Origin of the sequence: Streptomyces sp. NPDC007917 (assembly GCF_042959105.1) — a bacterium.
GTDB lineage: Bacteria > Actinomycetota > Actinomycetes > Streptomycetales > Streptomycetaceae > Streptomyces.
This window is the reverse complement of record NZ_JBIBKK010000019.1, coordinates 111,973-165,879: the sequence shown is the minus strand read 5'-3', so window position 1 is coordinate 165,879 and position 53,907 is coordinate 111,973. Positions and strand designations below refer to the sequence as shown.

The 53,907-nt window shown below is 69.5% G+C and carries 56 protein-coding genes, 5 tRNA genes and 1 riboswitch (1 of these 62 only partly in view); of the genes, 28 read left to right on the top strand and 33 right to left on the bottom strand.

The annotated features are described in order from the left end of the window. The 4 genes from ACFZDL_RS31795 to ACFZDL_RS31780 all read left to right on the top strand — a co-directional run. Positions 1-646 (top strand): hypothetical protein (locus ACFZDL_RS31795; RefSeq protein ID WP_391193124.1); only part of this gene is annotated, 646 nt, incomplete at its 5' end. Positions 647-796: 150 nt separating this feature from the next. Next, positions 797-1,627 (top strand): tRNA (guanosine(46)-N7)-methyltransferase TrmB, encoded by an 831-nt coding sequence (gene trmB / locus ACFZDL_RS31790; RefSeq protein WP_353593879.1) that lies wholly within the window; start codon positions 797-799, stop codon positions 1,625-1,627. A gap of 108 nt (positions 1,628-1,735) precedes the next feature. Beyond that, a complete protein-coding gene (locus tag ACFZDL_RS31785) occupies positions 1,736-3,172 on the top strand; it encodes a PrsW family glutamic-type intramembrane protease (protein WP_391193136.1) in 1,437 nt (478 codons plus the stop codon). Between the two features lie 84 nt (positions 3,173-3,256). Then, the gene (locus tag ACFZDL_RS31780; RefSeq protein WP_353593881.1) at positions 3,257-3,718 is read left to right on the top strand and encodes a very short patch repair endonuclease; all 462 of its coding nucleotides are present in this window, start codon (positions 3,257-3,259) and stop codon (positions 3,716-3,718) included. Here ACFZDL_RS31780 and ACFZDL_RS31775 read toward each other — a convergent pair. The 4 genes from ACFZDL_RS31775 to ACFZDL_RS31760 all read right to left on the bottom strand — a co-directional run bounded on the left by ACFZDL_RS31775 (position 3,650) and on the right by ACFZDL_RS31760 (position 9,096). Then, positions 3,650-5,002, bottom strand: a complete 1,353-nt coding sequence (locus tag ACFZDL_RS31775; protein WP_353593882.1) for a DNA (cytosine-5-)-methyltransferase — start codon at positions 5,000-5,002, stop codon at positions 3,650-3,652. The two genes, ACFZDL_RS31780 and ACFZDL_RS31775, sit on opposite strands and share 69 nt — an antisense overlap. Before the next feature lie 129 nt (positions 5,003-5,131). Then, positions 5,132-6,961: a DEAD/DEAH box helicase gene (locus ACFZDL_RS31770; RefSeq protein ID WP_353593883.1), complete on the bottom strand. Its 1,830-nt coding sequence runs from the start codon at positions 6,959-6,961 to the stop codon at positions 5,132-5,134. Further along, positions 6,961-8,382 carry a hypothetical protein gene (locus ACFZDL_RS31765; RefSeq protein ID WP_353593884.1) on the bottom strand — a complete coding sequence of 474 codons (1,422 nt, stop codon included), beginning with the start codon at positions 8,380-8,382 and terminating at the stop codon, positions 6,961-6,963. Before ACFZDL_RS31765 ends, ACFZDL_RS31770 begins: the two co-directional genes overlap by 1 nt. 18 nt (positions 8,383-8,400) lie before the next feature. Continuing rightward, positions 8,401-9,096, bottom strand: coding sequence for a hypothetical protein (locus ACFZDL_RS31760; protein ID WP_353593885.1), 696 nt, complete (start codon positions 9,094-9,096; stop codon positions 8,401-8,403). A 292-nt stretch (positions 9,097-9,388) separates the two neighbouring features. Here ACFZDL_RS31760 and ACFZDL_RS31755 point away from each other — a divergent pair, with 292 nt between their 5' ends. Continuing rightward, on the top strand, positions 9,389-10,120 hold the full coding sequence (locus ACFZDL_RS31755; RefSeq protein ID WP_353593886.1) for a hypothetical protein: 732 nt from the start codon (positions 9,389-9,391) through the stop codon (positions 10,118-10,120). A 64-nt stretch (positions 10,121-10,184) separates the two neighbouring features. On the opposite strand, the gene ACFZDL_RS31750 is transcribed toward ACFZDL_RS31755, so the two are convergent. Next, positions 10,185-10,835 (bottom strand): ATP-binding protein, encoded by a 651-nt coding sequence (locus ACFZDL_RS31750; protein WP_353593887.1) that lies wholly within the window; start codon positions 10,833-10,835, stop codon positions 10,185-10,187. 233 nt (positions 10,836-11,068) lie between these two features. Here ACFZDL_RS31750 and ACFZDL_RS31745 point away from each other — a divergent pair, with 233 nt between their 5' ends. Continuing rightward, positions 11,069-11,881 (top strand): helix-turn-helix transcriptional regulator, encoded by an 813-nt coding sequence (locus ACFZDL_RS31745; protein ID WP_353593888.1) that lies wholly within the window; start codon positions 11,069-11,071, stop codon positions 11,879-11,881. Further along, complete coding sequence (locus tag ACFZDL_RS31740; RefSeq protein ID WP_353593889.1) at positions 11,881-12,096, top strand: DUF397 domain-containing protein; 216 nt, start codon at positions 11,881-11,883, stop codon at positions 12,094-12,096. The genes ACFZDL_RS31745 and ACFZDL_RS31740 overlap by 1 nt, the downstream gene beginning before the upstream one ends. Here the strand turns inward: ACFZDL_RS31740 and ACFZDL_RS31735 are convergent. Further along, a complete protein-coding gene (locus ACFZDL_RS31735) occupies positions 12,074-12,607 on the bottom strand; it encodes an AAA family ATPase (RefSeq protein WP_353593890.1) in 534 nt (177 codons plus the stop codon). The two genes, ACFZDL_RS31740 and ACFZDL_RS31735, sit on opposite strands and share 23 nt — an antisense overlap. An 86-nt stretch (positions 12,608-12,693) precedes the next feature. Here ACFZDL_RS31735 and ACFZDL_RS31730 point away from each other — a divergent pair, with 86 nt between their 5' ends. Together ACFZDL_RS31730 and ACFZDL_RS31725 are read left to right on the top strand one after the other, a co-directional pair. Then, positions 12,694-12,900 carry a DUF397 domain-containing protein gene (locus ACFZDL_RS31730; protein ID WP_353593891.1) on the top strand — a complete coding sequence of 69 codons (207 nt, stop codon included), beginning with the start codon at positions 12,694-12,696 and terminating at the stop codon, positions 12,898-12,900. Between the two features lie 137 nt (positions 12,901-13,037). Further along, complete coding sequence (locus ACFZDL_RS31725) at positions 13,038-13,454, top strand: hypothetical protein (RefSeq protein WP_353593892.1); 417 nt, start codon at positions 13,038-13,040, stop codon at positions 13,452-13,454. On the opposite strand, the gene ACFZDL_RS31720 is transcribed toward ACFZDL_RS31725, so the two are convergent. After that, positions 13,451-14,251, bottom strand: a complete 801-nt coding sequence (locus ACFZDL_RS31720; RefSeq protein ID WP_353593893.1) for an AraC family transcriptional regulator — start codon at positions 14,249-14,251, stop codon at positions 13,451-13,453. The genes ACFZDL_RS31725 and ACFZDL_RS31720 overlap by 4 nt on opposite strands. A gap of 148 nt (positions 14,252-14,399) precedes the next feature. Between ACFZDL_RS31720 and ACFZDL_RS31715 the strand changes: the two genes are divergently transcribed. Together ACFZDL_RS31715 and ACFZDL_RS31710 are read left to right on the top strand one after the other, a co-directional pair. Continuing rightward, positions 14,400-14,756 carry a VOC family protein gene (locus tag ACFZDL_RS31715; protein ID WP_353593894.1) on the top strand — a complete coding sequence of 119 codons (357 nt, stop codon included), beginning with the start codon at positions 14,400-14,402 and terminating at the stop codon, positions 14,754-14,756. A gap of 13 nt (positions 14,757-14,769) precedes the next feature. After that, entirely contained in the window at positions 14,770-15,081 is a 312-nt protein-coding gene (locus tag ACFZDL_RS31710; RefSeq protein WP_353593895.1) for an SRPBCC family protein, read from the top strand. 216 nt (positions 15,082-15,297) lie between these two features. Here ACFZDL_RS31710 and ACFZDL_RS31705 read toward each other — a convergent pair whose 3' ends face one another. Continuing rightward, positions 15,298-15,909 carry a TetR family transcriptional regulator gene (locus ACFZDL_RS31705; RefSeq protein WP_353593896.1) on the bottom strand — a complete coding sequence of 204 codons (612 nt, stop codon included), beginning with the start codon at positions 15,907-15,909 and terminating at the stop codon, positions 15,298-15,300. A 137-nt stretch (positions 15,910-16,046) separates the two neighbouring features. Between ACFZDL_RS31705 and ACFZDL_RS31700 the strand changes: the two genes are divergently transcribed. Then, positions 16,047-17,693, top strand: a complete 1,647-nt coding sequence (locus ACFZDL_RS31700) for an MDR family MFS transporter (RefSeq protein ID WP_353593897.1) — start codon at positions 16,047-16,049, stop codon at positions 17,691-17,693. Between the two features lie 144 nt (positions 17,694-17,837). After that, the gene (locus tag ACFZDL_RS31695) at positions 17,838-18,347 is read left to right on the top strand and encodes a hypothetical protein (protein WP_353593898.1); all 510 of its coding nucleotides are present in this window, start codon (positions 17,838-17,840) and stop codon (positions 18,345-18,347) included. A gap of 48 nt (positions 18,348-18,395) precedes the next feature. Here ACFZDL_RS31695 and ACFZDL_RS31690 read toward each other — a convergent pair whose 3' ends face one another. Next, positions 18,396-18,974: a TetR family transcriptional regulator gene (locus ACFZDL_RS31690; RefSeq protein ID WP_353593899.1), complete on the bottom strand. Its 579-nt coding sequence runs from the start codon at positions 18,972-18,974 to the stop codon at positions 18,396-18,398. 100 nt (positions 18,975-19,074) lie between these two features. Between ACFZDL_RS31690 and ACFZDL_RS31685 the strand changes: the two genes are divergently transcribed. Then, complete coding sequence (locus ACFZDL_RS31685) at positions 19,075-20,025, top strand: NmrA/HSCARG family protein (RefSeq protein WP_353593900.1); 951 nt, start codon at positions 19,075-19,077, stop codon at positions 20,023-20,025. 190 nt (positions 20,026-20,215) lie between these two features. Then, entirely contained in the window at positions 20,216-20,533 is a 318-nt protein-coding gene (locus tag ACFZDL_RS31680) for a hypothetical protein (RefSeq protein WP_353593901.1), read from the top strand. Between the two features lie 135 nt (positions 20,534-20,668). On the opposite strand, the gene ACFZDL_RS31675 is transcribed toward ACFZDL_RS31680, so the two are convergent. The 4 genes from ACFZDL_RS31675 to ACFZDL_RS31660 form a co-directional block, all read right to left on the bottom strand. Further along, positions 20,669-21,646, bottom strand: a complete 978-nt coding sequence (locus tag ACFZDL_RS31675; RefSeq protein ID WP_353593902.1) for an aldo/keto reductase — start codon at positions 21,644-21,646, stop codon at positions 20,669-20,671. A 171-nt stretch (positions 21,647-21,817) separates the two neighbouring features. Further along, the gene (locus tag ACFZDL_RS31670) at positions 21,818-22,966 is read right to left on the bottom strand and encodes a M23 family metallopeptidase (protein ID WP_353593903.1); all 1,149 of its coding nucleotides are present in this window, start codon (positions 22,964-22,966) and stop codon (positions 21,818-21,820) included. Between the two features lie 11 nt (positions 22,967-22,977). Continuing rightward, positions 22,978-23,154, bottom strand: a riboswitch (cyclic di-AMP (ydaO/yuaA leader). 213 nt (positions 23,155-23,367) lie between these two features. Next, positions 23,368-24,660, bottom strand: a complete 1,293-nt coding sequence (locus tag ACFZDL_RS31665) for a PP2C family protein-serine/threonine phosphatase (RefSeq protein ID WP_353593904.1) — start codon at positions 24,658-24,660, stop codon at positions 23,368-23,370. Between the two features lie 241 nt (positions 24,661-24,901). After that, complete coding sequence (locus tag ACFZDL_RS31660; protein ID WP_353593905.1) at positions 24,902-25,681, bottom strand: DUF6227 family protein; 780 nt, start codon at positions 25,679-25,681, stop codon at positions 24,902-24,904. A 443-nt stretch (positions 25,682-26,124) separates the two neighbouring features. Here ACFZDL_RS31660 and ACFZDL_RS31655 point away from each other — a divergent pair, with 443 nt between their 5' ends. From ACFZDL_RS31655 to ACFZDL_RS31640, 4 genes are all read left to right on the top strand, one after another. Then, positions 26,125-26,589, top strand: coding sequence for a hypothetical protein (locus ACFZDL_RS31655; RefSeq protein WP_353593906.1), 465 nt, complete (start codon positions 26,125-26,127; stop codon positions 26,587-26,589). Positions 26,590-26,841: 252 nt separating this feature from the next. Then, a complete protein-coding gene (locus tag ACFZDL_RS31650; protein ID WP_353593907.1) occupies positions 26,842-27,420 on the top strand; it encodes a hypothetical protein in 579 nt (192 codons plus the stop codon). A 218-nt stretch (positions 27,421-27,638) separates the two neighbouring features. Further along, positions 27,639-28,052 (top strand): hypothetical protein, encoded by a 414-nt coding sequence (locus ACFZDL_RS31645; RefSeq protein WP_353593908.1) that lies wholly within the window; start codon positions 27,639-27,641, stop codon positions 28,050-28,052. A 274-nt stretch (positions 28,053-28,326) separates the two neighbouring features. Beyond that, positions 28,327-28,743 carry a hypothetical protein gene (locus ACFZDL_RS31640; protein ID WP_353593909.1) on the top strand — a complete coding sequence of 139 codons (417 nt, stop codon included), beginning with the start codon at positions 28,327-28,329 and terminating at the stop codon, positions 28,741-28,743. A gap of 128 nt (positions 28,744-28,871) precedes the next feature. Here the strand turns inward: ACFZDL_RS31640 and ACFZDL_RS31635 are convergent, their stop codons facing one another. From ACFZDL_RS31635 to ACFZDL_RS31610, 6 genes are all read right to left on the bottom strand, one after another. Continuing rightward, complete coding sequence (locus ACFZDL_RS31635) at positions 28,872-29,765, bottom strand: right-handed parallel beta-helix repeat-containing protein (protein WP_353593910.1); 894 nt, start codon at positions 29,763-29,765, stop codon at positions 28,872-28,874. 38 nt (positions 29,766-29,803) lie between these two features. Further along, the gene (locus tag ACFZDL_RS31630) at positions 29,804-29,971 is read right to left on the bottom strand and encodes a hypothetical protein (protein WP_353593911.1); all 168 of its coding nucleotides are present in this window, start codon (positions 29,969-29,971) and stop codon (positions 29,804-29,806) included. A gap of 294 nt (positions 29,972-30,265) precedes the next feature. Then, a tRNA-Lys gene (locus ACFZDL_RS31625) sits at positions 30,266-30,338 on the bottom strand. 141 nt (positions 30,339-30,479) lie between these two features. Then, positions 30,480-32,843 carry a DEAD/DEAH box helicase gene (locus ACFZDL_RS31620; protein WP_353593912.1) on the bottom strand — a complete coding sequence of 788 codons (2,364 nt, stop codon included), beginning with the start codon at positions 32,841-32,843 and terminating at the stop codon, positions 30,480-30,482. Between the two features lie 233 nt (positions 32,844-33,076). After that, positions 33,077-33,703, bottom strand: a complete 627-nt coding sequence (locus ACFZDL_RS31615; protein ID WP_353593913.1) for a hypothetical protein — start codon at positions 33,701-33,703, stop codon at positions 33,077-33,079. 128 nt (positions 33,704-33,831) lie between these two features. Next, positions 33,832-34,182, bottom strand: coding sequence for a metallopeptidase family protein (locus ACFZDL_RS31610; protein ID WP_353593914.1), 351 nt, complete (start codon positions 34,180-34,182; stop codon positions 33,832-33,834). Between the two features lie 217 nt (positions 34,183-34,399). Between ACFZDL_RS31610 and ACFZDL_RS31605 the strand changes: the two genes are divergently transcribed. The 3 genes from ACFZDL_RS31605 to ACFZDL_RS31595 all read left to right on the top strand — a co-directional run bounded on the left by ACFZDL_RS31605 (position 34,400) and on the right by ACFZDL_RS31595 (position 34,663). Continuing rightward, a tRNA-Glu gene (locus tag ACFZDL_RS31605) sits at positions 34,400-34,472 on the top strand. Positions 34,473-34,510: 38 nt separating this feature from the next. After that, positions 34,511-34,585: transfer RNA gene (locus ACFZDL_RS31600), tRNA-Asp, on the top strand. Between the two features lie 4 nt (positions 34,586-34,589). Beyond that, positions 34,590-34,663: transfer RNA gene (locus tag ACFZDL_RS31595), tRNA-Phe, on the top strand. An 84-nt stretch (positions 34,664-34,747) separates the two neighbouring features. Here ACFZDL_RS31595 and ACFZDL_RS31590 read toward each other — a convergent pair. From ACFZDL_RS31590 to ACFZDL_RS31560, 7 genes are all read right to left on the bottom strand, one after another. After that, a complete protein-coding gene (locus ACFZDL_RS31590; protein ID WP_353593915.1) occupies positions 34,748-35,023 on the bottom strand; it encodes a tyrosine-type recombinase/integrase in 276 nt (91 codons plus the stop codon). Next, positions 34,917-35,240, bottom strand: coding sequence for a helix-turn-helix transcriptional regulator (locus ACFZDL_RS31585; RefSeq protein ID WP_353593916.1), 324 nt, complete (start codon positions 35,238-35,240; stop codon positions 34,917-34,919). Before ACFZDL_RS31585 ends, ACFZDL_RS31590 begins: the two co-directional genes overlap by 107 nt. A gap of 145 nt (positions 35,241-35,385) precedes the next feature. After that, positions 35,386-35,667 carry a type II toxin-antitoxin system RelE/ParE family toxin gene (locus ACFZDL_RS31580; RefSeq protein ID WP_353593917.1) on the bottom strand — a complete coding sequence of 94 codons (282 nt, stop codon included), beginning with the start codon at positions 35,665-35,667 and terminating at the stop codon, positions 35,386-35,388. Between the two features lie 3 nt (positions 35,668-35,670). After that, positions 35,671-35,952, bottom strand: a complete 282-nt coding sequence (locus ACFZDL_RS31575) for a type II toxin-antitoxin system Phd/YefM family antitoxin (protein ID WP_353593918.1) — start codon at positions 35,950-35,952, stop codon at positions 35,671-35,673. A 63-nt stretch (positions 35,953-36,015) separates the two neighbouring features. Then, the gene (locus ACFZDL_RS31570; protein WP_353593919.1) at positions 36,016-36,159 is read right to left on the bottom strand and encodes a hypothetical protein; all 144 of its coding nucleotides are present in this window, start codon (positions 36,157-36,159) and stop codon (positions 36,016-36,018) included. 32 nt (positions 36,160-36,191) lie between these two features. Continuing rightward, entirely contained in the window at positions 36,192-36,635 is a 444-nt protein-coding gene (locus ACFZDL_RS31565; protein WP_353593920.1) for an MscL family protein, read from the bottom strand. Between the two features lie 80 nt (positions 36,636-36,715). Continuing rightward, the gene (locus ACFZDL_RS31560) at positions 36,716-37,810 is read right to left on the bottom strand and encodes an ABC transporter permease (RefSeq protein WP_353593921.1); all 1,095 of its coding nucleotides are present in this window, start codon (positions 37,808-37,810) and stop codon (positions 36,716-36,718) included. Between the two features lie 110 nt (positions 37,811-37,920). On the opposite strand from ACFZDL_RS31560, the gene hrpA reads away from it, so the two are divergent. From hrpA to ACFZDL_RS31545, 3 genes are all read left to right on the top strand, one after another. Then, positions 37,921-41,847 carry an ATP-dependent RNA helicase HrpA gene (gene hrpA / locus ACFZDL_RS31555; RefSeq protein ID WP_353593922.1) on the top strand — a complete coding sequence of 1,309 codons (3,927 nt, stop codon included), beginning with the start codon at positions 37,921-37,923 and terminating at the stop codon, positions 41,845-41,847. Between the two features lie 311 nt (positions 41,848-42,158). Then, a tRNA-Asp gene (locus ACFZDL_RS31550) sits at positions 42,159-42,233 on the top strand. A 118-nt stretch (positions 42,234-42,351) separates the two neighbouring features. Then, positions 42,352-42,546: a DUF6274 family protein gene (locus ACFZDL_RS31545; RefSeq protein ID WP_353593923.1), complete on the top strand. Its 195-nt coding sequence runs from the start codon at positions 42,352-42,354 to the stop codon at positions 42,544-42,546. Positions 42,547-42,990: 444 nt separating this feature from the next. On the opposite strand, the gene bldC is transcribed toward ACFZDL_RS31545, so the two are convergent. Beyond that, complete coding sequence (bldC, locus tag ACFZDL_RS31540) at positions 42,991-43,197, bottom strand: developmental transcriptional regulator BldC (protein WP_003949541.1); 207 nt, start codon at positions 43,195-43,197, stop codon at positions 42,991-42,993. A 581-nt stretch (positions 43,198-43,778) separates the two neighbouring features. Next, positions 43,779-44,627 (bottom strand): hypothetical protein, encoded by an 849-nt coding sequence (locus ACFZDL_RS31535; RefSeq protein ID WP_353593924.1) that lies wholly within the window; start codon positions 44,625-44,627, stop codon positions 43,779-43,781. A 199-nt stretch (positions 44,628-44,826) separates the two neighbouring features. On the opposite strand from ACFZDL_RS31535, the gene ACFZDL_RS31530 reads away from it, so the two are divergent. After that, entirely contained in the window at positions 44,827-45,984 is a 1,158-nt protein-coding gene (locus ACFZDL_RS31530) for a Glu/Leu/Phe/Val dehydrogenase dimerization domain-containing protein (RefSeq protein ID WP_353593925.1), read from the top strand. A 424-nt stretch (positions 45,985-46,408) separates the two neighbouring features. Next, a complete protein-coding gene (locus ACFZDL_RS31525; protein WP_353593926.1) occupies positions 46,409-46,675 on the top strand; it encodes a DUF3073 domain-containing protein in 267 nt (88 codons plus the stop codon). A 126-nt stretch (positions 46,676-46,801) separates the two neighbouring features. On the opposite strand, the gene purM is transcribed toward ACFZDL_RS31525, so the two are convergent. The 3 genes from purM to ACFZDL_RS31510 all read right to left on the bottom strand — a co-directional run bounded on the left by purM (position 46,802) and on the right by ACFZDL_RS31510 (position 50,501). Then, positions 46,802-47,884 (bottom strand): phosphoribosylformylglycinamidine cyclo-ligase, encoded by a 1,083-nt coding sequence (gene purM, locus ACFZDL_RS31520; protein WP_353593927.1) that lies wholly within the window; start codon positions 47,882-47,884, stop codon positions 46,802-46,804. Between the two features lie 115 nt (positions 47,885-47,999). Further along, complete coding sequence (gene purF, locus ACFZDL_RS31515) at positions 48,000-49,559, bottom strand: amidophosphoribosyltransferase (RefSeq protein ID WP_353593928.1); 1,560 nt, start codon at positions 49,557-49,559, stop codon at positions 48,000-48,002. A 153-nt stretch (positions 49,560-49,712) separates the two neighbouring features. Further along, complete coding sequence (locus tag ACFZDL_RS31510) at positions 49,713-50,501, bottom strand: sterol carrier family protein (protein WP_353593929.1); 789 nt, start codon at positions 50,499-50,501, stop codon at positions 49,713-49,715. A 105-nt stretch (positions 50,502-50,606) separates the two neighbouring features. Between ACFZDL_RS31510 and ACFZDL_RS31505 the strand changes: the two genes are divergently transcribed. Next, positions 50,607-51,002 (top strand): nuclear transport factor 2 family protein, encoded by a 396-nt coding sequence (locus tag ACFZDL_RS31505; protein WP_353593930.1) that lies wholly within the window; start codon positions 50,607-50,609, stop codon positions 51,000-51,002. Positions 51,003-51,101: 99 nt separating this feature from the next. Here ACFZDL_RS31505 and purL read toward each other — a convergent pair whose 3' ends face one another. Next, a complete protein-coding gene (purL, locus tag ACFZDL_RS31500; RefSeq protein ID WP_353593931.1) occupies positions 51,102-53,351 on the bottom strand; it encodes a phosphoribosylformylglycinamidine synthase subunit PurL in 2,250 nt (749 codons plus the stop codon). After that, positions 53,348-53,907, bottom strand: the 3' portion of a protein-coding gene (gene purQ, locus ACFZDL_RS31495) for a phosphoribosylformylglycinamidine synthase subunit PurQ (RefSeq protein ID WP_353593932.1). The gene runs 121 nt beyond the window's last position; the window shows 560 of its 681 coding nt (coding positions 122-681); its start codon lies off the right edge, out of view — the gene reads right to left on this strand; it ends in the stop codon at positions 53,348-53,350. Before purQ ends, purL begins: the two co-directional genes overlap by 4 nt.

Here is a 53,907-nt window from a genome sequence, read left to right as displayed (position 1 = left end):
CGACAAGCTGCGCAAGCAGAACGCCAAGGCCATCGCCGACTCGACGAAGAAGGCCCAGGAGTCCAACGCCGACCCGCTCTACCAGCAGGCCCGCACCGAATGCGGCGGCTACGACACCTGCGTCACCGAGCGCACCGACAAGCTGCGCAAGCAGAACGCCAAGGCCATCGCCGACTCGACGAAGAAGGCCCAGGAGTCCAACGCCGACCCGCTCTACCAGCAGGCCCGCAAGGAGTGCGGCGGGTACGACACCTGCGTGACCGACCGGGTCGCCAAGCTCCGCGCCCAGAAGAAGGCAACCACCACCAAGAGCGACCAGCGCCGCACCACGGACGTCCACAAGACCACGACCGCCAAGACCCGTCAGACGGACCAGCACCAAACCCGCAACGCGAGGGCGATCGCGGAGTCGACGAAGAAGGCGAAGAAGTCCAACGCCGACCCGCTCTACCAGCAGGCCCGCACCGAGTGCGGCGGATACGACACCTGCGTCACCGACCGGGTCGCCAAGCTCCGCGCCCAGAAGAAGGCAACCACCGCCAAGACCACGACGCGCACCGAGCAGCCCAAGCCGTCCCAGAAGACGAAGAAGACGCAGACCTCGGACTACCGGGGCAAGGGGGGCGTCAGGGCCACGGCGGCCTGAAGCTCCTCGTTCCAGGCCGGATGCCGCGGTGCGCCACCCATGCCCACCGCCCGCCGCGGGGGCGGTCCCCCCCTGCCCCTCCCCTCCCCCTCCCTCGCCCCCGCCCAGGCCCACGGCTCGCGCGGCCCGCGCCCGTAGAATCGAAGCACTGTGTCCGAGAACCCCACCGCCAAGCACCCCACCGCCCGCGATCCCCGCCCCGAGCGCACGCCGCCGCCCGCTCCCCCGTCCTCGCGCGACCGTCGCGCCGAGCCGATGTTCCCGGGCGGCCCCCTGGCCGACCCCGCCGGCTCGCACCACGAGCGGCGCATCCGCTCCTTCCGTCCGCGGCGCGGCCGGGTGACCCCGGGCCAGGGCGAGGCGCTGCGCCGACTGTGGGGGCAGTGGGGCCTGGACATCGACGGCCTCTCCCGTATCGACCTCGGCAAGCTGTTCGGCGAGCCGGACCTGCCCGTCGTCCTGGAGATCGGCTTCGGCATGGGCGAGGCCACCGCCCAGATGGCGGCCGCTGACCCCGGCACCGGCATATTGGCCGCCGATGTCCACACCCCCGGCCAGGGCAACCTGCTCGCTCTCGCGGAGCGGAAGAACCTTTCCAACATCCGCGTGGCGAACGGCGACGCGATCATCCTGCTGCGCGAGATGCTGGAGCCCGCCTCCCTCGCCGGGCTGCGCGTCTACTTCCCGGACCCCTGGCCCAAGAAGCGGCACCACAAGCGCCGCCTCATCCAGCCCGAGTTCATCGCCCTCGCCGCCACCCGGCTGCGCCCCGGCGCGCTGCTGCACTGCGCGACCGACTGGGAGCCGTACGCCGAGCAGATGCTCGAGGTCCTCACCGCCGACCCGCACTTCGAGAACACCCAGCCCGACGGCGGCTACAGCCCGCGCCCGGACTTCCGCCCACTGACCAAGTTCGAGGGACAGGGCCTGCAGAAGGGCCATGTCGTCCACGATCTGATCTTCCGCCGCAGCGACACATAGCGCCCTTTAGCCGCTGGGCATAATCCTGCGGTCCTACTTTCTCCCGTTCGTTAGGGTCGTCAGGTGCACCAGTCCCCGCCCCCGCACCAGCAGCCCGGCCCCCCGGCCATGGCATACGGACAGCAGCCGTGGACCGACCCCACGTCCGCGCCGCCGCCGGGAGGCCACTGGCCGCACCCGCCGGGCCGCGGCCCCTGGCGCGGCCGGCTGAGCGCGCTGTGGGCCAACAAGTCCCTGCGCGTCACGGCGCTGGTCGTCCTGCTCTCCCTCTCCGGGCTGATCATCCTGGCCCTGGTCCGCCAGCAGACCGGCACCGAGGGCTTCCTGGTGGGCCTGGGCCTGGCCATCCTGCCCGTACCGCTGCTGATCGCCGCGTTCCGCTGGATGGACCGCATCGAACCCGAACCCTGGCGGAACCTGATCTTCGCCTTCGCCTGGGGCGCCTGCGCCGCGACCCTCGTCGCCCTCATCGCAAACGGCTTCGCCACCAAGTGGCTCATGACCAACGTCGCCGACTCCTCCTCCGGCCAGGCCGACGCCGACGCCTGGGGCGCCACCCTGGTCGCCCCCGTCGTCGAGGAGAGCGCCAAGGCCGCCGCCGTCCTGCTCCTCTTCCTCTTCCGGCGCCGCGACTTCAACGGAATCGTCGACGGCGTCGTCATCGCCGGCATCACCGCCACCGGCTTCGCCTTCACCGAGAACATCCTCTACCTCGGCACGGCCTTCGTCAGCGACCAGGAATACGGCTACTCCGGCATCCGCTCCACCACCGCCGCGACCTTCTTCATCCGCGCGGTGATGTCCCCCTTCGCCCACCCCCTCTTCACCGCCGCCACCGGCATCGGCTTCGGCATAGCCGCCGCGGCCGCCCAGCACCAGCGAGCGCGCCGCGTCCTCGTCCCCCTCGCCGCCCTGCTCGGCGCCATGGTCCTGCACGGCCTCTGGAACGGCTCCGCCACCTTCGGCGGCTACGGCTTCCTCGCCGTCTACGCCCTCTTCATGGTCCCCGTCTTCGGCCTGCTGACCTGGCTGACCATCTGGTCCCGCAACAACCAGCTGCGCACCATACGCACCCAGCTCACCACCTACCAGGCCGCCGGCTGGCTCACCCCACCCGAGCCCATCGCCCTCTCCTCCATGCGCGCCCGCGGCATAGCCCGCGACCTCGCCCGCCGCACCCAGGGCCCGGCCGCGGCCCGCACCGTCGCCGACTACACCGCGACCGCCACCTCACTCGCCTTCCTCCGCCACCGCGCCTACCTCGGCACGGCGGGCCCCGACTTCACCACCCGCGAACGCGAGCTCCTGGACCACCTCTGGCAACACCGCGAAACCGCCCAACCCGCCCTGGCCCACGCCGCCCTCTCCGTCCCCCTCCCCCGCCGCCCAGTCCCCCGCCCCCACCCGGCCACGATGCCCCCGCCCTACTGGCCCCCCACCCAGCCCCCCTACGCGCCGCACACCCCCTACGCCCAGCCGGCCCCCTACGGCTACCCGGCCTGGCCCCCGGCCCACCAGCCGCCGCACCCGCAGGGGCAGCCGTGAGCCGGGCCTGCAGCTCCCGCAGGGGTGCGGTAGGCACGGCGCCCAGGTTCGCGTTGGCAACAGGGGGTCTGGGAAGCTGGTTCCATGTCGGACTCCGAGCAATGGTCGCCGCCACCAGGTTCGTGGGCATCATCCGCGGCGCGGCGCCGGAACATGCAGGCGATCAGATCACGCGACACCAAGCCTGAGCGTGTGATCCGTCAGCTTCTCCACGCTCGGGGTTTCAGATATCGCGTGGCCGCGCGGCCACTAGCCGACTTGCGCCGCACGGCGGATATCGTCTTCCGTCCGACGCAAGTCGCCGTTTTCATCGATGGCTGCTACTGGCACGGTTGCCCGGACCATTACGTTTCCCCGAAAACCAACCCCGGCTATTGGTCGGGCAAGGTAGCTGGCAATATTGCGCGCGACCGCGACACGGACAAGTGCCTTACCGAAGCGGGATGGCTAGTGCTCCGATTCTGGGAGCACGAGCCGTCAGGAGCCTGTGCCGACAAGATTGCCGCTACGGTCCTCGCTCGCCGGGCGGGGCTCGATAAGCGCTGAGTCCGGGAAAGCCGTCATCTGGCCGACGTTCTCTTCTACGGCTAGAGGCTCCTGCCCGCCGTCCAGCTCGTACCCCTTAAGCAGTTCGTCCCGCTCCTGCGGAAGCAGCACCGCCGCAATAGCCCTGCCAACCGCTTCAGCCACCGGCGGTGGGAAGGCGTTACCCACCTGACGGTAGCGCGCTGTCTTCCGTCCCTGGAACTTCCAGTCGGCAGGAAAGCCCTGAATGCGAGCGGCTTGCTCAACCGTCAGCATCGGGCCCGCCGGACGGAACAAGTCGCGCTCCGGATCACACTCATCCGGGTCATTCGCGACGCCCGACGCGTCGACTCCCATGGCCGCCCACGCTCGCTTCGCCCGGGTTGGGCCCAGGTCGGCACCGCCGTGCTTCCTGGATCCTCCCACGAGTGTCGGCGCCACCCCATCGGTAGAGTTCGCCTCCGCCTTTTCAACGGCCTCCAGCCACGTCTCGAAGACGTGTCGCCCGGTACGCTCGCCTGGCCTGGCCCGCCTGCCCTTCTCGTTCTTATCCCAGAACTTCTCACAGCGCTCACGCATGCTATCTTCCAGCACGTCTTTTACGGAAACACCGCCACCGGCCAATCCCTTGGGCCATACAAATTTGCGATCACCTAGAGCACTCTTGTGGATAACAACAAGAATGGCCCTTGGACGGAGCTGAGGAACGCCGAAGTCACGCGCCTCAAGCAGTCGCCAGACGCGCCTCATCTCCTTGTCCTGCCGCTCGACAGGCCACTTTTTGTCGATGTGAGGGACGTCATACCCCAGACGCCCCAAATCCTCCAAGATCCGCCTGCGGTAGTCGATGAACACATGCGGCGGCTGAAGAATTCCGCGCACATTCTCGATCATCACCGCTTTAGGGCGCAGCTTATCCACGATACGGAGCATATCCGGGAACAAATCGCGCTCATCGTCCTCGCCGAGCCGTTTACCGGCTAGCGAGAATGGCGGGCAGGGCACGCCGCCGGCCAAAAGATCAAGACGGTCATCGCCGAGGTCGAGACCTTTATGCTGCTCCGAGCCAAGAAAATCTTTGACATCTTGGGGCTTGAGCTTTTCTCGCCTTTTTTCGTCCCACTGCGGCCAGTGGCCGACGTTGGCTCTGAGCGTCTCGACGGCGTGGGCATCCCACTCCACGAGAGCTAGGTGCCGGAAACCGGCCTCATGCAGCCCCACTGCCTGGCCACCCGCTCCTGCACAGATCTCAACCGACGTCAGCTGCGGGTCACTTTGCGGGCCACTGCCTCCGCTGGCGCCCATGCGAGATCCTCCTGGTGCGACGCAAAATACCTTGCCCAGTTTCGCATGCGCCGGCACTTCGGTGACCATGAGTTGCGCAGCCAGGCTGACCAGACTTGGATCAGCCTGGTCAGCCTGGGGGTGGTCCCGCTAGGACCGGGATCGGTTCTGTCCCATGTGACCGAGAAGGGCCTCAATGTCGCTGGGAGCGAGACCAGCCGCCACCGAGGGCTCCTCCTGCAGATCGGAGAGCTGCTGCACGGAGGGGTCGTCGAGGATCTTCCCCATGAACTCGAGCTTCTGGTTCAGCCGCGCCTCGACCACCTCATCGATCGTGTTCCGGGCAGCGAGCACCGTGACCCGGGTGTCCGTACCAGGAGCCAGCCCCAGGCGATGGATGCGGTCGAGACTCTGCAGGAAGCGTCCTGCGACGAAGTCACGGTCCACGTACACCGCGTCGTGGCAGACATGGTGAAGGCTGATGCCCTCCCCCAGGGTCGCCGGGTTCGAAATCAGCACCATGCACCCCGGATCCTCGCGGAAGCGGCGAAGTTGCTCGTCGCGGTCAGGGGTCCCGCCATGGACTACCGCCGGGCCGTACTTCTCCAGCAGCTGGGCCAAAGTGGTAAGGCTTCGGACGAACGTCGTCCATACGAGCGTCTTCCGTCCGCGCTCCGCGTTCTCCGCGACGATCGCCGCCGCTTCCTTGTACTTGGGCGACAGTTCGTAGTCCGGAAGGTTCTGCATGAGCGTGAACAGCGAGTCGCCCTGAGGGATCTCCAGAGGCGGCAGCTGATAGGCCAGAGGCTCATGTCGGCTCGCCCCTTCGACGAGAAGAGCCGGGCTCGTCGCGGCCATCAGCAATCGCAGGGCAGTCTTTCCGAGCGAGCTGAGATCATCGCGGGCAGCCCCAGTGCTCACCCCTCCGACCAGCGAGCTGTAGATCTCGCTGTGCAGATCCGGCATGTCCACGTACCGCATCCGCAGCTCCATAGGCGGCAGACCTAGCTCATGCTTGGTCGTCCGGGTGAAGAGCGGTCGCAAAACAGTACTGGCGTGGGCAAGGTCACCGCCGGCCACTGCCTGTGCCACTGAACGCTGCCCATGCCCCGGCCATACGAAGCCCAGGAGGTTTTCCAGGTCCTTAGACCCATTGGGGGCTGGCGTACCGGTGAGAATCAGACGGCGCTGAGCGAGAGGGCCGAGCGCCATGCAAGCGGCTCCGTAGGTGCCCCGTACGCCGAGCTTCATCCGGTGCGCCTCGTCAAGGATGATCATCGAAGGAGCGGACTTCAGCCATCCCGCCAGTGTTGAGAGGGAACGGTCCAGGCGCTCGTAGTTGACGATAAGAACCTCGGCCCACTGGTCGAGAGACCGGTCCAAGATGTGCGGCCGCAGCGGATAGCGGAAACACGCGGCAGTCTCGTACTGCCAGGACTCGTATGCCGATTTGGGGCATACGACCAACACCCGGCTGACCTTGCCTTGCGTCTTCTGGGCGGCGTATACGGCGAGAGCCACACGGGTCTTGCCGGCACCAGGGACACTGAAGTTCGCCCCGTGCTGGAGGGACAACAGTTTCGCGATGTCGCGCCGCTGGAACTCACTCAGCTCAGCCTGCCAGTCGGCGCCGAGAAGACTGCTGACGTCCTCAGCGCTGACCTCGGCTGAGTGGTCAGGGGCGGCAAGCCGCTTCTTGACGACTTCCGCATCCTGGAGGACCCCAACGACCAGGCTCTGCAGCTCCGGAGCCCACGCCACGCCAGACGGGTGTGGCCACGTGCTTATTGCGTTCAGTCTTCCCAGCAGGTCATCGAGCTCGACTGACGCCATCAGTGGGCCGAGCTGGCCGCCCGTACGGAAACGGGCGGCCAGCTGGACGAGATCATTTCGATGCTTCTCGGTGGTTCTCAGAATGACCTTGGTACGCGTCTCGTCGAAGCCGAGGTGCAGAGACGTCTCGACCGCAGCGTCGGTCATCAGGAGATCTCCGTAGCCGCGGCATCGATGAGCCACGAGACGCCGTCGCCAGGGTGCGGCATACCGCGACCTGCCTGCTGGGCCAGCTTTCGAAGGCTGTCCCGCAGCTTCAGCACGGCCTCGTCGAACGCCTCCTCGTCCAGAGAGCGGGTAGCGCGCGCCTGCACCAGATCGACCACGCACTGGTCGATGTCGGCACAGGCATCAGCAAGACGGGCCGGCGCCATCTGCTTGCGTTTGCGGACGCGAGCGTCACGGCCGGCGGCGTCGATCGCGGCATCGAACGCCCGGTGGGCATCGTCGAAGAGGATCTGCGCGGTGCTCTTCTCACTGTCCGGGACTGCCGGATCAGTGCTGAGTGCGGCGGCCTTCGCCCGCAGAATCTGATCATTGAGCGCCCGGGCCGCTGAGACAGACGCCGACGCCCCCGGAACCGAGACACCCAGCCCCGGTACGGCCACGGCCTCTTCCTCAACCGCCAGGGTGTTCAGGTTTTCCGGAAGCGTACGGCCCAGGTACCTGTCCTGGAAGCCCTCCTCGATATGGCGCACGTCAGTCTTGGCGAAGCCAAGGGTGATCGCTGCCATCCGGACTTCCTTGAGCACTTCGGCCTGGTCCGGATCGGCCGCGGCCAGCTTCTCGTAGGCGCGGTGAAGCTCCTTCAGCTTCTCCTGATCGTCCTCGAAGTCCACCAGGCGCAGTGCAACACCACCACCGCTCCGGCTGCGCTCGATCATGTCCTGGATGGTGCTGAGGATCCAGCGCTCCTGGTGGTACGTGGCCGGCTTGATGCGGAATTCCTTGGCAATGGCTTCCGGAGTCCGGCCCAGCGCGGCCTGCTCCTCCATGGCGAGCAGACGATTGATGTACGAGTACTCGCGGCGGTGGTCCTTGCGCAGCTGCAGCGACAGCTCGACCGCGTTGATGTCCGCCCAAGTGAACGACTCCGGCAGCACCCCTACCCGCATCGACTGCGCACCGATCTCCCGGAGTGCGGCGGCACGGGTGTTGCCGTTCACGAGGATGCCCTGGTGGGTGATCAGTCCGGGATCGTTCTGGCCGAACTGCTTCAGACTTTCCTTCAGCTTGTCGAAGTCGGGGTCCCTGCGGCTCGGGTCCTTCGGCTCGGCCTGAAGCAGATGCTTCAGGTAATTCTGGCTGTCAACGCTCCAGGGGTCCTTGTCCAGCGCCTCGTCACGCTCGGCATCGTGGCTGCGCTGGGCACGAATGCGGTGAGTGCTGGGGTTGAAGTACAGCCCGGCGAGCGGAAGATCGATGACTTCTACAGGTACGCGCTGTTCGTTCCAGTCGACCGTGACCGTTTCCCGGGTGCCGCCCGACGTCTTCACCTCCTCCAGCCTCTTCTTGATCAACTCACTGAACTCCGCCGCGCGCGGCGGCGGCGCGAACTCCCGCAGCATGGCTTCCTCGTCCCCCTCTTAGTCTTCGTCGCTGCTTACGGCCTTCTTGACGGCCGCACGCGACTCCTCGGGCAGCGTCCGGTAGGTCCCCCACAGCTTCTCAAGGGGGCTCACCGTCCGCCGGTCGGCCTCAATCCAGCCGGCGAAGACCTTCCGCTCCAGCGGCGTCAGGCTCTTCACCCCGTCGAACACCGCCCCCAGATCTACCTCGCGGTCCGCTCCGCCCGAACCACACCGCTTGCACTCGGTGACGTACTGCACCTCGACGGTGCCGTCCTCCAGCCGGACGCTGCGACGGGCGACATTCAGCTTCGACTGCTCAATGCCGTCCTCGTAGAGCTCCCCTACGCCGACCCCACAGTTGCGGCAGAGGAAGTTGTCCGCCTGCCATACCTTGTTGCGCTGGGCCGCGCTGAGGCTGTTCTTGTGCTTCGCGACCTTTGCCTGGCCAGGGATCCATACCTCAGCGCCCTTGCTGACGTACCTCTGCTCCTCCAGCTTCAGGGCGGGATCATCGCGGTTCGTGTCGATGCGCCATCCGTGAGCGCGAAGGTCCCGCAGCCGCCGATCGATCTGCGATTCGCCCGGGAACGCGTCACGCAGTTGCGCCTTGGTGAAGATGTTGCCTTCCCCCACCTCGGTCTCCAGCCACAAGGCCGCCCGAATCTTGCCCCCGAACTTTTCTTTGTCCTGCCACGACGGCAGCATCGCCATCTTGAGTCTCCGTTTCAGCCGTACAGGCATGCCTAAGAAACGCCTTGACCCCGACATGCATGCCCAGTCATGGCGTCCGCCCCGAACTTCGGCGGCACTTCCATTGAGCACCGGCAACTGGAAAAGGTCGAGCGAATACGCATGTTGCACGCGAATACGCAACTACCTCTGCGGCAGGATGGGTTGACATGACCGGCACACGACCGGCTACGACGGCAGCAGGAGGGGACGGATGCGAGCCAGAGCGAAGGTCAGCGAAGAGGTGCCGCCTGGCAGACGCGCACTCGCCCAGATGGTGAACCATCTGCTTGAACATCTGGGCGCCGCAACGCTGCAGGAGGCGGCTGAACTCATTACAGCGCACGGATATCCGACCGATAAGAGCAGATTGTCACGCTATAGAAGTGGTAGAAACCGCCCGCAGGAAGGGTTCCTTGTTGCGCTGCACGGAATCGCCGTCGACCGTGCAGGCGGCGAAGACACCGTCGGCATCTCCGAGCACGACGCGCTTGAGGTGCTCGCCGCCGCCGAGACGAAAGCCTGCAACGTCTGCCCCACGCTGTACCGCAGGATCCGTCGCGTGCGGAACAGAAACCGCCGCTTGTTGCGCGACAACCGGCGCCTCTTCAGGGCTAAGGCCGGCTTAGAAGAGGAGTTGGCTGACTTCCGCAAGAACATGGCATCGCTGCCGGTCCCCCCTCAGCGAGGGGACCGGCAGCGCACGGCGCACGACGTGGCCGCCGCGCAGCAACTTGCGGCCATGACTGCGGACCTCGATGAAACGACCGAGCCGGATACAGCGGTGGCCGTACTGCGCCAGACCGCGGAGGTTCTGACCCCTCTGGAGAGCGCCGCCTCCGTCGCCCTCCTCCGGGGGGAGCATCGCCATGAGCTGGCTGACACGCTGATCACGATGTACGGGCGCGATCACCCCGACAAGGACGTCATTCGCGCCGCCCTGGAACTTCATGGGTACGGGATGGTCGATGACGCCGGCGCGATGCTCCGTGCCGCCGCAGGCTGAAGTGCCGGCGCGGATGACTCCCCCGCCTTCACACTGCGTCAGGCGATCAATACGGTCGGGATGGCTACCTCACCACACCCACCTCAGCTTCAAACTGAAGCTGAGCGCGGTCCAGGGCCGTGTCCGGGTCCCGGCCGTGGGCGCGGAACCAGTGGAGGAGGTCGGCGATCAAGGCGATTGCCGCCTCTTCCGCGAGGGCTCGTCCGAATTGCGGTGAGGATTCCCTGCGATACGCCGACCGGCCGTAGAGGGTGAGCAGGGCCTCCGCACGATCCACTTGAGGCCCTTCCAGGTGGGCGTCGGCCTCGCGCAGTTCCGTGGCGATCTCGCACCAGGTCGTCTTGCCGGCGTCGGTCGGCATCACGCCCCATCGGTCCGTTACCGCCATGACCAACGCCAGCCCTCGGCCGGACTCGGACGTGGTCGTCGCACCCAGGAGTGTGGGCAGGGCCCGGCGGTCCGGGTCGTGGATCTCGATGCGCAGGTAGGTGCCGTTCATGGAGACGGCCATCGTCGTGGGCGTGCCGGCGCCGACGTGGACGATGACGTTCGTGACGAGCTCGCTGACGCAGATCAGCGCCGCGTCGATGAGGTCGGGCAGGCCCCAGCGCGTCAGGTGCGTGCGCATGCTGCGTCGGAGGGCGGGGACTTCACCGGGTTCCGCCAGGAAGGGAAGGTGCCACGCCTTCCTTGGCATGCAGTGCTCGATGGCCATCTCTCAACCCCTCGCGGTCGCGTTGCCTTGCAGCGGTCACCTGCAGCTATCACTTGGTGGCCGAGCGGTTACTCCGTGTGAGAGCATGGCATCGCACATCTCGCCGTGCAATGTGCACGAAGGGATTCGCTCGAATGGGTGACTGACGGGTCCGACCCGCCCGACGAGACTGAACCTTCTTTCCCACACGAGGAGTTCATGTGCCCGGATCACCTACTGCCCGACGTCGCCGCTTGGCCATCGAGCTGAAGAAGCTGCGCGAGGAACACCAGCTCACCTGCAACCAGGTGGGCAAGGAACTGGACTGGAGCGGGTCCAAGGTCAACCGCCTGGAGACGGGGCAGGGCCGCGTACAGCCGTCGGACATCGATGCTCTCTGCCGTTTCTACGGAACGTCCGACGAGCTCCGCGAACTTCTCAAAGAGCTCGCCAAGCAGTCCAAGACGCGGGGGTGGTGGCACGAGTACGGCAGCGCCGTGCCTTCATGGTTTTCGGTCTATGTCGGTCTGGAGCAGGCCGCTTCGGGGCTTCGGGCGTACGAGTGCGAGTTCGTGCCCGGTCTGCTTCAGACGGCCGATTACGCACGGGAACTCCACCTCGCCGCGCCGACTCAGGACCCCGACGACGTTGAGCACATGGTCACCGTGCGCATGGAGCGGCAGGCTCTCCTGACCAGTGCGACGCCCATCGACCTGTGGGCCATCGTGCACGAGTGCGTGCTGCGGCACGTCATCGGCAACGCCGAGATCATGCGCGCGCAGTTCGAACGCCTGCTGGATGTGGCGCAGCTGAAGAACGTCACGCTCCAGGTGCTGCCGTTCGACGCCGGCAGCTACCCCGCCGTTGGCGCGTTTACGATCTTGGGGTTTCCTGATCAGGAGGATCCCGACATGGTGTACCGCGACGGCCTGACAGACGCGGTGTACCTGGAGAGTCCGGAAGAGATCGCCCTCTACGGCAAGGCGTTTGACAATCTGCGTGCTCTGTCCTTGAGTCCTCAGCGGTCGACTGACCTGATCAGACAAGCGGCACAAGGACTCTGTTGATGACCGATATATCACCCCTCCAGTGGCGGAAGAGCAGCTACAGCAACGGAAGCGGGGGCAACTGCGTCGAGATGGCCGGCCTGGCGGGCGGCGGGGCTGCCATCCGGGACTCGAAGGAACCGGAGCGGGCCGTGCTCGCGTTCTCGGCTCGCGCCTGGCGGAACTTTGTAGCGGCCCTGCCCACCAGTTTCCTCAGGCACCGAGAAGGGCGTTGACCTCTTTGACGACCGTGGTGATGTCGACCGGCTGACTGGTGTCGATGGTCAGCAGGGGCCCGCCCAGGCGGAGAGGGCCCGGGTAAGTGGCGCGGAGCGTGGCGACGCGCTCGGCAACTTGCTCGGGGGTGAGTTGGCGGTCGAGGTGGCCGGGGTGGCGGGTGCGTCGCTGGAATCGTTCGGCGGCGAGCGTGGGGTCGCAGTCGCAGAAGATCTCGATCAGGCGCGCGTTGAGTCGGTGCAGCCGTTCGGGTGCGGTGTCGTGGTGCCACCAGTTGTCGAGTACGGCTCGTTTGGCTTGGGCAGCGATGGTGTAGAGGACGTCGTCGCCGGCGCGGCTGAGCCGGTGTCGCCAGGTGTGGTCGCCGGTGCCGAGGGAGTCGAAGAGGGATTCCAGGATTGCGTCCTTGTCGATGACCGGCCATCCCAGGCAGTCGCCCAAGGCGCGGGAGAGAGTGCTCTTCCCGCTGGCTGGCAGGCCGGAGGTGATCACGAAGACGTTGTCGGTCACGACGTCAGTGTGGCGTGAGGCTCCCCAAGCCGTGCCTGGTCCGAGCGCTCTTCTGTCCCTGTCGAACGAGTCCGCGAGGAGTTCTGATGCGAGAAGTGCTGATAGTCGCCGCAGGCGATGCCTGGTTCAAGTCCTCGTACAGTGGCGCTGGCGCAACCGAATGCGTCGAGGCCGCCTTCCGCAAGGGCGGCATCGCCATCCGGGACTCGAAGGACCCGGACCGGGCCGTGCTCGCGTTCTCGGCGTGCGCCTGGGGAGAGTTCGTCGCGTCCGTGCGGCGCGAGCAGGTCTGACGTTCCGCTGAGGTTCGAGCGGGCATGGGCATTCTGGCCGCCACCTGTGTCACGTGGAGGAGGCCACAATGAAGAAACTCACGCGTCGGATTGCCGTCCTTGTGGCGGGGGTGGTGGTCGGGGTGCTCGCTGGCGGGGTGTCTGTTCGGGCTGACAGTGGTGGCGGGGCGCAGGGCGAGGGTGTGATGCGGCTGCGGGGCCTAGAGGTTCGTATCCACAATGGGACGGGGTGTCGGCTCACCCGCTCCGACTATCGGCTGACCTGGGGCGAATTCGTCACCGAGCCCACCGTAGTCATCCCCAAGGGGCAGGACGGCGGGTTCAAGGCGCAGTCCCGGGCGGCGTCGTTCAGTGGTGTGGAGGGGGTCGTGAAGTACATCTCCAGTAACTGTGACGAGAACTGGCGGAACCAGCACCCCGCCACCCTCGACTTCAACGTCCCGGTGGTGGGGACGAACTCCTACACCCCTGACGGGAGCGGGGCCTTCGCGTCCGAGCTCTCCGGCGGGAGCGGGGCTCAGGCCGTGCTCATGTGGGGCCTGAGCAAGCGCTAAGCGGTTTCGTCTACGTGGGGCGCGGAGGGTGGGCCGAGGAGGCGGCGGAGCGCGGTTGGGGTGTGGTGGAGGTGTTCGCGGATGGTGCGGGTGAGGTGGGCCTGGTCGGCGAAGCCGAGGTCGGCGGCCAGGGTGGCGAGGCTAGGTTCGCCCTGGGTGAGGCGGTCCATGGCCTGGCCGACGCGGACGCGGTTGCGGTAGCGGGTCAGGGATACGCCCATCTCTTGGGAGAAGGCCCGGCTCAGCCGGTACGGGGAGACCTTGAGGTGCCGGGCCAGTGAGCACAGCTCCGCTGCCTGTGGGGCTCCCTCGGTGATTGCCTCGCGGGCCGCTGCGACCAGGGCGCGGTCGGCGGGTTTGGGTCGCTGGGCCGGTTTGCCGGTGGCCGCGGCGAGGAGGCGGAGCAGTTCCTCCGTCAGGGCGTAGTCGATGTCGCCGCCGGCGGCGGCTGCGAGGAGGCGCCGGTGGGTGAGGTCGATACGGGCGTCGACGTAGACGCTCGTGCTGCCCGCGAGCCCTTCCCAGAGCCGGGGCGTGAAGGTGAGGGAGGTGCAGGTGTCACCGCCGGTAGGGTGCGCGAAGCGCTCCTCTTCGGCCGGGGTGCCCAGGTATCCGACCGTCGGGTCCAGGTCGACGTCGGATCCTCCGGCGGACCGGCGGAATCTGCCGCGTCGTACGAGCACCATGCGGTGATCGTCGCGGGCCTCCGGCTGGGACCACCGGGTGTGGTCGGAGCGGCACACCACCGTGGTCACGGCGAACTCGGACCGGGCGGCGAGGGTTACGGCTGAGAGCACGCCGCAGACCCTACGTCTCGGGTCCGACACCGAGCCGGGTTCCGCGAGTCCGCAAGCTCGCGAGTGGTCCGCAAGGATCTTCAAGACCCCCGGCATGAGCAGCGCGGATGCTGGGCGGGCAAAGCCACGACACCGAGGAGTCACCGGCATGACCGTCCACGCGGAGCTCACCGCGATCGTCATCGACTGCGCCGCCCCCAAGGAACTCGCCGAGTTCTACCACCGCCTCACCGGCTGGGAGATCACCCACAGCGACGACGACTACGCCAGCCTGGGCAACGGCCCGTTGCGACTCGCCTTTCCGCGGGTCGCCGACTACCGCGGGCCCTCCTGGCCCGACACCGCCCACCACGCCCACCTCGACTTCCAGGTCAGCGACCCGGAGGCCATGGTGAAGGAACTGATCGCGCTCGGGGCGAGCGCACCCGACTTCCAGCCCGGCGAGGGGCAGTGGACCGTCCTCGCCGACCCGGAAGGACACCCCTTCTGCCTCTCCGCAGCCTGATCAGGAGTCACCCATGGCCTCCATACACAAGGAATTCGTCGTCGACGCCACACCCGACGCCGTCTGGGACGTGCTCAGCGACTATGGCGCGGTGCATGAACGCCTCGCGCCCGGCTTCGTCACCGATACGCACCTGAGCTCGGACACCCGTACGGTCACCTTCATGGACAGGACGATCGTCCACGAGCGGCTTGTCGACCTCGACCACGAGAACAGGCGCGTCGCCTACCGCCGCACGACCCGTCCCGTCCGGAGAGGCGCAAGCGCGGAAGATCCCGATCAGGGAGGCGTTGTGCCCATGCAGGCGCTGCGGGGTCGGGCGTAACGTCACGGTGGCGTGAAGTCCCCTGCATCCAGGACGGAGCTGCCGCCGCAGTGGCTTTTGTCGACGGTCGACGGGCCGGCCGAGGAAGGCCCTGCGCCTGGTCGACAAGCCGCTGGGCTCCCTGGGCTCCCTGGCCTCGCCGCGCCCTCCCGGGACCGCCCGGGGGAACCTGAGCAGGCACCGGCCCCGGGTCCGCCGTACGGGCCGGGGCGGGTGTTACCGGCTGCCGGCGTTCGGCCTGGGGGTGGTCTGGGGGTGGGGGAAGTCCGTCCAGCCTTTGCGGAGTCGGGCGAACAGGGTGCGGAGCGCCTGGGCTGGGTCGGGGCTCTCCTGGGCCAGGGCGCCGATGTCCAGGGCGAAGCGGGCCAGGGCGCGGGCTTGGAGGTCGTCGTCGGGGAGTCCGGCTTCCGCGGCGATGGCGTGGGCGAGGGTGGTCTCCCAATTGCGCTGCATGCGCATGAAGTGGTCGCGCAGCGCGGGGGTGGTGTGGACCAGGTCCAGGAACTCCTCGCGGGAGGGGTCGCCGGGGTGGCGGGGCTTGGGGGCGGCGAGATAGGTCTCCAGCGCGTCCAGGATCGCCGTGTCTGCCGGACGGTCGCGCACCGCTTGGGCCAGCTGCTGTTCGTGTGCGGCTTCCTGGTCGAAGACCAGCGATTCCTTGCTGGGGAAGTAAGCGAACAGCGTGCTGACCGCGATGTCGCACGCGTCGGCGATCTCGGCCACGGTCACCGCGTCGAAGCCGCGCTCGCGGAACATCGCGAAGGCCGTGTCGGCCAGGCGCTTGCGTGTCTGGGCCTTCTTGCGTTCCCGCAGTCCTCCGCGCGTCATGCCGCCCACTGTAGCCCAGATATCGAAGCGACAGTGAATCCGTAGTGACTTGTTTTTCGAAGTGACTTCGATAATCTGAGGCGCGTCGCGCCATCAACGCGGCGAAACAGATGGCGAAACAGACGAGGAGACGACCCTTGACCGCGACCGCTCCCCCCGGCCCCCCAACGGGCCGGGCCGCACGCTCGGGGATCACCACGGTCCTGCCCGGGCTGCTGCTGGTGATCTTCTTGGCCTCGCTCGACCAGCTGATCGTGTCCACCGCGATCCGTACCATCGGCGACGACCTGCACGGCCTGTCGTCCCTGGCCTGGGCGACCACCGCCTACCTGATCACCTCGACGATCAGCACGCCGGTGTACGGCAAGCTGTCGGACCTGTTCGGCCGCAAGCGGCTGCTGCTGACCGCGGTCGGGATCTTCACCCTGGGCTCGGCCTTGTGCGGGCTGGCCACCTCGATGCCCATGCTGGCCGCCTTCCGCGCCCTGCAGGGGCTGGGGGGCGGCGGCATGCTGGCGCTGGTCGTGGCCGTGATCGGGGATCTGGTCTCGCCCCGTGAACGCGGCCGGTACCAGGGCTACACCATGAGCGCGATGACGCTGGGCAGCGTGCTCGGCCCGGTGCTGGGCGGGCTGCTGGCCGGGCAGGGCACGATCCTGGGCATCGCCGGCTGGCGGTGGATCTTCTGGATCAATGTGCCGGTCGGCCTGGTCGCCCTGATCGTGCTGCGGCGGGTGCTGCGCCTGACCACCACCCGCCGGGACCGTCACATCGACTGGTGGGGCGCGGCCCTGCTGGCGCTCGGGCTGACCCCGCTGCTGCTGATCGCCGAACAGGGCGCCGCCTGGGGCTGGGCTTCCGGCCGCGCGATCGGCTGCTACGCCGTCGCCGCCCTCGGGCTGGCCGGGCTGGTGACCGTATCGGCCCGCAAGGGCGCCGACGCCCTGATCCCGCTGCGGCTGTTCCGCACCAACAACTTCACGGTCTCGATCATCGGCACTTTCGTCCTGGGCCTGGCCCAGTTCGGCGGCCTGGGCGTGCTCCCGCTGTATCTGCAGCTGGCCAAGGGCGCGTCCCCCGCCAAGGCCGGGCTGCTCATCCTGCCCATCGCCCTGGGGCAGACCGCCGCGTCCTTCGCCGCCGGACGGTTCACCGCCCGCACCGGCAGGTACAAGAGCCTGGCGATCGCGGGTACGGCGCTGCTGGGGTGCGGGCTGTTCGCCATGGCCTCGGTCTCTGCCGACACCTCCCTGTGGATCACCGGCGGCTATATGTTCGCGTTCGGCGCGGGCGCCGGCCTGGCCGGCAACGCGCTGATGACCGCGCTCACCAACTCGCTGCCGCCGGCCGACATGGGCGCGGGCACCTCCAGCCTGTCGCTGTTCCGCGGTCTGGGCGGCACCACCGGAGCCGCCCTGCTGCTGGCCCTGCTGTTCGCGCAGGCCGGCCCCGCCATCGCCGAGCGCTACGAGGCCGCCGGCAGCTCACCGGCCTTCCAGCACGCGGCCGCCCAGCACCCGCACGATCTGACCGAGGTGCGCCATCCCGACCTCAACGACACCGCGTTCCTCGCCCACCTGGACCCGGCCCTGGCCAGGCCCTTCCTGGACGGCTTCGTCCACGCCCTGGACCAGGTGATGCTCACGGCCGGCGGCATCGTCGCCCTGGCCTTCCTCATCCTCCTGGGGCTCCAGCAGGTCTCCTTGCGCACCGAACCACCCGCCTCCAGGGCGGGCCGGGACCTCGGCGAGGCCGCGCGGCGCGGGCAAGGAGGCGGCGTCTAGCGGAGGGGCGGGATGGTCGCCCTGGCCGCCGGGGTACGGGCCGCTGGGTGACCGCCGGTCGGGGGACGCGGCTGTGTCGGTCCGACGGTGGTGTGGTGGGGATGGGCATCGTGGTGGCACCTGTGCCAAGAGGAGGAGGCCGCAATGAGGACGCTGCCGCGCTGGATCGTAGCCGTGGTGATGGGGGCGGTGGTCGGCGTGACGGCCGTCTCTGCTTCCGCCCAGGCCGTCGCTTCCGCCCAGGCTGTCGGCGGTGGCGGGGTACGGGGTGACGGCGAGGGCGACGAGACGAGCCGCACGGTTGAGGTCCGTATGCACAATGCGACGGGGTGCCGGCTCACGCGGACCGATTACGGGCTGACGGCCGGGGAGTTCGTCGCCCGGCCCCCGGCGACGCTCGCCAAGGAGCAGGACGGTGTGTTCAAGGCGCGGTCCCGGGAGGGGTCGCTCAGGGGGGTCGCGGGCAGCGTCGAGTACACGGCCGACCACTGCGATGCGAGCCGGCGCGACGGTCATGCGGTCCGGCTGACGTTCGGGGCCGCGTACAACGGGATGAACAGCTTCAACACGGATGGCGGCGGGGCCTTCGGCACCAAGCTCTCCGGCGGGGGCGGGAATCACGCCGTGCTCAGGTGGAGTGTGGGGAGGTTCTAGCCCTCCCCCGGCCGTCGGCCCCGGCCGTCGGGACCATCACCCGCCGGTCTACGGCCGCGGGACCAGCCCCTCCGTGACCAGGGTCAGCAGCTTGTCGACCTCGGCCGCGCCATTGGGGTGGTGTTCCGTCGCCAGGGCGATTCCGATGACCACGGTCAGCAGGTCGGCGGCGGTCGCGTCCGCCCGTACGGCGCCCGCGGCGGCGGCGCGGCGGACCAGGGGGTCGCCGGCGGTGGCGAGGTAGGTGAAGCAGTGTTCGGCGTCCTCGGGGGACTCGGCGAGGGCCAGGGACGCCGCCATGCCGCGGGCGGAGGTGGCGTAGTGGGCGACGGCGCGCAGCCATTCCAGCAGTGCCGTCCGGGGGTCGTCCCGGGTGGCCAGGTCCGCGGCGAGGGCGCGCAGGGCCTCGATCCGCTGGCGGAAGACCGCGGTGAGCAGGGCTTGCCGGTTGGGGAAGTGCCGGCGCAGGGTCGCCGATCCCACCTGGGCGGTGCGGGCGACCTGTTCCAGGGAGACCTCCGCTCCATGGACGGCGACCTCCGCCTCCGCGGCGGCGAGGAGGCGCGCGTAGTTGCGGCGGGCGTCGGCGCGCCGGGGGCGGGCTTGGGTGTTGGACACGTCGTACACGTCGTCACCTTTGACCTTTGACCTTTGCGTAAATGGCGGACCCCTCCGTATCGTATCCGGCAGATAAACGGGGGACCCCGCCGTTTAGGGAGGCCGCGCCATGTCCACCGCACCCATACTCGTCACCGGCGCCACCGGAAAACAGGGCGGCGCGACCGCTCGGGCCCTGCTCGCGCAAGGTGTGCCGGTACGCGCGCTCGTCCGGGACCCCGACAGCGCCAGGGCCCGCGCCGTGCAGGCGCTCGGCGCGCGGCTCGTCGTCGGCGACCTGCGCGACCGCGACGCCGTACGGCGCGCCGTGGACGGAGCGCGCGGCGTCTTCTCGGTGCAGATGCCGGACCTGGCCGACCTTCAGGGCGATACGGAGTGGGTGTGCGGGCGCAACCTGATCGACGCGGCGGCCGAGGCGGGCGTCGAGCACCTTGTCCAAACCTCCATCTCCGGCGTCGGACAGCACCGTGAGACGCCCGGCTGGGGCGAGGAGCGCTGGAAGGACATGGAGCATGTGTACGAGGTGAAGGCCGCGCTCCAGGACCGGGGGCGTGACGCGGGATTCCGGTACTGGACGCTCCTCAAGCCGGCCTTCTTCATGGAGAACTTCCTCGTACCCGGCTTCGTCTTCAGCCCCGACGGCCGCCGGCTGGCGACCCTCATCAAGCCCGACACCGTGCTGAAGCTGATCGCCGTCCAGGACATCGGCACCGCCGCGGCGGCCGCCTTCGCCGACCCGGAGCGGTTCAACGGCGTGGAGCTGGAACTCGCGGGCGACGAGCTGACCATGGCGGAGACCGCCGCCGTGCTCTCCCGCGCGAGCGGCACCGAACTGACCGCTCCGGACATGACCCTGGAGGAGGCGCTGGCCGCGGGGATGCCGGAATTCGCCGCCGGGCACGAGCGGCTGAACACCGTGGGCCAGCCCGCCTCGCCGCGCTACGCCCGCGCGCTCGGGCTGCCGGTGACCGGCTTCGCGCAGTGGGCCGAGGAGCACGGCGCGGCGCTGCCCCCGGCCCGGCAAGCAGCCGCGGAGCCGGCCGCGGAGGCAGCCCAGTAGACGGGGCCCAGGAGGCAGCCCAGTAGACGGGCCCGCAGACCGCCCGGGAAGCCTGGCCCGCCCCCTGCGGCGCCACCCCCAACCGCTGTTGCAGAGTCGGTGCTTGATCATGACCCCATCGGCGCGTACGGCCACCCCGTCAGGCATAGGGTCGAGGAAGGAGAAACCCTCACAGTGGAGGTAAGAGGTCATGGCCGGAATCCCGGCAGGTGTGGTGGCCGCGAGCGGGCTCGTCGGCGGGTACGGGGTCGCGCGCTGGACCAAGAAGCGGCAGCTGGGCGGGGTGGCGCTGGCGGCGGCCGGGGTCGTGGCCGCGCGCGGGTGGCGGCAGAAGGCGGGGACGGGAACGGCGGCGGTGCTCAGCGGGCTGTACGTCGCGGCCTTCGCCGGATCGCATCCGCTCGCCAAGAAGCTCGGCGCCTGGCCCTCCGTCCTCACCGTGGCCGGCGGGGTCGCCGCCGCGTCCTGGGCCGCCGCCGACCGGCGGAGCGTCGGGGCTGCTGCCTGACCCACATCGCCCGGCCCACCGCCCACCGCCCACCGCCCGGTCCCGACGTTTGTAGTGGATATGAGACAGGGACACGCCGACGTCACGGCGTGTCCCTGTCTCATATCCACTACAAACGCATAAGGGGCGAAGCCCTTACTCCGACGACGACGTCAGGAGCGCCAGCTCCTCCTCCGTCAGCTGCAGATCCGCCGCCGCCAGCAGCGCCGGAAGCTGGTCCACGGTGCGCGCGCTCGCGATCGGGGCCACGACCGTCGGCTGGGCCGCCAGCCAGGCCAGGGCGACCGTCGCGTGCTCGGCGCCGTGATTGGCCGCCACGTCGTCGAGGGCGGCGAGGACCTTCTGGCCGCGCTCGGTCTGCAGGTGCTTGGCCGCGCCCTCGGCCCGGGCGCTGTCCACCGAGGCGCCGGGGCGGTACTTGCCGGTGAGGAAGCCGGACGCGAGGGCGTAGTAAGGGAGGGTCACCACGCCGTGGCGGGCGGCGACATCGGCGAGCGGGCCCTCGAAGGTGTCGCGGGAGACCAGGTTGTAGTGCGGCTGGAGGGCCACGTAGCGGGCCAGGCCCTCCTTCTCCGAGAAGTCCAGGGACGCCTCAAGGCGCTCGGCGGAGATGTTGGAGGCCGCGATCTGGCGGACCTTGCCCGCCTTCACCAGCCCGTCCAGCGTGGAGATGATCTCCTCCACCGGCACCGAGGTGTCGTCGTAGTGGGTGTAGTAAAGGTCGATGTAGTCGGTGCGCAGACGCTTCAGCGACTCGTCGACGCCCGCCTTGATCGCCGCCGCGGACAGGCCGCGGGGGGTCGGGACGCCGGCGCCCACCTTGGTCGCGAGGACGATGTCGGCGCGGTTGCCGCGCGAGGCGAACCAGTTGCCGAGGATGGTCTCGGACTCCCCGCCCGAATTGCCCGGCACCCATGCGGAGTACACGTCCGCGGTGTCGATGAAGTTGCCGCCCGCCGCCACGTAGGCGTCGAGCACGGCGAAGGACTGGGCTTCGTCCGCCGTCCAGCCGAAGACGTTCCCGCCGAGGGAGAGCGGGAACACGGACAGATCACCGATCTGCCTGTGGTTGTCGGTCTGCCGGCTCTGCTTGGTGTCCTTGGTGTCAGCCATGCGTTGTTTCAGCGCTGAGGCAGAGAGGGGTATTCCGCCGTACGCGCCAGTGGGCGGCAAAAAACCGGCGGCCCTGGCGTCAAGGGGGGAGAGAGCGCCAAGGCCGCCGGGGTATGGGGACCCGGTCAGCGGATCATCGGGCCGATGCCGCCGGGGGGCGGGGTCGCGCGGTCACGGGTTCAGGCCGTGGTCGCGGAGCCAGGGCATGGGGTCGATCGGGCTGCCGCCGCCCGGCCGGACCTCCAGGTGGAGGTGCGGGCCGGTCACATTGCCGGTGGCGCCGACGCGGCCGATGACCTCGCCCGTCGTCACCGAGCCCGACGTGCGGACCATCGACGACAGGTGGCAGTACCAGATCTCGGTGCCGTCGTTCAGCTTGAGCACGATGCGGTAGCCGTACGAACCGGCCCACCCGGCCGAGGTGATGGTGCCGCCGTGCACCGCCTTGACCGGGGTGCCGGTCGGGGCGGCGAAGTCCTGGCCCGTGTGATCGGCCGACCACATGTCGCCGGCCTGGCCGAAGGACGCGGTCAGGGTGTACGAGACGACGGGGAGGGTGTACTGGGCGGCGAGCTTGGCCAGGCGCTCGGCCTCGGCCTTCTTCCTGGCCGCCTCCTCGGCCTTCCGCTTGGCCTCGGCTTCGGCGGCCTTCTTCTTCGCCTCGGCCTCGGCCTTGCGCTTCGCCTCCGCGTCTGCGGCCTTCTTGGCAGCGGCGGCGGCCTTCTCGGCGGCGGCGTCGGCCGCGGCAACGCGCTGCGACTCGTCGGCGGAGTTCTGCTGGTTCTCGGCCTGCTGCAGGATGCGGGCGCGCAGTGCCTCGCCCGCGTCGGTGGCGCCGTTCGCCTCGTCCTCGGAGGTCAGGCCCGCCTGGGAGAGGGGGGCGGCCGAGGTGCCGGAGCCGGAGTCGGAGCCCGAGGAGTCCGAGAGCAGCGAGCCGATGCCGGGCAGGTTCCCCACGTCGGGGAGGGCATCCGCCACCTTGTCGGCGACGTGTGCGAGGTCCGGCATGGATATGGGGGCCTTGGGGCGGTCCTTGGCGCTCGCCATCCCGCCCGCGCCGACCGCCGCGATCACGCCGACGCCGAGGACGGCGCCGCCGCGCGCCATCGTGCCGCCGCGCTGCTTGGCGACGCGGTGCCGGCCGCGCACCGGGGCTATGGATTCCTCAGTGGGATTCCACTCGTCCCACGTCTCGGTGTCCTGGCCGGCCCTCGCCTCGGCGGCCGGTTCGAACCAGGAGCCGTAGCGGGTGGCTGTCCCCGCTCCGGCGCCGGATGTGCGGGACGGAGCTTCTTCAAGGGCAGACCTGTTGGACGCCACGCGGGCGCACTCCTTTCCTTCCCTCTCGCCTACCGGGTTAGCTGACGGGTTCGGAGCAGGAAGGTCTCCTACGGGCCAGGTTCGACCCGATTCACCCCAAGGTTGGTGGTTCCCCGGTTCCCTTGGTGTTGCTGTTGTCGCTCTGCTGCTGGTGCTGCTGTGCGTGCGGGATTCGGCGACGGCGCACGGTGCCGCCTCTTGCGGCGGTTGTGACGACCGCGCTGCGTTATCGAACGTTAATAGAGAGCGTGACCCGATTCCAAGCCGTTCCCCGGAATCAGAGCAACCTTTGAGGTGAACTTAACGCCCGACTCGGGACACATGAGGGCGAGTCGACGGCCGTCCGAGCACACACGGAAACACCCTCGAACTGATCGTGCGTCAATTGTTATCCGGAGGGATCATGCTCCACTACGGAGCGTGTCAGCGTCTCCATGATCCGCGCCCGGCGTCGCCGAGGCCCGGCGCAGCGCCAGCAGCGCCATGTCGTCCGCGGTCCCGCCGCCCGTATGCCGCTCCACATCCGCCACCAACGCGTCGAGCAGCTCCACCGGTCCGGAGAAGCGGCGGCCGCGCAGCCGGGCCGCCGGGTCGTAGAACGCGCCCCGCGCATCGCGCGCCTCGCTCACCCCGTCGGTGAACAGCAGCAGCGTCACCCCCTCCGCGAACGGCAGCTCGTCCACCCGGTCCGGCCACGCCCCCAGGTCGCCCATCCCCAGCGGCAGCGCCGGCATCTCGGGGTCGGCCTGGTGCACCGAGCCCTCCCCGTCCAGCAGCAGCGGCGCCGGGTGGCCGCGGTTGATCAGGCGGAGCAGGGAGTCGCCGCGGGGGATCTCGGCCAGCACCGCCGTGATGAAACCCTCGGTGCGCTCGATGTCGGCCCGCCGGGCCCGTTCGCGCTGCAGCGCCCGCTCCAGCCGCAGGGTGAGCCCTTCCAGCGTGGCCTCCTGCTCGGCCGCCTCCCGGAAGGCGCCGATGACGACCGCGACCACCTCGACCGACCCCAGCCCCTTGCCCCGTACGTCGCCGATGACCATGCGCACGCCGTGCGGGGTGTCCTGCACCGCGTACAGGTCGCCGCCGATCGCGGCGTCCTGCTCGGCCGCGACATAGCGGGCCGCGACGTCCAGGCCGGCGAGGCGGGCCGGCGGCACGGGCAGTACGGCGCGCTGGGCCGCCTCGGCGATACCGCGCGCCGACGCCAGCTTCCGGAAGCCACGGAGGACGACACGGTTGATGAGGAGGGCCAGCAGGGCGACCGTCACGACGGTGGCGATCTCGGTGGCCGACTGGGCCCAGTCCTGGACGCCGTGGAACTCGGCCAACAGGCATGCGGCGCCGACGGCGAGGACCGCGGCGAGGGCGGTCAGCCGCAGCGGGTGGAGCGGGGCGGCGACCAGCGGGGCGGCGGCGAGGAAGGGGGCGGCGGTGTAGGGGGGCGGGGTGCCGAGGTCGAAGGCGACCCCGCCCGCGATGAGCACGCCGGGAAGCCAGGGCGCGAAGCGGCGGCCGACGGCACCCCCGGGCACCTCGTCGCCCGCGCCGGGCCCGTCCGCGCGGGGGCCGTCCGCGCGGGGGCCGTCCGCGCGGAGCTCGTCCGCGCCGGGCTCGTCCGCGCGGGTCCGGTCCGCGCGCGGTGGCTCCGCGCGCCGGGGCGCGCGCGGTCTCGTACGGCGCCCCGTACGCCGCCTCATGGCCTTGTACGCCGTCTCGTGCGCGGGCTCGTAAGGTCAGTCGTACGGATGGGCGTACGGGTGGTCGTGCGGGCGGGCGTACGGGCACGCGTACGGGCGCCCGAACGAGCCCTGCTCCCTCGCACCCGCACCGGCCGCTCTCGCTTTCCCTGGTCCGCTCTCGCCTGGTCCGCTCCTGCCGCCTCACCAGACTCCCGGGTGACGGGGCGTCGGGCGAGCCGGTGTCGGCCAGGTGGGTGCGTCAGAGGTCGACGCCGAGCGCCCGGGCGTGACGGTCCGCCGCCAGCTCGGCGGAGACCTCGTCGAGATACACCTCGCACACCAGCCGCCCGTCGGCGGTCAGATTGTGCTCCAGCTCCCACAGGACGATCTCGTCCCCGCCGGCGAGGAGGAACGCGTGCTCGTAGAAGCGGCACCATGTGGCGTCGGGGCCGCCGGGGCGGCGGCGCGGCTTCGGGGCCAGCGCGATGTCATGGGCGAACGCCGTGGCGAGCAGCTGCTCGGTGTCCGTGCCGGGGCGGTCGGGGTTCTCCGCGCGGCGCAGGACGCGGCGGGCGTGGTCGGCCGAGTTGTCGGAGACGTACGCGCGCGGGGTCTCCACCGGCGCGACGGAGTGCAGCAGTTGCTCGGGCAGCCACAGCGGTAACCCCTCCAGCTCTTCCCAGCGGGCGCCGCCGATCCGCTCGTGCACCCGGCGCTCGGCCAGGGCCAGGGCGTCCTCGTCGGCGTAGACCTCGAAGAGCGGGTGGCGGTCCTGGCCGGTGTTGTGCTCCAGCTCCCACAGCAGCAGGCTGCTGCCGTCGGGGAGCAGGAAGATATGGCGGTAGGTGCTGTAGCCGAGCGGGCCCGAGGGCTCGTTGCACTGCCGGCAGGAGCGCAGCTCGGACTGGTGCATCAGGGCGTCGCGGGCCCGGCCGAGCACCGCCTCGTCGATCTCGAAGCCGTTCTGCGCGCGGGCGAGAAGCCCTTCCAGGTGGTCGGCAGGAGTGCCGCCACCCGCGCCAGCTCGTGAGTGCCCCATATCTGTCTCCTCCCGCCTCCCGGCCGTCCGCTCGCCGTCCCCCCGGCGACTGTTCTCGCGCACTTACCGTAGCGGCGCGAACACAGCCCGCGCGTGCGGTTCGGCGAAGCCGTCTGTGGGCCGAGCCTCACTCAGTCCTGCGCCGGGACGCCCGGATATATCACCCGTTCGGCCCGTCGAACAACTCGGACGGGGGGATTCCGGTTTCGTGCGAGGTTGACGGCTCCCCTTTCGAAATTCACATAAAAGTCACCGTGCTCGCCCTTCATCTGGGGTCCGACCGGCCGGATTCCTTTGCAGGAAGCCGCAAGGCGAGCGAGGCAAAGGGGCGACTAATTATGCCGGACGAGTGAAGGTGAAAGCCAGCCCGAAGCTTTTACAGATTTACGTCGTTGACGTGGATGTCCGTGATTCCGCGGCAGACACCCACCGGGAGGAATTAAGTGAAGATCGTAAAGAAGGCCGCCCTCTTGGCCGCCACCGCCGGCACGATCGTGCTCGCCGGCGCGAGCGGCGCGTCCGCCGCCAGTGGTGGCGGTGGCGGTGGTTACCAGGGAAATGAGTGTGACACCCGCACCGGCGTCGTCCTGAACACCGCCGCAGCCGGCCCGACGGGCGACATCGAATTGGGCAGCACCTGCGCCAACGTCAACTACGGCGGTGCGTCGTACCAAGGGAACGACTGCGACACCTCCAGTGGGACGACCACCTCCATCGGCGGTCTCGCGTCCTCGGGCGACACCAAGGTCGGCAGCAGCTGCTCCAACATCGCCTACCCCGGCACGACCACGTCCGTCCGCTCCGGCAGCAGCGGCAGCGGCTACGGCAGCGACAGCGGCTACAGCGGCAGCCAAAGCGGCTACGGCAGCAGCTACGGCAGCCAGCGCCACAGCGGCTACGGCGGCTGACTTCGTGCCAAGCCCGCCGTGTTCCCCCGAATGAGAAAAACAGGGTGAACACATCTCTGGCTTCCATCGCGGCCCCGGACACTGCTTCGTCCGGGGCCGCATTGGCGTTGCGAGCAGGAATGGCCAGCGCAGACTGACGATGTCTCTAATGCGCCGGACGGGTAGAGGTGCGGCGACTCGGAGACCCATCGCCGCCTGCCCTCGTTAGTCAGATGTTCACGGATAACCGTCGAGAACCCATTTGGAGGCTTTATGCACGGGCGCAAGAGGACAGCGCTGCTTCTGGCGGCTGTAGGTGCGCTGACCATCGGTGGCGCGGGCAGCGCCGGCGCGACCGACAACGGTTCGGGTGCCCCGTCCGCATCCGGCGGTCAAAGCGGCAGTCAAGGCGGCAGCCAGAAAAACCGCTGTGACACGAATTCCGTGCTTGGGCCGATCAACATCGTCGGCCTGGCTCCGACAGGAGACCTCTCGACCGAGACCAACTGTGTGAACTACACCGAGTCGGGAGTGATGGAGCAGAGCAACCGGTGCCGGACGAACTCCACCATCGGGCCCATCACCATTAACGCGGGTCTCGCCGGCTCACCCGATATCACCAGCCGGACCAACTGCATCAACTACAGCAAGACCGGTGGAGCGCTCAAGCAGAGCAACAAGTGCGAGACCAACTCCACCATCGGGCCCATCACGATCTCGCCGCTGGCCCCCGGGCCCAAGGTCACCACCGAGACCAACTGCGCCAACCTCTCCGGAGACGGAGATGAAAACGGCAAGCGGAACAACAGCCGGAGCAGCGGTGGGAGCAGCGGGAGCCGCTCCGGACGATGAGTTCCTGACGGTCTCGTGCACGGCCCCTGGCGTCAACTCCCGCCGGGGGCCGCGTTCATGGGGCCCCGTACGTGTGCGGTCATGGGGACACAACGGCGAAGATATCCCTACTGCGGCGGACGGGTGAAGCTGGGATCGGTCCCGGATCCTTCCCCAATTGCCTTCGTTGTCAGGGCGTCTGCGGAATTCGCGGAGAACCTAAATGGAGGCACCAACCAATGCAGATTGGCAAGAAGGCCGCTCTCATGGCCGCAGCGGCCGGCGCGATGGTCATCGGCACCGCGGGCGGCGCGAGCGCCTACGGCTTCGGACCGCTGCTCGGCTCCAGCGGCGGCATCCAGAGCAACTCGTGTGACACGAACACCGGCAACACCATGCTCACCGGTATGGCCGCGCCCACGGGTGACCAGAACGTCGGCTCGGACTGCATCAACTTCACCAACGCGCCTGTGGTGCTCCAGAGCAACGACTGCGACACCCGCACCGGCAACACCATGACCACCGGTGGAGCGGCCCCGACGGGCGACGTGCGCGTCGGCAGCAACTGCGCGAACATCGCCGTCAAGTCCCCCGAGAACAACAAGAACAAGAACAAGAAGCACGAAAAGAAGAACCGCGGCCACAGCTACTGATGCGATAGCGGGTGCCGTACCCCACCCGGGCGGAACCGCGGCACCGACTCCCCGGTCGATTGGCGGAGTCTGTCACAGTTTTGCCTGCGGCCCCCGGCGGATGACGTCCGCCGGGGGCCGCTTTCGTGCTTCCGGCCTTGAGCACACAACGGCGAAGATATCCCTACTACGGTGGACGGGTGAAGCTGGGATCGACCCCGGATCCTTCCCCAATTGCCTTCGTTGTCAAGGAGTCTGCGGAATTCGCGGAGAACCTAAATGGAGGCACCAACCAATGCAGATTCGCAAGAAGGCCGCTCTCATGGCCGCAGCGGCCGGCGCGATGGTCATCGGCACCGCGGGCGGCGCGAGCGCCTACGGCTTCGGACCCCTGCTCGGCTCCAGCGGCGGCATCCAGAGCAACTCGTGTGACACGCACACCGGCACCACCATGATCACTGGCATGGCCGCGCCCACGGGTGACGAGAACATCGGCTCCGACTGCGTCAACTTCACCAACTCCGGCGCATCTCAGAGCAACGACTGCGACACCGCCACCGGCACCACCATGCTCACCGGCGGCGCGTCCCCGACGGGCGACGTACGTGTCGGCAGCAACTGCGCCAACATCGCCATCAAGTCCCCCGAGAACAAGAACAAGAACAAGGCCAAGAAGAGCAAGAAGTCGCACCGCCGCGGCCACAGCTACTGATGCGGTAGCGGGTTTCGCGTGCCCGCCCAGGCGGGATCGCGGCACCACCTCCCCGGTCGATGGGCGCGGCCCCGGAAGGAACTCCTTCCGGGGCCGCGCCCATTCGGTGTCTGCTGCCCCAGACCGGCTCAGCACCCGGGCAGGCCCGGTACGCAGTTGTCCGGGGTATTGGCGGACACAAAGGTCCCGGTCAGTGTCACCGCCCCACCGTTCACGAAAATGCCGCCGCCCTGGCCGCCGGCCGTGTTCCCGGTCACCTGGTCGCCGATGAGCTGGGCATTACCCGAGTCGTTGTACAGGCCGCCGCCGTTCTGCCCGGCGGTGTTGTTGGTGACGATGATGGATTGCATCATCAGTTGGCTGCCGAAGTTGGCGATACCACCTCCGTGGCTTCCGGATGTATTCGCGTCGAGAAACCCGGAATTCATGGTGAAATTGCCGCCGTTGGTAGTGATTCCACCGCCCTCGAAGCCAATAGCGTTATTGCGCTGGACGTACACCGCCGTCAGCGTCACATTGCCGAAGTTGGAGATCCCACCGCCCGCGTTGTTCGCGGTGTTGTCGGAGATCTGGCTGCCGGTGGCCGTCAGCGATCCCCCTGAGGTGATGTGAATTCCACCGCCGTCACCGGCGGTGTTGTGCGTCACCTGACTGGAGTTGAGTTCCAGTACGGCGTTGTTCGCGACCTCGATACCGCCGCCGACATTGCTCGCGGTGTTTCCGGTGACCGCGCTCGACGTCAGCCTCAGCGTCCCCGCGTCGAGGATGCCGCCGCCGTTGATCCCCGTGCCGGAGGTGGTCGCCGATCCGCCTGAGACCGTGATGCCGTTGAGGGCCAGGGTTCCCCCGGGAGCGACCTCCGCGATGCGGAAGGCCGTGGCCGAGCCCCGGGTGATGGTCGTATTGGCGCCGACGAGGGTCACATTCCCGGTGATCACCGGCAGCCCGTCGGGCCCGTTCGCGCCCGGGGACACCGCCGGACCGGTGAGCGTGTAGACACAGTTCGGGGCGAGCTGGATCACCCCTGCCCCCGTGTGATTGGCGTCGTTGACGGAGCTGATCAGCCCGGAGACATCCCCGCAGGCCACTTCGGGCCGCTCGCCACCACCACCGCTGCCACCACCGCCACCACCGCCACCACCGCCGATGCCGTCACCGCCGCTGCCCCGGTCATGTTCCCCGTCGTAGCCGGCGCCGTGGCCATGGTCGTCGTCGTGGCTGTGCCCATGACCGTGACCGTGTCCGCCGCCACCCCCGCCACCGGCGTCCACGGCCACCGCCGGCGCGGGGCCGCCCCACACGGACGCCGCCAGCATCATGACCGGGACCAGAGCACGGAGGGTTGTCACACGTCGCACGAGGTGTCTCCTTCACCTTGCTGGAATCCGGATGGCTCGAAGCAGCAAGATCAGCCTGAGCGGAGGGCGGAAGGACGGCATCCGCTCGGGCGCAGGTGGGTGACACCAGGTGCAGAAAACGACGAAAACCGCAGGTCAGCGGTGCCTACCTGCGGTTCGCCACGTGGGTCATCAGGGGCTCGAACCCTGAACCAATGGATTAAAAGTCCACTGCTCTGCCAATTGAGCTAATGACCCGCACCCCCGCAGCATAGCTCGGCCGGGGGCCAAGACCCGAGCCAATACCCCACGGGGTCGAAAGGCCGTGCAACAACCGGGTGTTGCACGGCCCCTCAGTAGGCCGTTCGGTCAGCGTCTCAGCCACCCGAACGGCGGCCGTCAGCCGTTGCGCTTCCAGCGCGGCTTGTCGGCGCGGCGGTCGAAGGACCGGTCATGCGAGCGGTCATGCGAGCGGTCGTACGAGCGCTCGTAGGACCGGCCGCCGGTGTTGCCGGACCGGTGGTCGTCGCGGCGGCCCGGACGGTCGTCACGGCGGTCGCGGCCGAACGGGCGGTCGCCGCCACGGTGGTTGTGGTCGCGCCGCTCGAACGGACGCCCCGGACGGTCGTCACGCCGGTCGTCGCGGCGGTAGCCGCCACGCTCGCGGTCCTCACGGCGCTCGAAGGGACGGCCGCCACGGTCGTCCCGGCGGTCGTACGAGCCGCGCGGACGGTCCTCGCGACGGTCACGGCCGAACGCGCGGTCACCACGGTCCCCGTCCCGGCGGTCCCGGCGGTCGAACCCACCGCGGTCGTCACGGCGGTCGTACGAGCGGCCACCGCGGTCGTCACGGCGGTCGTCACGGCGGTAGCCACCACGCTCGCGGTCCTCACGGCGCTCGAAGGGGCGCCCGCCACGGTCGTCACGCCGGTCGTCACGCCGGTCGTAGGAGCCGCGCGGACGGTCCTCGCGACGGTCACGGCCGAACGCGCGGTCACCACGGTCGCCGTCCCGGCGGTCCCGCCGGTCGAAGTTGCCCCGCTCGTCACGGCGCTCGTACGAGGAGCGCCGCGGCGCCTCGTCGCCCTCAGAGGCGGCGACAGCGGCGGGGGCGGCGGCAGGCTCGGCGGCGGCCACGGTGGCCTCGGCCGAGCGCTGGGCGGGCACCACGACGTCCGCCGAGGCGTCGGTGGAGGCGTCGGCGACGCCCTCCGGGGCGGCAGCGGCCGCGGGCTCCGCCGGGGCCACGTACTCGCCGCGCTCCCGCGCCGCCCGCGCGGTCAGCCGGTCGGCCTCCTCACGCAGCTCCGTCGCCCGCCGCTGCGCCTTGTCCAGCTCACGGGTGAGCTCCTGGACATCGCGCTCGGCCTGCTTGGCGGCGTTCGCGGCCGACTCGGCCTGCACCTCGGTGAGCGAGCGGGCGCCTGTGATACGCGCCACGTCCTCGTCGAAGGCACCGGCGCCGCCGACGATGTGGCGCGAGGCGTCGACGCCCGCGTCCTCCATCAGCCGGAAGATCTGCCGCCGCTGGTGCGGCAGCGCCAGCGAGACGACCGTGCCGCTCTGCCCCGCCCGGGCGGTGCGGCCGGACCGGTGCAGATAGTCCTTGTGGTCGCCGGCCGGGTCCACGTTCAGGACGAGGTCGATGCCGTCGACGTGGATACCGCGCGCGGCGACGTCCGTGGCGACCAGCACGTTCACATAGCCGTCCTTGAAGTCGGCCAGCGTCCGGGTCCTGGCCCCCTGCGTCATGCCGCCGTGCAGCGCCTCGGCCCGCACCCCGGCGTCGCGCAGCTGCTCGGCCACGCGGTCGGCGCCGAGCTGGGTCCGTACGAAGATGATCGTGCGGCCCTTGCGGGCGGCGATGGCGGCGGTGACCGGCGCCTTGTCCTTCGGCTTCACCACGAGCACGTGGTGGGTCATGGTCGAGACCGCGCCCGCGGAGGGGTCCACCTCGTGGGTGATCGGGTCGACCAGGTAGCGCTTCACGAGGGTGTCGATCTCGTTCTCGAGCGTCGCGGAGAACAGCAGCCGCTGACCGCCCTGCGGCACCAGGTCGAGGATCTCGGTGACCTCGGGCAGGAAGCCCATGTCGGCCATCTGGTCGGCCTCGTCCAGGACGGCGATCTGGACCTTGTCCAGCGACGCGGCGCCACGGTCGATGATGTCGCGCAGCCGGCCCGGGGTGGCGACGAGGATGTCGACCCCGCGCTCCAGCGCGTAGATCTGATTGCCCATCGAGGTGCCGCCGCAGACCACCTTGAGCTTGAGGCCCAGGACGTCGCCGTACGGCTGCAGCGCGTCGCTCACCTGCATGGCGAGCTCGCGGGTCGGGGTGAGGATGAGGCCGCGGGGGCGCTTCTTCTCGGTGTGGCCGCCGGCCAGCGTGGTCAGCAGCGGGAGACCGAAGGACAGGGTCTTGCCGGAGCCGGTGCGGCCACGGCCGAGGATGTCGCTGCCGGCCAGGGCGTCCGGGATGGTCGCGGCCTGGATCGGGAAGGGCGTGGTGACGCCGTTCTGCGCCAGCTTGCGGACGATCTGCTCGGGGAGGCCGAGGTCGGCGAAGGTGATCTCGGGCTGCTCGGCGTCCTGCGGCTGCTCGGCGTCCTGCGGCTGCTCGGCGGTCTGCGGCTGGTCGGCGGCCTGGCCGGCTTCGGTAGTCTGGGCGGATTCGGTGGTCTGGGTGCGCTCGGCCTGCTCGGTCAGCTCGTTCTGCTCGTCGTCGGCAGCGGGCATGACGGCGTGGTCAGTGGCAACGGACATGCGAAATGCGAAACCTTCCGGAGTTTCGGCACGCGCCCAAGCTCCGTGTGATGTCGCAAAAAACCGCCTCAGTGCGGTCAGCCACGGGAAGGTAAGGAACGCGCCACGCGGCGCTCTTCGGTTTGGCGCCGGGCAAATGGGATCAAACGATCTACCACCATACGCACTCCCACCCCTCAAGAGCAAATCCGCCGCGCGACGCCCCGGACGCCCGCCGCCACGCCGTCATTCCGTCACTCCTCCTCGTCGGCTTCCGGCGCCGGGGACGCGGGCGGGGACGCCGGGGCGGAGGTGGTCGGCCGCGGCGGCTCCGGGGCGCTCGACGACGGGTCGGAGGGGGCCGCGGTGGAGGAGGCGCCCCCGGACGGCGACACCGGCGACGAGGGCGCGGACGGCACCGGCCGCTGCGGGCCGGGTCCGCCCTTGGGGGGCTTCGCGGGAGAGGACTCGTCCGCGCCCGGCACCGAGGCCGGGTCCGACCGCTTCGCCTCCTTCTCCCCTTTCTCCCCCTTCTTCCCGCCCTTCCCGTCCTTCGCCCGCTTCCCGTCCTTCTTCTTGTCCCTCCCGTTCTTCGCGTCCCCTCCGTGGCCGCCGTCTGGTCCGCCGTCCGGATACGTACGCGCCTCGGCGCCCGACGTCACCACGCCCCCGCCCGGCTCCGCCGCCCCGTCGTGGCCACGGGCGCCGTGGTGCGGGCCCGGACGCTTCGGGCCGTCGGAAACGCTCGTACAGCCCGCCAGGGACATGGCCGCGGCGACGAGGGCCGCCACCACGCACGGGCCCCGCTGGACGCGCGAGGCCCGGGGCGCCCCGGAGGAGCGGGCGGGGAGGTCGGGGCGGGGAGCGGGCGATCCGGGCATGCGGGGCGGGCCTCCAGTGCGCGTACGGACGGACGCACTGCCCAACTGGACCCGCCCCGCCCAGGACACGCGCCGGCGGGACCGCGTCCGCCGGGACCCGCCCGGCTCAAGGACACGCGCCGGCCGGATCAGCCGTAGCCGAGCGCGTGCAGCCGTGCGTCGTCGATCCCGAAGTGGTGCGCGATCTCGTGCACCACCGTGATCTCCGTCTCCTCGACCACGTCCTCGCGCGACTCGCACATCCGCAGCGTCGGCCCCCGGTACACCGTGATCCGGTCCGGCAGCACGCCCGCGTACCACTCGCCGCGGTCGGTCAGCGGCGTGCCCTCATAGAGCCCGAGCAGCTGCGGGTCCTCCGCCGGGGGCTCGTCCTCCACGAACACCGCGACGTTGTCCATCAGCCGCGTCAGCTCCGGCGGGATCCGGTCCAGGGCCTCGGCGACCAGTTCCTCGAACTCCTCGCGCGTCATCTCCAGCACGTGGCCATTGTCCGGCAGCCGGGCCCGGAAAGGGACGACCGTGACGCGGATCCGTCCCCCACGGGACAAGGCCCGGCCCGCGGCGCCCTCCCCTCTCCCGGCCGCGACACGCGCCGGCCGCGGCCCCGGGAAGAAACCGTTTTGGCGAACCTCACCGGCATCCCATATGCTTCTCACGTCCCCGACGGCGCCGGAAGGCGCTCCAGGTGGGCCATCAGCCCTCATCGTCTAGTGGCCCAGGACGCCGCCCTTTCAAGGCGGTAGCACGGGTTCGAATCCCGTTGGGGGCACGTAACACCATGTGCGAGACTAGAGCTCGCACAAGCTAGGTCCTGTGGAGCAGTTTGGAGTGCTCGCCACCCTGTCAAGGTGGAGGCCGCGGGTTCAAATCCCGTCAGGACCGCTGCGGCTGGGTAGCTCAGTTGGTACGAGCGTCCGCCTGAAAAGCGGAAGGTCGCCGGTTCGACCCCGGCCCCAGCCACCGCAGCCCTCACCAGGGCAAAGCCCCCTCCAGGGTCACCCGGAGGGGGCTTCTTGGTTTCCTGTGACGCCTACGGTGCCGGATCTACGCCAACCGGCCCTCCCTGCGGCCGCGGGCCTTGCGCTGCTCGTCGAGCGAGGCGTGGGCGTAGACCTTCATGGTCAACCCGTGATCACTGTGTCCGGCGATCTGCTGGACGACATGCACCGGCGTGCCAAGATCCAGCAGCAGCGTGATGCAGGTGTGGCGAAGATCATGGAAGCGCTGATCCGGGCCGAGCCGCTTCCGTGCCGGGTCCCAGCTCCGGCGCGGGTTGTCCGAGCGCCTCCACGTAGCGGGCGATGACGTCCAGGGTGGCACCCTCGCCGTGTTCGATCTGGGAGATCCGGGCGATGCTGACTCCCATCCGGGCCGCCACATCCCGCTGGGCCAACCCCGACTGCTTGCGTGCCTCGGCGAGCTGGTGGCCACGCGCCTCGGCGAGAAGCCGACGAGACCCTGCTTGCACCTCGGCGGGCTCCACACCGGCCGCGTACAGCTCCTGCTCCAGGGTCTCCCAGTCCTGCGCAGCCTTCATGGGCAATAGCTACTCCCTCAGTCCTGATCGCTGGTGTAATCGCGGTAGAGCCGCTCGGCCAGCGGGATGTTGTCGCGGTACCAGCGCTCCCAGTTTCCAGCCTTGTCACCGCCCAGGAGCAGCAGAGCCGAGCGAGTCGGATGTCCTACGGAACCTGGCGGTAGACGTCGCGACGGTTGCCGACGGCCAGGACCCACACGATGAGTTGGCCGTTCTCGACGGTGTAGACGATGCGGTAGTCACCGACCCTGAGTCGCCAACGAGCGTTGTGCCCTTGGAGAGCTTTGATGTCGAACGCAGTCGTGTCGCCCGCATCCATTGCCTTCTGAAGTTCAGTGAGGCGATACAGGATGCGCAGGGCATCCGGGCGCGGGATCTTGAGCATGTCCCGCTGGGCGTGCGGCGTGAAGCGCGTGACGTGCCCCAAGGGTCAGCCCTCATGGGCGCGGAGCAAGGCAGCCATCTCTTCGAGCGAGACCGCCCCTTCCGTGCCCTCGGACTCGGCTTCGTCGGCCAGCCGGTTGAGCCACACCTCTTCGGCCTCTTCGGCGATCTGTCGCAGGCGCTGGTACTCCTGGATGTCGATCACGACAGCTTCATGTTTGCCGCGCCGGGTGATGATCGTCGGGGTTTCCTCCCGGCGAGCGCGATCGATGACGTCGGCGAGGTGGCTGCGGACCTCGGCCATGGATTCAACCACCGGATCACTCATGTCATCAATGTAACAGATGTACATGAAGGTGCAAATCCGTCCGCTGGCGCACGGTCCCGTTGTTCACCCGGCCTGCACGATGGCGTGCGGCGACGGCGCGAGACGTGCCCGATAGCGGCGAATCGCCCTGCGGTGCTCCAACTCTGCCGCCACCAGCACCTCAGCCGCGTTCAGCCGGTCGGGCACGAATTCCACCAGCGCGGCCATCGGGTGGTCGCCGACTCCCGCCGTCCGTCGGCTCAGCCCGCTGCCCGCTCCGGCCTCGCGGGCTGTTCGGTGCCGCAGTATCGGCACTTGGAAGCCTCCATCGGGATGTCGGCGGAGAGGCAGGCCGGGCAGGTTTTGACGGGCGCGGGATCGCCGAACACGGTGACTCCGCGGCGCGCCTGGAAGGCCTTGTACGGGAGGACGATCAGGAAGTAGACCACCGCCATGAAGATGACGAAGTAGATCAGGGCGGAGATGAACGAGCCGAGATTGAGGTAGGTGGACTTGTTCCCGGCCTGACCGAGCTGCCAGCCGAGGCCGGCCGACTTGCCGCCTTGGGCGCGGGCGATGATCGGATTGATGACGTTGTCGGTGAACGCCAGGATCAAGGTGGAGAACGCCAGGGCGATGATCAGCCCCACCGCCACCATGATGATGTCACCACGCATCAGAAAGCTCTTGAAGCCCTTGAACATGCTCCCAGGACAGTCGATCTTGGATGGGCCGACAACCGGAACTGCTCCGAGTGGCGGACCGCCCCAGCGGCTACAGCCCGTCAGCGGTCATCGGGCCGGCGTACCGGTGTTTCGCGGCCGCCGGGGTGGCGGTGGCGCCAGGTCCAGAAGACGGCGCAGCTCAGCAGGGACCATCCGGCCAGTACCAGGAACGGGAAGGCGTGCTGGTACTCACGGAAGTAGACCGCGGTGTGCTGCGCGTTGACGGAGGCGCCCGGGGGCAGCCAGCGGCCGATGTAGCCGAGGATCGAGGGCAGCAGGGGCCAGGAGACGGCGCCGCCCGAGGAGGGGTTGCCGAGGAGCACCATCAGGCCCCAGGTCGGGATGAGCGCCCACCGTCCGAAGAGGACGTTGAACATGGAGAAGACCATCCCGGAGGTGAACATCGTCAGCGCCAGGATCATCCAGGACTCCACGAAGGGAAGGTCGAGCGCGCCGAGCCCCCAGTCCACGATCGCCGCGATGGTGAAGCCGCCGAGCAGCGCGTACAGGACGGTGAAGGCGATCCGCTCCCCCGGGTTGAGGTCTCGCGCGTTCACGCTCAGCTGGATGGCGCCGATGAAGCCGATGATCACCGCGGCGAGTGAGATGTAGAAGATCGCGAGGCCGCGCGGATCGCCCGGCTGGAGCGGGTTCACGTCCCTGACCAGGACCGGCACCCCGAGCGCCCGCCCCACCTTCGGCCCGGCCTCGGTCAGCACCTGGGCCACCGACGCCCCCGAGGCGCCGGAGACGTCCAGTTCCACGCCGTGGCGGCGCGCCCGCAGCACCGCGAAGACGGTCTGCTCCTCGACCGCCTGCAGGGCCCGCGGGTACGAGGGGTAGGTGTGCAGCCGGAGCGAGGCGTGCAGGGCCTTCTCCATGCCGGCGACGAAGGCCTTCTCGGTGGGGGTGCCGTGGTCGCGGACCACGACGGCGGTGGGGATGGAGTGCGGGGTGGGGTTCGCGAAGGCGTAGGTGTACGAGCCGGCGAAGAGCCCCGCGCCCGCGGAAATGATCAGTGCCACGACCGTGGCGGAGAAGAACGGGGAGTGTCTGAAAGCCGACCACCAGGACCGGCGCCCCTGCTCCCGGGGCTCGCTTCCGGCCCGTTCACTCCCACCACCGGCCCTGTCGTCGCTCGCCTCATTGCCCATGAGGTCACGCTAGAACGGACATCGCGGGCATACCTCTCGACGTGGCCTGGACAACACCGGACAGAAATGGTTCGCCAGCCGTTTTCGAGAGGTGAGATCCTGGAGCCCGTATGTCCACCACGCCTGCCCCCGCCCTGTCCGCCCTGCTGGAGCGGCTGCCCGAGCTGATGCTGCGCGACCAGCAGCGGCTGGGGCGCCGGCTCGACGGCACGCGCCGGATCCGTAAGCCCGAGGCCCGCGCGGCCGTGCTGGGCGAGATCGCCGATGACATCGAGCGGGCGGAGCTGCGGGTCGCCGACCGCCGCGCCGCCGTGCCCGCCGTCACCTACCCCGAAGAACTGCCGGTCAGCCAGAAAAAGGACGACATCCTCGCCGCGGTCCGGGACCACCAGGTCGTGATCGTCGCGGGCGAGACCGGCTCCGGCAAGACCACCCAGATCCCCAAGATCTGTCTGGAGCTGGGCCGCGGCGTCAAGGGCCTGATCGGCCATACCCAGCCGCGCCGCATCGCGGCCCGTACGGTCGCCGAGCGCATCGCCGAGGAGCTGCGGTCGCCGCTGGGCGAGTCCGTCGGCTGGAAGGTCCGGTTCACCGACCAGGTGGGCAAGGACACCCACGTCAAGCTGATGACGGACGGCATCCTGCTGGCCGAGATCCAGACCGACCGCGAGCTGCGCCAGTACGACACGATCATCATCGACGAGGCCCATGAGCGCAGCCTCAACATCGACTTCCTGCTCGGCTATCTGGCCCAGCTGCTGCCCCGCCGCCCCGACCTCAAGGTCGTGATCACCTCCGCCACCATCGACCCCGAGCGCTTCTCCCGCCATTTCGGCGACGCGCCGATCGTCGAGGTCAGCGGGCGTACGTACCCGGTCGAGGTGCGCTACCGCCCGCTGCTGGAGGAGGGCGGGGAGGACAGCGACCGGGACCAGATCACCGCGATCTGTGACGCCGTGGACGAGCTGCAGGCCGAGGGCCCCGGCGACATCCTGGTCTTCCTCTCCGGGGAGCGGGAGATCCGGGACACCGCCGACGCGCTGAACAAGAAGCAGCTGCGGGCGACCGAGGTGCTGCCGCTGTACGCGCGGCTGTCACACGCCGAGCAGCACCGGGTCTTCCAGCGCCACACCGGCCGCCGGATCGTCCTGGCGACCAATGTGGCGGAGACCTCGCTGACGGTCCCCGGCATCCGGTACGTGATCGATCCGGGCGCCGCCCGGATCTCCCGCTACAGCCACCGCACCAAGGTGCAGCGGCTGCCCATCGAGCCGATCTCCCAGGCCAGCGCCAACCAGCGCAAGGGCCGCTGCGGCCGCACCAGCGACGGCATCTGCATCCGGCTGTACTCCGAGGACGACTTCCTGACCCGCCCGGAGTTCACCGACGCGGAGATCCTGCGGACCAACCTGGCCTCCGTCATCCTCCAGATGACCGCCGCCGGGCTCGGCGACATCGAGAAGTTCCCGTTCATCGACCCGCCGGACCGGCGCAACATCAAGGACGGCGTGCAGCTGCTGGAGGAGCTGCACGCGCTGGACGGCGCGCAGAAGGACCCCCGCAAGCGGCTCACCCCGGTCGGGCGCAAGCTCGCCCAGCTGCCCGTGGACCCCCGGCTGGCCCGGATGGTCCTGGAGGCCGACCGCAACGGCTGTGTCCGCGAGGTCATGGTGATCGCGGCGGCGCTGTCCATCCAGGACCCGCGCGAGCGGCCCTCCGACAAGCAGCAGCAGGCCGATCAGCAGCACGCCCGCTTCAAGGACGAGTCGAGCGACTTCCTGGCCTTCCTCAACCTGTGGAAGTACATCAGGGAGCGGCAGAAGGAGCTGTCCTCGTCCGCGTTCCGCCGGATGTGCCGCCAGGAGTTCCTGAACTACCTGCGCATACGCGAATGGCAGGACATCTACAGCCAGCTGCGTACGGTCGCGAAGACGATGGACATCGAGATGTCCGACCAGGACGCGGCGCCGGACCACATCCACACCTCGCTACTGGCGGGGCTGCTGTCCCATGTCGGCCTCAAGGACACCGACAAGAACGAGTATCTGGGCGCGCGCAGCGCGAAGTTCGCGGTCTTCCCGGGTTCGGCGCTCTTCAAGAAGCCGCCGCGCTGGGTCATGTCGGCCGAGCTCGTGGAGACCTCGCGGCTGTGGGCGCGGGTCAACGCGAAGATCGAGCCGGAGTGGATCGAGCCGCTCGCCCAGCATCTGGTCAAGCGCACCTACAGCGAGCCGCACTGGGAGCAGAAGCAGGCGGCCGTGATGGCGTACGAGAGGGTCACGCTGTACGGCGTGCCGATCGTCGCCCAGCGGAAGGTGAACTACGGCCGGATCGACCCGGAGACCTGCCGGGACCTGTTCATCCGCAACGCCCTGGTGGAGGGCGACTGGCGCACGCACCACCAGTTCTTCCACGACAACCGCAAACTGCTGGGCGAGGTCGAGGAACTGGAACACCGTGCCCGGCGGCGCGACATCCTCGTCGACGACGAGACGCTGTTCGACTTCTACGATCAGCGGCTGCCCGAACACATCGTGTCCGGGGCGCATTTCGACTCGTGGTGGAAGCACAAACGCCAGGAAGAGCCCGAGCTTCTCAACTTCGAGAAGTCGATGCTCATCAACGAGCGGGCGGCGGGCGTCACCAAGGACGCCTATCCGGACTCCTGGCGCCAGGGGAAGCTCAAGTTCAAGGTGACGTACCAGTTCGAGCCGGGCACGGACGCGGACGGCGTCACCGTCCACATTCCGCTGCAGGTGCTCAACCAGGTCACCCCGGACGGCTTCGACTGGCAGATCCCGGGGCTGCGCGAGGACTTGGTGACCGAGCTGATCCGGTCGTTGCCCAAGCCGATCCGCCGCAATTACGTCCCGGCGCCGAACTACGCCAAGCGCTTTCTGGACAGCGCGGTCCCCCTCCAGGAGCCGCTGACGGCCGCGCTCTCCCGCGAGCTGCAGCGGATGGTGGGGGTGCGGATCGACCCGGAGGACTGGGACCCGGACAAGGTGCCCGGACACCTGAAGATCACCTTCCGGGTGGTCGACGAGCGGCGCCGCAAACTCGCCGAGGACAAGGACCTCGAGACGCTGAAGCAGCGGCTCAAGCCCAAGACCCGGGCCGCCATCTCCAAGGCCTTCGAGAGCTCCAAGGAGGGCGGGGGCCTCGAGCAGCGCACCGGGCTGACCCGGTGGACGGTCGGCGCGCTTCCGCGCACCTTCGAGACCCGCCGCGCGGGCCAGCCCGTCAAGGCGTACCCGGCGCTCGTGGACGAGGGCGCCTCGGTGGCCGTGCGCCTCTTCGACACCGAGGCCGAGCAGCGGCAGGCGATGTGGCGCGGCACCCGCCGGCTGATCCTGCTGGGGCTGCCGGCCAGCCCGGCCAAGTTCGCCCAGGGGCAGCTGTCCAACCAGGCCAAGCTGGCGCTCTCGCGCAGCCCGCACGGCAGCGTGCAGGCCCTCTTCGAGGACTGTGTCGCCGCCTCGGCCGACCGGCTGATCGCCGCGCGCGGCGGCCCGGCGTGGGACGAGGAGAGCTTCCACAAACTCTTCGACGGGGTCCGGGCCGACATCATGGACGCGACGCTGGACACGGTGCGCAAGGTCCAGGAGGTGCTGGCGGCCTGGCAGTCGTGCGAGCGGCGGCTGAAGGCCACCACGAGCCCCGCGCTGCTGGCGTCCCTCGCGGACGTCAAGGAGCAGCTGGCGGAGCTCATCAGGCCCGGTTTCGTGACCGAGCACGGGGTGCGCCGCCTCCCGGACCTCATGCGCTATCTGGTGGCCGTCGACCGGCGGCTGCAGCAGCTCCCGACCAACGCCGAGCGGGACCGGGCGCGGATGGCGAAGGTCAAGGAGATGCGGGACGAGTACGCGTGGCTGCTGGAGCAGTTCCCGGCGGGCCGGCCGGTGCCTCAGGAGGCGCTGGAGATCCGCTGGATGATCGAGGAGCTGCGGGTGAGCTATTTCGCGCACGCCCTCGGCACCGCCTATCCGATCTCCGACAAGCGCATCGTGAAGGCCATCGACGCGGCCGCGCCGTAGGAGCTCGGCCCCTTCGGCCCCGGGCCTCCCGGCCCCGGAAGACCCGTCAAGGCGCTCAGACGGCCTCTGGGCGCCTTGACGGGCGTCTGGGGGCCCTTGACGGGTCCAGGGGGCCGGGGCTTGTGCTCAGGCTCGTTCAGAGGGGCCGCGGGGCGCCGGGCCCCCTGGGTCCGTGTGACGCCCCGGCCCCCGCCCCGTGTGACGCCCCGTACCGCCGCCGGGCGCGAGTTCGACCGCACCCCCTGACCTGCTGTAGAGTCTGTCTCCGCAGCGCACGAAAGAGCGCGGCAGCCAAGCGGCGCAAGCCGTATGGTCCTGTGGAGCAGTTTGGAGTGCTCGCCACCCTGTCAAGGTGGAGGCCGCGGGTTCAAATCCCGTCAGGACCGCAGTGTTGAAGGCCCGGACCGCACAGAGGTCCGGGCCTTTTGGCGTCTTGACGGCGGCACGTACCAGAGGTACCCAAGCTAGAAGGCGACATGGGGGCGCGCGCGGGAGGTACGGCTCATGACGACATCCGCGAGACACGAAACCAGGGCGCTGCTCCGTGCACATCTGGCGGCCGCCACGGGCTATCGCCACTTCACCCGGCACTGCCCTATCTGCCATCGGCTGCTGCGGCTCGCCATGGAACCGGCGCGGGACGCGGCGGGGGATTCCCGCTCCGCCGAGGCCGGAGGCGAGTCGGCGACAACTCGGTAAGCCCTTACCGCAGTTGGCGAGTACGCCACAAGCATTGTGCGGTGTGACGGGAGTCACCGAATGGGCTTGCGGAGTGAGGGAACTTACGCCCGGTCTACAACAAGTCAATTTAATATGTGCAATTGCACCGCCTGTCCAAGCCCCCGGGAGGTCCCTGGAAGGGGCGATTCCGGGTCGACCCGCCCACCCGTCCCAGCCCTCCCACAACATCGCGCCACGACGTGTTACCGATGAGTCACCAAGCCTCCCGGCGGACCGCCGCACGCCACGGCGGGCCCGCGAGCAGGGCATAAAAAGATCGCGCTGGACCCGGCGGAGTCCAGCGCGATCGACGACGCACCCATGTCGAGCGGGCGTGGGCCTGTTGGGGCAGGCGCCAGTCGTGTGGAGCGCACGGGCGGAATTCCGACTGGGGGGCCGGAAAACGCCCGGTTATGCGGTTGTTCAGGCCTCGCTGCGCTGCTGCGGGATGCCCGCCAGAAGTGCACGGACCTCCGCTTCGCGGTAGCGCCGGTGCCCTCCGAGCGTGCGGATGGACGTGAGCTTGCCTGCCTTGGCCCACCGCGTGACCGTCTTCGGGTCCACGCGGAACATCGTGGCAACCTCAGCCGGGGTCAGCAGCGGCTCGGCATCAGGGGTGCGAGCGGTCATGAGCGGCCTCCTCGGGAGAACCGAACCATCACGGTTCTTTCCTCTAAATTCTGCACCTTGACCCACGTTGCCCGAAATGGCGGACGCGGGCCGAGTCGGTTATAGGACGAACGGCTTGTCCTCGGCACTACAACTACACCATCTGTCCAGCCCCGTCGGCCAAACCGATGGAATTGCCCTCTCAGGTGTTCAACCTCGACGGAAGCCGATGGACCATGTCATAGCGGACAGTCACGCGGCCGTGACGATCAGTCACAACAGGATCAGCGACAACAGACCCCGCCAAGGAGTGCAATACCGATGATTCCGCCCATAGTTGAGCGGAAGGAGGCCTTCCCGGACTCCTTGTCCTATTTTGACACGAGGGTGGGGGATTGCCGCAAGGCCCGGAGTCAGTGCTTTAGGTCACGATTGAGGCATAGGCCCGGATCGGGACCTACGTCCTGCCCGTCCCGTGGTGTCCCGCTTACCGGCCTTATCAGTCTCGATGTATCGCACATGCGCGCACGCCATCGCCACGCCATCCCCGTGTCCCCGTTCATCCCCGTGTGCCCCGTGTTGCCGTGCTGCCCGTGTGCGGCTCAGCTCGCGTTCTGCCGGCCACGGACCGCCGTCCAGCGCTCCGTCAGCCGCTGGTACGCGGTTCCCGCCCGATCCCCGTCCCCGTCGCGCAGCGCCGCCAGCCCCTCCGCCACATCGGCGGCGGAGCGGTCGTCGTCGAGCTGCCCCGGGGGCACCGCGTGCACCAGTCCGCCGTAGTCCAGCTCGACCAGCGAACGCGGATGGAATTCCTCGAGCCACCGACCAACATCTACCAGGCCGTCGATCAGTGGCCCCTCACCGAGACCATCTTTGAGCACCTTGAGGCCGCGCGCCACTCGACGCCTGGCCTGGACCATGGGGGTCCGGTAGCGCAGCAGCGGCCCGTCCTCCCCGTCGCCGTAGCCCTTGTCGTACTCGCGCTCGTCGTCCGAGAAGAGCACGAACCAGCGCACCGGCACATGCCAGGTGGCCGATCTGATCCACGGCCGGGCGTCCGGGTTGCGTTCCAGCCACCGCTCGTAGTCCGCCGCCGCCTGCCGGCGCACCACCGGGGGCAGCGCGGCGTCCAGCAGGGGCGCCGGAAGCCGCTCGGCGAGCTCTTCCAGGGCCAGCCAGCCGCGCAGCCGGGTGCGCCACGGACAGACGCAGGTGACCCCGTCCACGACCGCCACGAAGGCGTCGCTGCTCTCGTGCACGGGCACCGCCACCGGCGGCACCGGCAGCAGATCGGCCAGCGAGCGGCGCAGCTCGTCCTGGACGCCCGGGAGGTCGTCCCGCTTGGCGTAACGTGCCCAGTGGGAGCGTTCGGGCTCGGGAAAGGCCGCCAGCGGCTCGTAGACCCTCAGGTAAGCCGCGTACGGGACAACCACCGACGACGCCACGGTCACGCGCGCTCCCTCAAGGCCGAGACGGTCGCCGGGGGCCGCTTGTCCCCGGCTGCCCGCATCGTCCCACGCCCGGCCCGGGGACTCGCCGCCCCCCTTCGGGACTCGGCACACACCGTGCCGTTCCGAGCCGCCCCCAAGGGCTTACGCTCTTGCCCACCGGCCCTCCCCACCAGCAAGGAGGGCGTCCACATCGCGGCATATGGGAGTCACCACAGTGACCGACGTACGTCATACCGTCAGCGTCGACGGTCCGACGGGCAGCAGCGCAGCATCCGATCCTTCGTCCGCCCTCGCCACGCTCTTCGCCTCCGATCAGGGCGGCCATGAGCAGGTCCTGCTCTGCCAGGACCGCGCGAGCGGCCTGAAGGCCGTCATCGCCATCCACTCGACCGCCCTGGGCCCGGCCCTCGGCGGCACCCGCTTCCACGCCTACGCCTCCACGGCGCGCCCCGAAGAAGCGGCCGTCATGGACGCGCTCAACCTCGCCCGCGGCATGTCCTACAAGAACGCGCTGGCCGGGCTCGACCACGGCGGCGGCAAGGCCGTGATCATCGGCGACCCCGAGCAGATCAAGACCGAAGAGCTGCTGCTGGCCTACGGCCGCTTCGTGGCCTCCCTCGGCGGCCGCTACGTCACCGCCTGCGACGTCGGCACCTATGTCGCCGACATGGACGTCGTGGCCCGCGAGTGCCCCTGGACCACCGGCCGCTCCCCCGAGGCGGGCGGCGCGGGCGACTCCTCCGTGCTCACCGCCTACGGCGTCTTCCAGGGCATGCGGGCCAGCGCCCAGGCGTCCTGGGGCGCGCCCACGCTGCGCGGCCGCCGGGTCGGCATCGCCGGCGTCGGCAAGGTCGGCCACCACCTCGTCGAGCACCTGCTGGAGGACGGCGCCGAGGTCGTGGTCACGGACGTGCGGGCCGAGTCCGTCGAGCGGGTCCGCGCCCGCCACCCCGAGGTGACGGCCGTCACGGACACCGACGCCCTGATCCGCGCCGACCTCGACGTCTACGCCCCGTGCGCGCTCGGCGGCGCCCTCGACGACGTCACCGTGCCCGCGCTGAGCGCGCGCGTGGTGTGCGGGGCCGCCAACAACCAGCTGGCCCACCCCGGGGTCGAGAAGGACCTCGCCGACCGCGGCATCCTCTACGCGCCGGACTACGTGGTGAACGCCGGCGGTGTGATCCAGGTCGCGGACGAACTGCACGGTTTCGACTTCGACCGGGCCAAGGCCAAGGCGGCAAAGATCTTCGATACGACGCTGGCCATATTCGATCGGGCGCAGGCCGACGGAATCCCGCCCGCCGCGGCCGCCGACCGGCTGGCCGAGCAGCGCATGGCGGAGGGCCGCCACGCCTGACTCCCCTCCCGGCCCTCCCGGCAGCCACGCCTGACGGCGTACCGGGCCCCGGCACGGCCTCGCGGCCGCCCGGGGCCCGGCCGTAACCTCCGAGGCCCGTACGGAGCGCATACGGGACGCATACGGGACGCATACGGGACGCATACGGGTCCGTACGGGGCCATCGAGGAGAGATCCCTCACGGCCCGTCGGCGGGTCGGCGCCCAGGACACGTTAAAATCGCAGCTGACCAGCGGGTACGGGGCTGTCCGCCGGTTGTGCGGCGTGGCACGTCATGCGGGCGACGTACCGTATGGCCACAGAAGCAGGTACCGTTGAAGCCCTACGGGCCGGGTTCTCTTTCGAGAGTCCGCTCTGAATTATGAACGTGAACGCGTGTCAAGACTCTGGGGCCGTCGAGCCCCGTCGTTGAGGGGGTCGAGCCATGGGGCGCGGCCGGGCCAAGGCCAAGCAGACGAAGGTCGCCCGCCAGCTGAAGTACAACAGCGGTGGGACGGACCTCTCACGCCTGGCTGAGGAGCTGGGCGCATCGACATCGAGCCAGCCGCCGAATGGCGAGCGGTTCGAAGACGATGAGCTGGACAACGACCCGTACGCACAGTACGCGGATCTGTACAACACCGGTGATGACGACGCCGATGACGACGCCGACGAGCAGTCGGGTCCGTCCGCGCAGCGTCGTCGCGCCTGACCATTCCTTATCGGTCGCTTCAGGCGCTCGGCTGCGAGCCGCACTTCTGCCGGTCCGGGGCATCCGCCTCGGACCGGCTTCTGTGCTGTCTTCACGGTCGGCGCCGTCTTCACGCTCGGCTCGCCGTCAGCTCGCGTAGTCGCCGATCATGGACACCGCCCCGGTGTGCTCGGCGGTCCGCTCGACGATCTCGCCGCTGACCCATGCCCCGACGCCGCGGTCCGCGAGTGTGGCCAGCGCCACGTCGACCGACTCCCCGGGCACGACGGCGATCATGCCGACGCCCATGTTCAGGGTCTTCTCCAGCTCCGCACGCTCGACCGAGCCCGCCGTCCCCACCAGGCCGAAGACCGGGCCCGGGGTCCAGGTGGAGCGGTCGACCACCGCGTGCAGCGCGTCCGGGACGACCCGCGCCAGGTTGTTCGCCAGCCCGCCGCCGGTGATGTGCGAGAAGGCGTGCACCTCGGTGGTCCGGGTGAGGGCCAGACAGTCCAGCGAGTAGATCCGGGTGGGCTCCAGCAGCTCCTCCCCCAGCGTCCGGCCGAGCTCCGGAACCTCCCGGTCCAGCGACCAGCCGGCCCGCTCGAAGAGCACATGGCGCACGAGTGAGTACCCGTTCGAGTGAAGTCCGGACGACTCCATGGCGATCACGGCGTCACCCGTCCGGATGCGATCCGCGCCCAGCACCCGGTCGGCCTCGACCACGCCCGTACCGGCGCCGGCCACATCGAACTCGTCGGCGCCCAGCAGCCCCGGGTGCTCGGCGGTCTCGCCGCCCACCAGCGCACAGCCCGCCAGCACACACCCCTCGGCGATGCCCTTGACGATGGCGGCGACCCGCTCCGGGTACACCTTGCCGACGCAGATGTAGTCGGTCATGAACAGCGGCTCGGCGCCGCAGACCACCAGGTCGTCCACGACCATGCCGACCAGGTCGCGGCCGATGGTGTCGTAGACGCCCATCCGGCGCGCGAGGTCCACCTTGGTGCCGACCCCGTCGGTGGCCGAGGCCAGCAGCGGCCGCTCGTAGCGCTTGAGGGCGGAGGCGTCGAAGAGCCCGGAGAAGCCGCCGAGGCCGCCCACGACCTCGGGGCGCGTGGCCTTCTTCACCCACTCCTTCATCAGCTCGACCGCGCGGTCGCCCGCCTCGATGTCGACGCCCGCGCTCGCGTACGTGGACCCGGCCGCGCCCGGGGAAGGCTCAGACATGACGTTGAGATCTTTCGTGTGGTGGTGAAAAGGGGGCTCGTGGGCGCTCTCCGCGCGCACTGGGGCGTACGGCCGGCCCCGGCTGGGACCGGCCGCCCGACGACCGGCCGACCGACTAGGGACGCCGCAGCGCGTCCGCGCCGCCGACGCCCGCGGTGAGCGTCGCCACACCGTCCGCGTCGCTGCGGCTGGGCGTCTGCGTCTCGGCCTCCAGCAGGTGCTTGCCGAGCAGCTCGGGGTCCGGGAGCTCCATCGGGTACTCACCGTCGAAGCAGGCCCGGCACAGGTTCCCCTTGGCGATCGTGGTCGCCTCGATCATGCCGTCCGTGGAGATGTACGCGAGCGAGTCCGCGCCCAGCGACTTGCCGATCTCCTCGACCGACAGCCCGTTGGCGATCAGCTCGGCGCGGGTCGCGAAGTCGATGCCGAAGAAGCACGGCCACTTGATGGGCGGGCTGCTGATGCGGATGTGCACCTCCGCCGCCCCGGCCTCGCGCAACATCCGCACCAGCGCGCGCTGGGTGTTGCCGCGGACGATCGAGTCGTCGACGACCACCAGGCGCTTGCCGCGGATGACCTCCTTCAGCGGGTTCAGCTTGAGCCGGATACCCAGCTGGCGGATGGTCTGCGAGGGCTGGATGAAGGTCCGGCCCACATACGCGTTCTTGACCAGCCCCGAGCCGTACGGAATCCCGCTGGCCTCCGCGTAGCCCACGGCGGCCGGGGTGCCGGACTCCGGAGTGGCTATCACCAGATCGGCGTCGGCCGGGGCCTCGGCGGCCAGCCGGCGGCCCATCTCCACCCGGGACAGATACACGTTCCGGCCGGCGATGTCGGTGTCCGGGCGGGCCAGATAGACGTACTCGAAGACGCAGCCCTTGGGGCGCGGCTCCGCGAACATCGTCGAGCGCAGCCCGTTCTCGTCGATCGCCACCATCTCGCCGGGCTCGATCTCCCGGATGAACGAGGCGCCGACGATGTCCAGGGCGGCGGTCTCGGAGGCCACCACCCAGCCGCGCTCCAGACGGCCGAGGACCAGCGGGCGGATGCCCTGCGGATCACGGGCCGCGTACAGGGTCTGCTCGTCCATGAAGACGAGGCTGAAAGCGCCCTTGACTTCGGGCAGCACGATCGGAGCCGACTGCTCGACGGTCAGCGCCTTGCCGTCCGGGTCGACCTGCCCCGCGAGCAGGGCGGTGACCAGGTCGGTGTCGTTGGTCGCGGCGACCTGGGTGGCGCGGCCGTTGTCCCGGGGCAGCGCCGCGACCATCTCGGCGAGCTGGGCGGTGTTGACCAGGTTTCCGTTGTGGCCCAGCGCGATCGAGCCATGGGCGGTCGCGCGGAAGGTCGGCTGCGCGTTCTCCCACACCGAGGCACCGGTGGTGGAGTAGCGGGCGTGACCGACCGCGATGTGTCCTTGGAGGGAGCTGAGGGAAGTCTCGTCGAAGACCTGGGAGACCAGGCCCATGTCCTTGAAGACGAGGATCTGGGAGCCGTTGCTCACCGCGATGCCCGCGGACTCCTGTCCACGGTGCTGCAGTGCGTACAGCCCGAAATAGGTGAGTTTGGCGACCTCTTCGCCCGGAGCCCAGACTCCGAAGACGCCACACGCGTCTTGGGGGCCCTTCTCTCCGGGGAGCAGGTCGTGGCTGAGTCGTCCGTCACCACGTGGCACGGCATCGAGTCTAGGCCAGTTCCGCCGCACCTCCGAACGAGGGACCGCGAGGGGGGCGTAAGTCACATTCCCGGAAGACCTTCCAGAAGGCCCCCGAAGGCCCCCCGAAGGCCCGCCGAGGCCTCCGGACGCCCTCTCGAACGCCGCGTCCCGTCAGCCCAGCAGCGGCAGGTGGGGCGCGAGGTCGGCGCGCTCGCCGCTGGCCGTGACCTCGGCCTCCTCGACGGCCTCGGCCCAGCCCAGACGGCCGGTGGCGAGGCGGATCCAGGTCAGCGGGGCCGTCTCCACGACGTTCGGGGGCGTGCCGCGGGTGTGCCGCGGGCCCTCGACGCACTGCACGACCGCGTACGGCGGGACGCGGACCTCGACCGAGCCCCCCGGCGCCTTCGCCGCGAGCGCGTCGGCGAGCAGCCGTGTGGCGGCGGCCAGGGCCTGCCGGTCGTACGGGAGGGAGGCGCCGAGCGCGGCCGCCAGGTCGTCGGTGTGCACGACCAGCTCGACACAGCGCGTGACGAGGAAGTCGTCGAGCCGTATCGCCCCCACCCGGGCCGCCAGAAGCCGGTCGCCCGGGGCCTGGGGCACCAGCTCGGCGAAGCGCGCGGCCGCCCGGTCCAGCAGCTCGGCCGGCTCCGCGCCCGCCGCGAGTGCGCGGGTGTCCTCGTCGATATCCCCACCGAGCGCGGCCGTCGCGGCCACCCAGCCGGTGGCGGTGACCTCCCGCGCGGGCGGCGGGGGCTGCTCCAGATGGCGGACGACCGCCCCCACGGCCATCGACAGATGCGCGACCAGCTCGCGGACCGTCCAGCCGCCGAGCCGGGTCGGGGCGCCCAGCCGCTCCTCGTCCAGGCCGCGGACCACCTCCCGTACGTGCTCGAACTGCGCGGTCACGGCGGCGCGCGTCTTGGCCGGGTCATAGGTGCGGGCGCGGGCGCGGGAAGGCATGCGGCCGAGCTTATCGAGGGGCCATGGGGCCGTGGACAGCCCGGAGGCGGCGGCAGAAGATGGAGGAGAAGGCGAGAGGAACCAGCACGAAAGGCGTGAACCACCATGGGTGAGCACCCGGATTGCGCCCTGATCCGCCGCGGCTACCAAGCGTTCACCAGCGGCGACATGGACACCCTGGCCGAGCTGCTGACCGCCGATGTGACCCACCACGTCCCCGGCGAGAGCTCCATATCCGGACATCACAAGGGCCGCGAGGCCTGCGTCCAGCTGTACCGCCGCCAGTACGACGTCACCGGCGGCACCCTGCGCGTCGAACTCGAGACGCTGGCGGCCGACGGGCGCGGCCATGTGATCTCCGTGCACCGGTGCCGCGCGGAGCGCGAGGACCGCGGCCTCGACATGAAGGAAGGCCTGTTCTTCACGATCGTCGGCGGGAAGATCAGCGACATCGACGAGTGCCACGAGGACATCGACGCCTCGAACGCGTTCTGGAGCTGACCGCCACCGCCATGAAACCGCCCCGCTCCCTGTGTGACGGCAGGGAACGGGGCTTGTTCTGTGTCTCAGACGAGGATCAGGCGACGGTCAGGCGAGATCTCAGGCGAGCAGGCCCGGGATCGTCGCCTCGTGGGCCCCCTTGAGCTCCGCCAGCGGAATGCTGAACTGGCCCTGGACGTCGATCGCGTCCCCGTCCACCACACCGATCCGGGCCGCCGGAAGCCCCCGCGCCCCGCACATGTCGTTGAAGCGGACTTCCTCGCTGCGCGGAACGGCCACCACGGCCCGGCCCGCCGACTCCGACAGCAGGAAGACGAACGGGTCAATCCCGTCGGGCACCACGATCCGGGCGCCCTTCCCGCCGCGCAGACACGACTCGACGAGGGCCTGGATCAGACCGCCGTCGGACAGGTCGTGCGCCGCGTCGACCATGCCGTCACGCGAGGCCGAGATCAGGATCTCGCCGAGCAGCCGCTCGCGCTCCAGGTCCACCTTCGGCGGCAGCCCGCCGAGGTGGTCATGGACGGTCTGCGACCAGGCCGAGCCGCCGAACTCCTCCTCGGTGTCACCGAGCAGGTACAGCAGGTGGCCCTCGTCCGCGAAGGCGATCGGGGTGCGGCGCGCCACATCGTCGATCACGCCGAGGACGGCGACGACCGGCGTCGGGTGGATGGCCACGTCCCCGGTCTGGTTGTAGAGGGAGACATTGCCGCCGGTGACCGGGGTGCCCAGGGTCAGACAGCCGTCGGCCAGACCACGGGTGGCCTCGGCGAACTGCCACATGACCGCCGGGTCCTCGGGCGAGCCGAAGTTCAGGCAGTCGGAGATCGCCAGCGGCTTGGCGCCGGAGGCAGCGACATTGCGGTACGCCTCGGCGAGCGCGAGCTGCGCGCCCGCGTACGGGTCGAGCTTGGCGTAGCGGCCGTTGCCGTCCGTGGCGACGGCGACGCCGAGGCCGGTCTCCTCGTCGATGCGGACCATGCCGGAGTCCTCGGGCTGGGCGAGGACCGTGTTGCCCTGCACGAAGCGGTCGTACTGGTCGGTGATCCACGACTTCGACGCCTGGTTCGGCGCGGAGACGACCTTGAGGACCTGCTCGCGCAGCTCGGCGGGGGTCGCCGGGCGCTGCAGCTTGTTCGCGTCGTCGGCCTGCAGGGCGTCCTGCCACTCCGGGCGGGCGTAGGGGCGCTCGTACACCGGGCCCTCGTGGGCGACCGTGCGCGGCGGGACGTCGACGATCTGCTCGCCGTGCCAGAAGATCTCCAGCCGCTCGCCCTCGGTGACCTCACCGATGACGGTGGCGATGACGTCCCACTTCTCGCAGATCTCCAGGAAGCGGTCGACCTTGTCGGGCTCGACGATCGCGCACATGCGTTCCTGCGACTCGCTCATGAGGATTTCCTCGGGCGAGAGGGTCGCGTCGCGCAGCGGCACGGTGTCCAGCTCGACGCGCATGCCGCCGGAGCCGGCCGAGGCCAGCTCGCTGGTGGCGCAGGAGAGCCCGGCGCCGCCGAGGTCCTGGATGCCGGCGACCAGGTTCTCCTTGAAGATCTCCAGGGTGCACTCGATGAGCAGCTTCTCCTGGAACGGGTCGCCGACCTGGACGGCGGGGCGCTTGGTGGGCTTCGTGTCATCGAAGGTCTCGGAGGCGAGCACGGAGACGCCGCCGATGCCGTCGCCGCCGGTGCGGGCGCCGTAGAGGATGACCTTGTTGCCCGTGCCCGAGGCCTGGGCGAGGTGAATGTCCTCGTGCTTCATGACGCCCACGCACAGCGCGTTGACCAGCGGGTTGCCCTGGTAGCAGGGGTCGAAGACGACCTCGCCGCCGATGTTGGGCAGCCCCAGGCAGTTGCCGTAGCCGCCGATGCCCGCGACCACGCCGGGCAGCACCCGCTTGGTGTCGGGGTGGTCGGCGGCGCCGAAGCGCAGCGGGTCCATCACGGCGACCGGGCGGGCGCCCATGGCGAGGATGTCGCGGACGATGCCGCCGACGCCGGTGGCGGCGCCCTGGTACGGCTCGATGTAGGAGGGGTGGTTGTGCGACTCGACCTTGAAGGTGACCGCGTAGCCCTGGCCGACGTCGACCACGCCCGCGTTCTCGCCGATGCCGACGAGCAGCGCGTCGTTCGAAGGGGCCTTCTCGCCGAACTGCCGCAGATGGACCTTGCTCGACTTGTACGAGCAGTGCTCGGACCACATCACGGAGTACATGGCCAGCTCGGCGCCGGTCGGGCGGCGGCCGAGGATGTCGCGGATGCGCTCGTACTCGTCCTGCTTGAGGCCGAGCTCGGCCCAGGGCTGCTGGACGTCCGGGGTCTGTTCCGCGTGCTTGACGGTATCGAGGCTCATGCGTCGACCAGCTTCTTAAGGATCGAGGTGAAGAATCCGAGCCCGTCGGTGCGCCCGGTGCCGATCAGCGGCTCGACGGCGTGCTCGGGGTGCGGCATGAGGCCGACGACATTGCCCGCCTCGTTGGTGATGCCGGCGATGTCGCGCAGCGAGCCGTTCGGATTGAAGCCTTCGTAACGGAAGGCGACGCGGCCCTCGGCTTCGAGTTCGTCCAGAACCCGCTCATCGGCCACATAGCGGCCGTCGATGTTCTTGAGCGGGATGTTGATCTCCTGGCCCTGCTCGTAGGAGCGGGTCCAGTCGGTTTCGGCGTTTTCCACTCGCAACTTCTGATCACGGCAGATGAAGTGCAGATGGTTGTTCCGCAGCATCGCACCGGGCAGAAGATGAGTCTCGGTGAGAACCTGGAAGCCATTGCAGATGCCAAGGACGGGCATGCCCGCCTTCGCCTGCTCGATCACCGACTCCATTACCGGCGAGAAGCGGGAGATCGCTCCGGCCCGCAGATAGTCGCCATAGGAGAAGCCCCCGGGCAGCACGACGGCGTCGACCTGCT

Bases quoted from the DNA above. Each gene is read 5' to 3' on its own strand.
- ACFZDL_RS31575 (WP_353593918.1), bottom strand. From the start codon at position 35,952: ATGAGTGATCCGGTGGTTGAATCCATGGCCGAGGTCCGCAGCCACCTC.
- ACFZDL_RS31685 (WP_353593900.1), top strand. From the start codon at position 19,075: ATGTCCACCGCACCCATACTCGTCACCGGCGCCACCGGAAAACAGGGC.
- ACFZDL_RS31715 (WP_353593894.1), top strand. From the start codon at position 14,400: ATGACCGTCCACGCGGAGCTCACCGCGATCGTCATCGACTGCGCCGCC.
- ACFZDL_RS31570 (WP_353593919.1), bottom strand. From the start codon at position 36,159: ATGGCCGCGCTGGTGGAATTCGTGCCCGACCGGCTGAACGCGGCTGAG.
- ACFZDL_RS31765 (WP_353593884.1), bottom strand. From the start codon at position 8,382: ATGCTGCGGGAGTTCGCGCCGCCGCCGCGCGCGGCGGAGTTCAGTGAG.
- ACFZDL_RS31680 (WP_353593901.1), top strand. From the start codon at position 20,216: ATGGCCGGAATCCCGGCAGGTGTGGTGGCCGCGAGCGGGCTCGTCGGC.
- ACFZDL_RS31785 (WP_391193136.1), top strand. From the start codon at position 1,736: ATGGCATACGGACAGCAGCCGTGGACCGACCCCACGTCCGCGCCGCCG.
- ACFZDL_RS31640 (WP_353593909.1), top strand. From the start codon at position 28,327: ATGCAGATTCGCAAGAAGGCCGCTCTCATGGCCGCAGCGGCCGGCGCG.
- ACFZDL_RS31775 (WP_353593882.1), bottom strand. From the start codon at position 5,002: ATGGGCGCCAGCGGAGGCAGTGGCCCGCAAAGTGACCCGCAGCTGACG.
- purM (WP_353593927.1), bottom strand. From the start codon at position 47,884: ATGTCTGAGCCTTCCCCGGGCGCGGCCGGGTCCACGTACGCGAGCGCG.
- ACFZDL_RS31560 (WP_353593921.1), bottom strand. From the start codon at position 37,810: ATGGGCAATGAGGCGAGCGACGACAGGGCCGGTGGTGGGAGTGAACGG.
- bldC (WP_003949541.1), bottom strand. From the start codon at position 43,197: ATGACCGCTCGCACCCCTGATGCCGAGCCGCTGCTGACCCCGGCTGAG.
- purL (WP_353593931.1), bottom strand. From the start codon at position 53,351: ATGAGCCTCGATACCGTCAAGCACGCGGAACAGACCCCGGACGTCCAG.
- ACFZDL_RS31705 (WP_353593896.1), bottom strand. From the start codon at position 15,909: ATGACGCGCGGAGGACTGCGGGAACGCAAGAAGGCCCAGACACGCAAG.
- ACFZDL_RS31530 (WP_353593925.1), top strand. From the start codon at position 44,827: ATGGGAGTCACCACAGTGACCGACGTACGTCATACCGTCAGCGTCGAC.
- ACFZDL_RS31755 (WP_353593886.1), top strand. From the start codon at position 9,389: ATGGTGAACCATCTGCTTGAACATCTGGGCGCCGCAACGCTGCAGGAG.
- ACFZDL_RS31730 (WP_353593891.1), top strand. From the start codon at position 12,694: ATGCGAGAAGTGCTGATAGTCGCCGCAGGCGATGCCTGGTTCAAGTCC.
- ACFZDL_RS31770 (WP_353593883.1), bottom strand. From the start codon at position 6,961: ATGACCGACGCTGCGGTCGAGACGTCTCTGCACCTCGGCTTCGACGAG.
- ACFZDL_RS31505 (WP_353593930.1), top strand. From the start codon at position 50,607: ATGGGTGAGCACCCGGATTGCGCCCTGATCCGCCGCGGCTACCAAGCG.
- ACFZDL_RS31650 (WP_353593907.1), top strand. From the start codon at position 26,842: ATGCACGGGCGCAAGAGGACAGCGCTGCTTCTGGCGGCTGTAGGTGCG.
- hrpA (WP_353593922.1), top strand. From the start codon at position 37,921: ATGTCCACCACGCCTGCCCCCGCCCTGTCCGCCCTGCTGGAGCGGCTG.
- ACFZDL_RS31665 (WP_353593904.1), bottom strand. From the start codon at position 24,660: ATGAGGCGGCGTACGGGGCGCCGTACGAGACCGCGCGCGCCCCGGCGC.
- ACFZDL_RS31780 (WP_353593881.1), top strand. From the start codon at position 3,257: ATGTCGGACTCCGAGCAATGGTCGCCGCCACCAGGTTCGTGGGCATCA.
- ACFZDL_RS31620 (WP_353593912.1), bottom strand. From the start codon at position 32,843: ATGTCCGTTGCCACTGACCACGCCGTCATGCCCGCTGCCGACGACGAG.
- ACFZDL_RS31630 (WP_353593911.1), bottom strand. From the start codon at position 29,971: ATGGGCACAGCCACGACGACGACCATGGCCACGGCGCCGGCTACGACG.
- ACFZDL_RS31565 (WP_353593920.1), bottom strand. From the start codon at position 36,635: ATGTTCAAGGGCTTCAAGAGCTTTCTGATGCGTGGTGACATCATCATG.
- ACFZDL_RS31740 (WP_353593889.1), top strand. From the start codon at position 11,881: ATGACCGATATATCACCCCTCCAGTGGCGGAAGAGCAGCTACAGCAAC.
- ACFZDL_RS31660 (WP_353593905.1), bottom strand. From the start codon at position 25,681: ATGGGGCACTCACGAGCTGGCGCGGGTGGCGGCACTCCTGCCGACCAC.
- ACFZDL_RS31760 (WP_353593885.1), bottom strand. From the start codon at position 9,096: ATGGCGATGCTGCCGTCGTGGCAGGACAAAGAAAAGTTCGGGGGCAAG.
- ACFZDL_RS31710 (WP_353593895.1), top strand. From the start codon at position 14,770: ATGGCCTCCATACACAAGGAATTCGTCGTCGACGCCACACCCGACGCC.
- ACFZDL_RS31615 (WP_353593913.1), bottom strand. From the start codon at position 33,703: ATGCCCGGATCGCCCGCTCCCCGCCCCGACCTCCCCGCCCGCTCCTCC.
- ACFZDL_RS31750 (WP_353593887.1), bottom strand. From the start codon at position 10,835: ATGGCCATCGAGCACTGCATGCCAAGGAAGGCGTGGCACCTTCCCTTC.
- ACFZDL_RS31585 (WP_353593916.1), bottom strand. From the start codon at position 35,240: ATGAAGGCTGCGCAGGACTGGGAGACCCTGGAGCAGGAGCTGTACGCG.
- ACFZDL_RS31525 (WP_353593926.1), top strand. From the start codon at position 46,409: ATGGGGCGCGGCCGGGCCAAGGCCAAGCAGACGAAGGTCGCCCGCCAG.
- ACFZDL_RS31645 (WP_353593908.1), top strand. From the start codon at position 27,639: ATGCAGATTGGCAAGAAGGCCGCTCTCATGGCCGCAGCGGCCGGCGCG.
- ACFZDL_RS31545 (WP_353593923.1), top strand. From the start codon at position 42,352: ATGACGACATCCGCGAGACACGAAACCAGGGCGCTGCTCCGTGCACAT.
- ACFZDL_RS31510 (WP_353593929.1), bottom strand. From the start codon at position 50,501: ATGCCTTCCCGCGCCCGCGCCCGCACCTATGACCCGGCCAAGACGCGC.
- ACFZDL_RS31675 (WP_353593902.1), bottom strand. From the start codon at position 21,646: ATGGCTGACACCAAGGACACCAAGCAGAGCCGGCAGACCGACAACCAC.
- ACFZDL_RS31695 (WP_353593898.1), top strand. From the start codon at position 17,838: ATGAGGACGCTGCCGCGCTGGATCGTAGCCGTGGTGATGGGGGCGGTG.